A 57,168-nucleotide genomic window follows, 5' to 3' on the forward strand; every position below is an offset into this window, starting at 1 on the left:
GCTGGGGCACCACGATCCCGCAGGAGCCCTATGTCCCCGAGGTCAAGGCCGGCGACTGGAAGACCATCTTCGAGCTCGAAGCCGAGTGGAAGAAGAGCAAGGGCTACACCTGACCTGAGACGCGGCGGAGATGGGTGACCGTCTCCGCCTGTTTCGTTTGGTTCTCCGCGCCGTATCAGGCGCGCCGCAATGAAAGTGCTCCCGTGGATCTCGACGCGCTCGCCGGCTGCCTCTCCAGCTCCGCCTGCCTGGTGACGCAAACCACCAGCGGCCTCATCATCGGCATGCTGCTGTTCCTGGTCGCGGTTGGGCTGACACTGATTTTTGGCGTGCTCAAGATCGTCAATTTCAGCCACGGCGCCTTCTACATGTTCGGCGCCTATTTCGCGATGACCGCCTATCAGTTCACCGGCAGCTTCGCGCTGGCGATGATTGCCGGTGCAGCCGGCACCGCGGTCCTTGGCTTGATCTTCGAGCGCGTCTTCATGAGTCGCGTCTACGGCGCCGACGTGCTGATGCAGCTGCTGGTCTGCTACGCCTTCGTCCTGATCTTCGACGATGTGGTGCGGTTGATCTGGGGGCCGGAATTCAAGTCGATGGGCATGCCCGCGGCGTTCCAGGTGATGCCGCTGTTCATCGCAGGTGGCGTGGTGCCGCCTTATTATCTGCTGCTGATCGGCGTGGCGCTGGTCGCGGCGATCGTGCTCGGGATTGGGCTCTCGCGCAGCCGCATCGGCAAGGTGATCCGTGCCGCCGCGCATAATCCCGGCATGGTCTCCGCGCTCGGCATCAATACCGGCCTGATCTATGGCGGCGTGTTCGCGCTCGGCGGCGCGGGCTTGCCGGCCTTGCCGGCGCGCTCGCCGCGCCGGTGCGATCGCTCACGCCCGGCATGGGATTCTCGGTGCTGATCGAATCCTTCATCGTCACCGTGATCGGCGGCATGGGCTCGATTGTGGGCGCGCTGGTCGGTGCGCTGCTGCTCGGCCTGATCCGCTCGTTCGGCTCGCTCGGCTTTCCGCTGTTCACGGAAGGCCTGATGTATCTGTTCATGGTGATCGTGCTGGTTTCCAAGCCCACCGGCCTGTTCGGCAAGGAGGCGGCATGACCGAGCTGGAGGCCGGGCGCGCGCGGACGCTAGTGCCGGCGCGCAACGGCGCGGTGCTGCAACGCTATCGCGATGTCCTGATCGCGCTGATCGCCTTTGCCGTGCTGGCGAGCCTGCCGCTGTTCACTGGCAGCAAGGCGCTGCTCGATTTCGTCATTCGCTGCTCCGCCTACGGCCTGTTCGCGACCTCGCTCAACCTGCTGGTCGGCTATACCGGCCTAACTTCCATTCGGCCACGGCATGTTCTTCGGCTTAGGGGCCTACAGTTTTGGCCTCATCATGCAGAAGCTCAGCGTGCCCATTCCGGTCGCCTTCGTCGCGACGCTCGCGATCACCGCGGTGATCGCCGCCGTCATCGGTGCGATCTGCGTGCGGCTGAAGGATATCTATTTCGCCTTCGTTACGCTGGCGTTTCAGATGCTGATCCACTCGACCATCCTGTCCTGGGCCTCCTTCACCGGCGGCGACCAGGGCCTGCGCGGTGGCATTCCGCGTCCCGCATTCCTCGGCATCAATCTCGCCAACCACGTCCATCTCTATGTCGCGAGCTGTGCGCTTCTCATCCTCGGCCTGCTCGCAATGCGCCAGATCGCGCAATCGCCATTCGGCTACACGCTACGCATGATCCGCGACAACGCCGCGCGCGCGAGCTTTCTCGGCATCGACGTCTGGCGCGCAAAACTCACCGTCTTCGTGCTCGCGGCGCTGTTCGCGGCGATGGGCGGCATGGTGATGGCGCTGTTCGTCTCCGGCGCCTATCCCGAATTTGCCTATTGGACGATCTCGGGTGAGGGCATCTTCATCAACATGCTCGGCGGCGTCTCGACCTTCCTTGGGCCGATGGTCGGCACAGTGCTATTGCTGCTGCTCAACGATACCGTGACGCGCTTCACCGAGTACCACGGCATCGTGCTGGGCGTCGTCATCCTGTTCTTCGCGCTGGGCTTGCGCAAAGGCCTGCTCGATTTCGTCGCCGAATGGTTTTCGTACCGGCGCAATGCGGGCGAGGGCCGCTAGCCATGCTCGAGATCCGCAACCTCGCAAAGTCTTTTGGCGGCGTGAAGGCGACCAACGACGTCTCGCTCGACTTCCCCCACGGCTCGCTCACAGCCGTGATTGGGCCGAACGGTGCGGGCAAGAGCACCTTCTTCAATTTGATCACCGGCGCACTGAGGCCGGATTCCGGCCAGGTGCTGCTCGACGGCGTCGATCTCGCCGGCCGCTCGCCGCCGGCGATCGTCCGCCACGGCATCGGCCGCGCCTTCCAGGTCGCGAGCATCTTCAAATCGCTGACGGTGCAGGAGACCATGCTCGCCGCCGTCAGCGCCGACCAGCGCTCCTCGGCGGTCCTGCACAAACGTTTTCCGTTACCCGAGACCCGTGACCGGGCCGAGCATGTGATGGAACTGCTGGGGCTCGCCGGCAAACGCAATCGCACGGCGGCGACGCTGTCGCATGGCGACCAGAAGCTGCTCGACATCGCACTCGCCCTGGTGCTCGAACCGAAGGTGCTGCTGCTGGACGAGCCGACCGCCGGCATGGGCCCGGAGGAGCGCTGGCGCATGATCGACAAGGTGCGCGAGCTCTGGGAAACGCAAAAGATCACCGTCGTCTTCATCGAGCACGACATGGACATCGTATTCAAGATTGCACCGAAGATCGTAGTGCTCTGCTACGGCCGCATCCTCGCGACCGGCACGCCCGACGAGATCCGCAACAACAGCGCGGTGATCGAGGCCTATCTCGGTACCGAGCATGCGGGAGCCGCCGCATGAGTGCTGCCGTCATCGAAGTCGCCGATCTCGACGTCTACTACGGCACCAGCCAGATCCTGTTCGGCGTCGGACTGTCGGTGCGGCAGGGCGAGACCATGGCGCTGCTCGGGCGCAACGGCGCGGGCAAATCCACGACCATGAAGGCGATCATGGGTTTGGCGCCGCCGCGACGGGGCCAAATCAGCCTGCGCGGCGCGGTGATCTCCGGCCGCAAGCCGCACCATATCGCGCGCGCCGGCCTTGGTTTCGTGCCGGAGGACCGCCAGATTTTCCCGGAGCACACGGTCGAGGACAATCTCGTCATCGGCAGGAAGCGCGGACCGGAGGGCCAGGACGAATGGCCGATCAAGCGCATCTACGACGTGTTCCCGCTGCTGGAGCCGTTGCGCCACCGTATCGCCGGACGCCTGTCAGGCGGCGAGCAGCAGATGCTCGCCATCGCGCGCACGCTGATGGGGAATCCAGCGCTGTTGCTGCTCGACGAGCCGAGCGAGGGTCTCGCGCCGATCATCGTGCAGCGGATCGGCGAGTTGTTGCGGCAACTCCGTAAGATCGGTTCGACCGTGCTGATCGCCGAGCAGAACATGCATTTCTGCCTGGGGCTGGCGAGCCATGCCACCGTCATCGACAAGGGTCAGATCGTCTATGCCGCCGGGATCGACGAACTGAAGGCCAACGAGTCGATCCGCCGCCGCTATCTGGCGTTGTAGCCGGTGCGCCGGTGCCCAGATAGGCCGGAAGAAGAAAACCATTGCCCCGCGTCGCTCCGGCGGAAGGAGTTTCCCCTCCGAGGCACGAAAAAGCCAATCGCTTCCATTGCTGTTTCGGGCCGAAACGACGACATTTCCTTCAGAAATCGATGGATCAACGGCTATGGAACGCACTGGATTTGAGCCTTTCGGCGAGCAGTTGGTGTCCGCAACGGACACCCAGCCGCGCTCGCGCGGGTCAAAGCTGCTCCTGCGGGTTGGCACCGGCCTGTTCTGGTCGCTGGTCGCCGGCATCGTGCTCGCGCGTGCGGCCTACTTCGAGCCCGGCGTCTATGAGGGCTTCAGCCGCGTTGCCTCGCTGACCAAAAACCTGTTCTTCTGAAGGCTGGCCTGATCTTCTGAGCCGTCTATTCCAGGCTGAGGATAGAACTTTCCCTCGGCCCTGATATGTCGAAAACTTATTCCCCAACGAAGCGGCGCTGCGTATAAATCCTTCTCCTCGGGGAGAGATTTGTGTCGCAGAATCAAGCATCCAGCCCAGCCGACGCCAAGCCGTCTACGGCCATTGGCCGTATCGTCGCGCTGCTTCCGGGTATCCTTCTCTGCATCGTCGTGGCCGGTCTCTCGGCCCTGCTGGAGCGGGCCGAGCTGGGCGTGTTCGAGCATCCCTATGTCGAAGCGCTGGTGATGGCGATTCTGCTTGGGATGGCGCTGCGCAGTTTTTGGAAGCCCGCGCCGCGCTGGCAGGCGGGCATCGCATTCAGCGCCAAGCAGCTGCTCGAAGTCGCTGTGATGCTGCTGGGGGCCTCGATCAGCTTTGCAGCCATCGCAGCGTCCGGCGTCGCGCTGTTGGCATCGATCGCAGCGGTCGTGGTGGTCGCGCTCTCCGTCTCCTTCGGCATCAGCCGCCTGCTTGGTCTCTCGACGCGGCTCTCGATCCTGATCGCCTGCGGTAACTCCATCTGCGGCAATTCGGCGATTGCAGCGGTGGCGCCGATCATCGGCGCCAACAATGACGAGATCGCATCCTCGATCTCCTTCACCGCGATCCTCGGCGTGATGATGGTGCTCGGCCTGCCGCTGCTGATTCCGCTGCTGCAGCTGTCGGCCACGCAATACGGCATCCTCGCAGGCCTGACCGTTTATGCGGTGCCGCAGGTGCTGGCCGCGACGGTGCCGGCTGGGCTCGTCTCGACGCAGATCGGCACGCTCGTGAAACTGATGCGCGTGCTGATGCTCGGACCGGTCGTTGTCGGCCTCTCGCTGACGGCCTCGCGCTGGCAGAGCGACGCCAAGAAGACCGACGCCAAGAAGACCAATGTCGGCTTCTTCCGCCTTGTCCCGTGGTTCATTCTCGGCTTCCTTGCGCTGGCGACATTGCGCTCGCTCGAGATCGTGCCGTCCACGGTGGTTGCCCCGATCACGCGCATCACGGGTTTTCTCACGGTGGTGTCGATGGCCGCGCTTGGCCTCGGCGTCGATGTGAAGGTGCTTGCCAATGTCGGGGGACGGGTGACGGCGGCCGTGACGCTGTCGCTGATGCTACTGCTCGGCATCAGCATCGCGCTGGTGCACTGGTTCAAGTGAGATTGAGCCGCGATCGCGAATTCCGCTTCCTTCTCGCCTTGCGGGAGAAGGTGCCTTGCCGAAGGCAAGGCGGATGAGGGGTCTGTATCTGCAAACGCCTCTCTCTCGTTTCGAACGCGCCGATAGAACCCCTCATCCGGCGCTTCGCGCCACGTTCTCCCGCAAGGGGAGAAGGGAAGGCTGCTCGCGAGTGTCGAAGAGCTAAATCACATCCGCGAGCGAATGCCCGTGCAGCTCGATGTTGAGCCCCTGCATGCCCATGTCGTTGAGCTCGCCGCCCATTGCCTTGATGCTTTCCTCGCGGATCAGCGACATCAGCCCGCGGCGTAGCGCCAGGAATTCCGACGACATCATCATCGACTGCTGCCGCGGCCGCTCCAGCGGGATCGGAATCTCCGCCTTGATCGAGCCGGGGCGCGCGGTCATGCAATAGACGCGGTCGGACAGAAAGATCGCCTCGTCGATGTCGTGGGTGACGAACAGCACTGAGATCTTCAGCCGCTGCCACATGTTGGTAAGGATTTGCTGCATGATGACGCGCGTCTGCGCGTCGAGCGCGCCGAAGGGCTCGTCCAGCAGCAGCACCTTTGGTCCCGTCGCGAGCGCGCGGACAATGCCGACACGCTGCTTCATTCCGCCGGAAAGCTTTTCCGGATAATGCTTCTCGAAGGCTTCGAGGCCCGCAAGCCCGAGCAACGTCCGCGCGGCGCGCTCGCGCTGCGAACGCGGCATGCCGCGCATCTTCAGGCCGAACTCGACATTCTCCCGCACGGTTTTCCAGGGAAACAGCGAATATTGCTGGAACACCATGCCGCGCTCGGCGCTGGGGCCGTTCACCTTCTCGCCGTCGACGGTAACGATGCCCGTGGTCGGCTTGAGGAACCCCGCGACCGCGTTGAGCAGCGTCGACTTTCCACAACCGGAGGGCCCGACGATCGAGACGAACTCGCCAGGCTTCACATGGATCTGCGTGTCGGTGACGGCTTCGACCGGCCCCTCGATACTATCGTAGCTGAGGGAGAAGTTCCTGACCTCGATATGGCCTTGCGGTGCTTTGACGACGATCTCGCTCATCTTGATCTCCACGGCATTACCAATTGTCCGGCCCCCCGGATCAACATGCTCGATCCGAGGCCGAGCACGCCGATCGCGATCATGCCGAGTGCGATGTCGGCATACTGGACCAGCGAATAGGCCTCCCAGGTGAAGTAACCGATGCCGTATTGCCCCGAGATCATCTCGGCGGCGATCAGCGACACCCATGCCACGCCCATGCCCACGGTGAGGCCGGTGAAGATGTGCGGGAGCGAGGCCGGAAAATACACATCGCGAAAGATCGAGCGCTCCCGCGCGCCGAGACATTGCGCGGCGCGCACCAGCACGGGATCGACCAGGGACATGCCGTGCAGTGTGTTGACCAGGATCGGGAAGAATGAGCCGAGGAAGGTGATGTAGACGATGCTTTGCTCGTTGGTCGGCCACAGCATGATCGCCATCGGCACCCAGGCGATCGCCGGGATCGGCCGCAGCACCTCCGCCACGGGGAAGATGATCTCATGGACAAGCTTGAAGCGGCCCATGATCAGGCCGAGCGGCACGGCGACGATCGCTGCGAGCGAAAAGCCGAAGAAGATGCGACGGCAGCTCAAGAGAGCACGTGCAGCAGGAATTTCGGATCGTGGATCGCCTTGGCAAAGCTGGCATAGACCGCGAGCGGCGAGGGCACGTTGGTGAAGCGCACGAAGAACACGACGCGATAGGTCGTGAGCAGGTGCCAGACCAGCAGGAAAGCCAGCAGCGAGATGATGCCGATCGCGGTTGCACGCAGCCCGTCCCGGTTGAGCCGGCACCAACGCAGCGCCAGCGTGCCGAACGAGGGCGGTGCCGCGGGTGGAGTGGTGGCGGGCACGGAAGTCGTTTTCGCGGTTGCACTTGCCGGCATGCTGTCCTCGGGATGTCTGCGGAGGGCGGGACTGCTCACGTCTTGCCTCCGCCGATCGCCACCTTCACGGCATCGTCGAAGCCGAGCACCTTGCCGCCGATCTTGGCGGCATAGGCTTCGGCGTCCTTCTTCAGCAGGAACGGCGCAACCTCGCCATTGCCGACTGCGAAGAAGGCCTGGTCGGCGAACAGCTTGATGCCGCGGGCGGTATCGAAGACGTAGGCGACGTTGATCCTCTTGCCCTTGGCCTTGAAGTCGGCATAGGCGCCGAGCGTGCAGGTGGCCGACGCGAAGGGCAGAATGCCTGAATCGTCGACCCATATCTCGCCGGCCTTGCGCGGATCGGCGATCGGTTTCTTGCAGAAAGCGTCGTCGCCGGCGATCTCGTAATTTTTGGTGCTGGCGAGCTGCGCGTCATAGTCGAGCTTCATCTCGGCATAGGCCCTGCGGATGTAGCTGTCGTCGACCCATTTTTTGGGATCGAACTCCTTCATGCGACCGAGGTTCTGCAGCACCTTGACGTCGGCGGTGGCCGCATCGATCAGCGCCGGCTTGACGGTGGGATCGGTGGTCATGTTGCCGCCGGGGCCGAGGAAGATGTAGACGACTTCCTTGTTGATGCCGGTCCATTCCTGGATTTTTTCGGCAGCAAGCTTGGGATCGTCGCGCAGCCACTGGTTGGCGGCGATCAGAGCCTTGAAATATGCGACGACGACCTCTGGATATTTCTCCGCGAAGTCGGTGCGGACCACAATGCCGTGGAAGGTCGGCAGATTGGTCTCGACGCCGTCAAAGATCTTTCGCGCAAAGCCGCGAAACGGCAGCAGCTCGGCGAAGGGGACGAAGTCGGCATGCGCGTCGATCTTCTTCTCCTGGAGATTGGTCGAGCCGACCTCCGGGCTCTGGCTGACGAGCTGGAAGAAATCGGAGGTGTAGCCGCGGTCCTGCATCGCCTTCAGCACCATGCCGTGCGCGGCGGAGCCGAACGGCACGCTGACGAGCTTGCCCTTGAGATCGGCGAGATCGTAGTAGGGCGAATCCTTGTGAACGACGATGCCGTTGCCTGAGCCGGACAGGCTGTAGGCGGCGATGCCGATCAGCCGGCTCTTGCTCTCCGGATTGCTGTCGAAGGTGAAGCCGTTCACGATCAGCGGATAGTCGCCCATCATGCCGATCTGGAGCTTGTTCGCCATCATCGCGTTGGTGACGGGTGGGCCGGAGGTGAAGTTCTGCCACTCCAGCTCGAACTTGATGTTGGCGTATTTGCCGTCTTTCGGGAGATATTTTTCGAGGAGATGGAGCTGGCGGATGACGACGCCGGCGGTCACCGTGTTGGTGGTGGTATCCTGCGTTCCGATGCCAAGCGTGACGGTTTCGGCCAAGGCCGGCTGCGCGAGGAGAAGCGCCAGCGACGTCACCGACATGGCGATCGAGTGCATGGAAAGATGGCGGACCATTCTCATCCTCATTCGGTTGGATGTGCTGTGGTTGCCATGATTGGGTGAGGGCGCCGACAGGGCAAATCCGGAATGTCCGCCGCAGTCGATTAGTTGCCGGGAAAAGCTGATTGCATACTCCTTGAGCAGTCCTGCACTATAAAGCCGCTTGCCTGGGCATCGGCCCTAGTCAGATCCTTGCCCCCGCATCTCTTCCAGCACGTCGGGCCGGCAGACCACGATCTGCGAGCGCTTGGTCAGCACGATTCCCTTCTCCTGCATGCGCTTCAGGCTGATCGTGACCCATTGCCTGGTGGCACCGACCATGTGGGCGATATCGGCGTGGGTGAAGGCGGCCGCGATCACCCGGCCGTCGGCGTCCTCGACGCCGTAGAGATCGACGAGATGCAGCAACAGATGCGCAAGGCGCTGCGTGATCGAGCGCGTTCCCAGCATCTGGGCCAGCGCCGAATAGCACTTGCCCTTGAAGGTCAGGCCTTCGATCAGGCCGATTGCGAGGCTCGGGATCTCTACGGCAAGGGACCGTAGCTCCTTTCCGGGCAGATGCACCACGCTGCAATTGCTGGATGCAACGCCGGACCATTGATGCACTGTGCCCTCGAACACTTCGGGCCCGCCGACGAAATTGCCGACATGCCAGTAAGCCAGCGTGATCTCGCGGCCGAGCGGGGAGGTGTAGAACACCCGGATACGGCCGCTCTCGATCAGCCAGATGCCGTCATGCTTGCCGCCCTGGCTGAACAGCGTCTGGCCGCGGTTGAGCACTTTTCGGCGGCCCTGTTTCAGCACCAGCTCCCGCTCGCGCTGGCTGAGCTTGTCCATCAACGGCGGCGGTCCGCCGATCCATTGCTGGTTTTCGGTGAGCAGCAGCGAGGAACTGCCGGCAGGCCGGACTGCCGGGGGACCAGCCCCCCGAACCGCATTCGCCGCCTGCAACATCATCTGCCTCCGGAACGTTGAAATCGTTCTAAAGAGGAGCAATGTCCGTGCCAGATGGGGTGATCGGAAGCGCGTTTGTGGGGAGGCGGTGCCCCTCACTCCGCCGTCATCGCCCGGCGAAGACCGGGCGATCCAGTATTCCAGAGGCGTCAGTGGGATACCGATAGGCCACGGCGTACTGGATTCCCCGCTTGCGCGGGGAATGACAGCGGAGCAAGAGGAACGATCAAGCCGTCCTACCGCCCCGCCAGGCTCAACAGATACGGCTTGGGGTAAATCCCCCGGTTGTGCCCATCCGAAAACGAGATGTTCAGCCCATAACCGAGATCGCCGATTTCGGTGATCGCGATGCCCGGAAACCGCACGGGGAAGCGTCCATCGAAGCGGGCGCGGGTGCAGTGGGCGCATTTGCAGGAGAGACGGAGTGTTTCCGCGGGCAAGTTCAGTGCGTCGTCTTCAGCGGTGCGAACGCGGAGCGTGGCGAGGTCGGCGCTTGCTTCGTAATCTGCCACGGTCGGTGCCACCAAGGTCATGACGTATCTCTAACCTCTCTCTATGTCGTCGTGACGCCACCGCGATAGCAACTAATTGCCCGCGCAAGCGCGCGGCGCTGTTCTTGGTCGCCTGTACTTCAATCATCGCCCGCGAAATGTGAAACTAATCGACCGGGAATTTCAGTTCGGCGTTGCCCGATTCCCGTCTCTCCGAAACCTTGTGCGCAATCGAGGTTAGGAGAGACAATGAGCGCATTTCAGAAGGAAACGGTTTTGTCGGTCAGGCACTGGACCGATTCCCTGTTCAGCTTCACCGCGACGCGTGATCCCGGCTTCCGCTTTCAGAACGGCCAATTCGCGATGATCGGATTGGAAGTCGAGGGCAAGCCGTTGCTGCGAGCCTACAGCATGGCCAGCGCCAATCATGAGGAGGCGCTCGAGTTCTTCTCGATCAAGGTGCAAGACGGCCCGCTGACCTCGCGGCTCCAGAAGATCAGGGAAGGAGACATCATTCTGGTCGGCCGCAAGGCGACGGGCACGCTGATCACGGGCAATCTCATTCCCGGCAAGCGCCTGTTGCTGCTCTCGACCGGAACGGGGCTTGCGCCGTTCGCCAGCCTGATCAAGGACCCCGACGTCTACGAGAACTACGAGACCATCGTGCTCGCCCATGGCTGCCGCCAGGTCTCCGAGCTCTCCTATGGCGAGCACCTCGTCGAAGGCCTGCGCGATCACGAGTTTTTCGGGCCGCTGATCCGCGACAAGCTCGTCTACTACCCGACCGTCACCCGCGAGCCGTTCAGGAATCGGGGCCGCATCAGCGACCTGATCGCCTCGAATCAACTCTTCGACGACATCGGGCTATCAGGCCTCGATATCGAGACCGACCGCATCATGCTGTGCGGCAGCCCGGCGATGCTGGAGGAACTTCCCGCGATGCTTTCTGGGCGCGGGTTTGTCGAGGGCAATCACAGCAGGCCCGGCCATTTCGTGATCGAAAAAGCTTTCGTCGAGCGCTGAGCCGCAAATCGTGTCCCGGCGACAACTAATTGCTATCGCCGGACGAGCCACTGAACAAATCTGATGCAAAGGCGCCGGACCTACCGGCGAACCAGGAGCAAGCGATGGCACTAGATCAGATCGTCGACGGACTTTCGGAGGTTTCCTGCGACGTGCTCGTGATCGGCGGCGGCACCGCCGGCCCGATGGCGGCGCTCAAGGCGAAGCTGAAGAATCCGAAGGCCAATGTCGTCCTGCTCGAAAAGGCCAACGTCAAGCGCTCCGGCGCGATCTCGATGGGCATGGACGGCTTGAACAACGCCGTCATCCCCGGCTACGCGACGCCCGAGCAGTACACCAAGGAAATCACCATCGCCAATGACGGCATCGTCGATCAAAAGGCGGTCTATAAATACGCGCAGAACTGTTACAAGATCGTCGAGGAGCTCGACAGTTTCGGCATTCGCTTCCTGAAGAACGAGAACGGCGATTACGCCGTCAAGAAGGTGCATCATATCGGCAGCTACGTTCTGCCGATGCCGAACGGCGAGACCGTGAAGAAGGCGCTCTATCGCCAGCTTCGCCGCGCTCGCATCCTGATCTCCAACCGCTACATGGCGACGCGGCTGCTGAAGTCCGCTGATGGTCGTATCGCCGGCGCGATCAGCGTCAACACCCGCACGGCCGAAATCCTGGTGATCAAGGCCAAGTCGGTGATCCTCTGCATGGGCGCAGCCGGTCGCCTCGGTCTCCCGACCTCCGGTTACATGTTCGGCACTTACGAGAACGCCGCCAATTCCGGCGACGGTTATGCGATGGCCTATCATGCCGGCGCCGCGCTCGCGAACCTCGAATGCTACCAGATCAATCCGCTGATCAAGGACTATAACGGGCCGGCCTGCGCCTATGTCGCCGGTCCTTTCGGCGCCTTCACTGCCAACAACGAGGGATCGCGCTTCATCGAATGCGACTATTGGTCCGGCCAGATGATGCTGGAGTTCTACAATGAACTCCTGTCGGGCAAAGGCCCGGTGTTCCTCCAGCTCAAGCATCTGCATCCCAACACGATCGAGGAGATCGAAACCACGCTGCACAAGGTGGAGCGGCCGACGCGCGGCCTATTCCAACAGGGGCGCGGCATCGACTACCGCAAAGAGTCGATCGAGATGCACATCTCCGAGATCGGTTTTTGCTCGGGTCACAGCGCCTCCGGCGTGTTCGTCGACGACAACGCGCGCACCACTGTGCCCGGCCTCTATGCCGCGGGCGATATGGCGAGCGTGCCGCACAACTACATGCTGGGCGCCTTCACCAACGGGGCGGTCGCCGGCATCGACGCGATGGAGTTTGCCGAGAACCACGACTTTGCGGAGTTCGATGCAGCCGATGTCACTAGGGAACGCGACCGCGTGATGGCGCCGACCAAGCGCGAGGATGGCATTCCGCCGAACCAGATCGAGTACAAGACCCGGCGCCTGGTCAACGACTATCTCCAGCCGCCAAAAGTCACGCGCAAATACGAGCTCGGAATGCGCCGCCTCGCCGAGGCACGCGAGGACATGCAGGAGCACATGATCGCGCGCAACGCGCATGAACTGCTCCGCGCCCTCGAAGTGCAATCAATCATGGACTGCGCTGACATGGCTGTGCATGCCTCGCTCTACCGCGAGGAAAGTCGCTGGGGCCTCTATCATTGGCGCACGGATTTCCCGGAGAAGGACAACGAGAACTGGTTCTGCCACACGCTGCTGTCCAAGCAGAACGACAAGATGACCAGCGAGAAGCGTGCCGTGGAGCCCTACGTCGTGCCGATCGCCGACGACGAGAAGGATCTCTACGACAAGCAACGCATTCGCGCGACAGCCTGACCCCCGCACGAGTAACAGGAGACATACGATGCCTCTCGCTTCCTATCAGACATCGGTTCCGGTGGTCGTTGACGACGCCAAATGCATCGCCGACAAGGGCTGCACCGTGTGCGTCGACGTCTGCCCGCTCGACGTGCTGCGCATCAGCGACATGACCGGCAAGGCCTACATGGCCTATGACGAATGCTGGTACTGCATGCCCTGCGAGGCGGATTGCCCGACCGGCGCCGTCACCGTCAACATTCCTTATCTGTTGAGGTGATCATGTCGAGCCCATTCGAATCCTACGACGACCTCGAAGACGCCGACGAGCGTTTGCAGGCCGCAGATCCCGCCGAGCGCCGCGTCGCGATCATCGCGCTCGGCCATTCCGGCGATCCCGCAGCGGTCGGCCATCTCTACAGCATGGTCGCCGATCCCGATGCCGGCGTGCGCCAGCAGGTGGCGATGGCGCTCGGCGAGTTCGACGGGCCGGAGGCCGCCAGTGCGCTCGTGAAGCTGCTGGTCGATCCCGAAAGGATCGTCGCCGCCGCCGCGGCCGACAGCATGGCCGAGTTCAAGGATCCAGCCTGCGCCGACATCATCCTGCCGCTGGTCAAGCATGCCCACGCCTTCGTGCGCATGGGCGCGTTGCGTGCGCTCAAGGAGCTGCGTTGCAAGGACACGCTGAAGCCGGCGCTGGAAGCGCTCCAGGATACGGACGCCGCCGTGCGTGTGCAGGCGATCGGTGTGATCGGTTTCCTCAAACTGGAGGAATCAATTCCGGCGCTGACCGCGCTGATCAACGATCCCGACGCGCATGTGCGCCGCGCTGCCGTCAGCGCGCTCGCCTTCTCGCAGCTGAAGCCGGCGGCCGAGACGATCACGCGTGCGCTGAAGGATTCGGACTGGATGGTGCGCGAGATGGCGGCGGAGACGCTGGGTCTCAACTTCAACGGTTCGATCGCCGCCGATCAACTGGTCGCTTCGCTCGGCGACGAATTCTGGCAGGTGCGGCTGAAGGCGATCCGCAGTCTTGGCCGAATGAAGATCGAGCGCGCGGTGCGTCCGATCGGCAATTGCGTCAATCACGAGCAAGCGAACTTGCGGAAAGAGGCGGCCGCGGCTCTCGGCGAGATCGCCCATCCCGACGGCGAAGCGTTCCTCGCCGTCATCGCCGATGATGCCGATCCCGACGTGCGCAAGAACGCGCGCTGGGCGCTCCAGCAGATCGCGGCCCGAAAGGCGCGGGCGGGAGCATAGAAGCGCGGCAGGCTGCCGCTCTGGACTTCCCGTCCCAGACGTTTATTGGTCTTCGCCAACGTGATCGGCCTCTTCGAGTGCGGCCGATCCGAAAAGAGCGAGGACACGCCCATGACGACATTGACGGTTAAGGACCTTCTCCCCGAGGACGGCACGCGGGGAACGCTTGTCGGCCGCGTCTGGCTGCCGCAGGCGAATGGCCCGGCCGTGGTCGCCGTGCGCGGCGACGGTGTCTTCGACGTCACCGCGAAATTCCCGACCATCAGCGCGCTCTGCGAAGAGGACGAGCCGGCCAAGGCGCTTGCCGCGACCAGGGGTGAGCGCATCGGCGATCTCGATGCCATCGTCGCCAACACGGCGCCGGATCAGCGCGATTCGAAAAAGCCGTGGCTGCTCGCGCCGGTCGATCTCCAGACCCTGAAGGCGGCCGGCGTCACCTTCGCCATCTCGATGCTGGAGCGCGTGATCGAGGAGCGGGCGAAAGGCAATCCGGCCTCGGCGGAAGCGATCCGCAAAGAAGTGACGCGGCTGATCGGCGATGATCTGTCAAAACTCAAGCCGGGCTCGGATCAGGCGATACACCTGAAGCAGGTGCTGATCGACCAGAACGCCTGGAGCCAATACCTCGAAGTCGGCATCGGCCCCGATGCAGAGGTTTTCACCAAGGCGCCGACCTTGTCCTCGGTTGGCACCGGCATGGATGCCGGGCTGCATCCGAAATCGACCTGGAACAATCCGGAGCCGGAGCTGGTGCTGTTCGTCTCCAGCCGCGGCAAGATCGTCGGCGGCGCGCTTGGCAACGATGTCAATCTGCGCGACTTCGAGGGCCGCTCGGCGCTGCTGTTGTCTAAGGCCAAGGACAACAACGCCTCCTGCGCGATCGGCCCGCTGCTGCGTCTGTTCGACGACAGTTTTTCGCTCGACGACGCGCGCAAGCTGGAGATCAGCCTGAACGTGAAAGGGGCGGACGGTTTTGTCCTCGACGGCCACTCCTCGATCAGCATGATCAGCCGCGATCCCACCGACCTGGTCGAGCAAACGATCGGCAAGGTGCATCAATACCCTGATGGCTTCGTACTGTTCCTCGGCACGATGTTCGCGCCGGTCAAGGATCGCGATGCACCGGGGCAGGGGTTCACCCACAAGCGCGATGACATCGTCACGATCGCGGCGCCCCAGCTCGGCAAGCTCGTCAACCGCATGCGGACCAGCGACGAGTGCGAGCCCTGGACCTTTGGCATCGGTGCGCTGATGAAGAACCTGGCGCAGCGGAAGCTGATCTAGCGCCGGCTTCGTTTCACCTCGCCTCACTGGCGGGGCCTCTTGGTTCGAGACGCGCCGTAAGCGGCGCTCCTCACCATGAGGTTCAGGATTTAGCTGCCAACATGAACCTTATCCTGAGGAGCCCGCAAACAGCGGGCGTCTCTAAGGATGGGCCGCACACATTCTTCATCTTTCCGTTGCATCCGCGGAACAAAATCGCGCTGGGCGTGTCATACGATGGCCCTCCCGCCGACTGCCGTGTTCAGCGCAAATAGTCAGATAATATGACTAGTCGGAACCAAACTTCCGTGAAATAGTCCCTCCCGCCGCCTCCAAGGGCGGTCTGCGGGTGCCATGCTACCAATCGGCGCGCCCGGATAACATTTTGGGAGACACGCCTGATGACCTTCAAAGCCCTCTTTGCGGCCAGCGCGACCGCCGCGTTGCTGCTCGCGTTGCCGGCGAATGCCGCCGAGCTCACCATCGGCTTCTCGCAGATCGGATCGGAATCCGGCTGGCGCGCGGCCGAGACCTCGGTCTCCAAGCAGGAGGCTACCAAGCGCAAGGTCAATCTCAAGATCGCCGACGCGCAGCAGAAGCAGGAGAACCAGATCAAGGCGATCCGCTCCTTCATCGCGCAGAACGTTGATGCGATCTTCCTCGCGCCTGTCGTCTCGACCGGCTGGGACTCGGTGCTGAAGGAAGCGAAGGAGGCCAAGATCCCGGTCGTGCTGCTCGACCGCGACATCGATCCCTCCGGCAAGGAGCTCTATCTCACCGCCGTGACCTCCGACAGCGTGCACGAAGGCGAGGTCGCCGGCGACTGGCTGGCGAAGACCGTCGGGGCCAAGGCCTGCAACATCGTCGAATTGCAGGGCACCGTCGGCGCCAGCGTGGCCGCCAATCGCAAGAAGGGTTTTGACACCGCTATCGCCAAGCATGCGAACCTGAAGGTGGTGCGCAGCCAGACCGGTGACTTCACCCGCGCCAAGGGCAAGGAAGTGATGGAAAGCTTCATCAAGGCCGAAGGCGGCGGCAAGTCGATCTGCGCGGTCTATGCGCACAACGACGACATGATGGTCGGCGCCATCCAGGCGATGAAGGAAGCGGGCCTCAAGCCCGGCAAGGACATCCTCACCGTCTCGATCGACGCGGTCCCCGACATCTTCAAGGCGATGGTCGCAGGCGAAGCCAATGCCACGGTCGAGCTGACGCCGAACATGGCGGGCCCCGCCCTCGATGCCATAGCGGCGTTCAAGGACAAGGGCACGGTTCCGCCGAAATGGATCCAGACCGACTCGAAGCTCTACACGCCCACCGACGATCCGCAGAAGATCTACGACAGCAAGAAGGGCCTCGGTTATTGAGGCGAGTGCGTCGCCGGACGGCCGTGTTTCGGCAGTCCGGCGGCCCGCTTCGAAACTGCTGCGCGAACGGATGGGCTGGGTGTCCGCATCATCAGCGGGCGCCGGCGGGAGTGACGTCACGATGGAGAACAGCTCGGATCCTGCTGCGTTCCTGCTGGAGGTGCGCGGGATCAGCAAAAGTTTTGGTGCTGTGCATGCGTTGCAGGAGGCCGACTTCACGCTTCGCGCCGGCGAGATCCATGCGCTGCTCGGTGAAAACGGCGCCGGCAAATCCACGCTGATCAAAGTGATTACCGGCGTGTTCCCGCGCGATGCTGGTATCGTCAGGATCAGTGGCGAAGAGGTCGCGCCGCGTTCGGCGAAGGCCGCACTTCAGGCCGGCATTGCCACCGTCTACCAGGAGGTCAATTTGCTGCCGAACCTCTCGGTGGCGCAGAACCTGTTCCTCGATCGTCAGCCGATGCGCTTCGGCGTCGTGCGCGAAGGCGAGATGCGACGCCGCGCGAAGACATTGCTCGCGGATTTCGGTCTCGATATCGATGTATCGGCGCCGCTCGGCAGCTATTCCGTCGCCGTGCAGCACGTCACCGCGATCGCGCGCGCCGTCGATCTCTCGGCGCGCGTGCTGATCCTGGACGAGCCGACCGCGAGCCTCGACCGCCACGAGGTCGAGATCCTCTTTCGCATCATGCGCCAGCTCGCCGGGCGCGGTATCGGGATTGTTTTCGTCAGCCATTTCCTCGACCAGGTCTACGAGATTTCCGATCGCATCACAGTCTTGCGCAACGGCCGCCTGGTCGGCGAGCGCGAGACCGCGTCTCTGTCGCGGCTCGAGCTGATCCGGATGATGCTCGGCCGCGAGCTTGCGGAGACCACCAGCACCCGGGCATCAGCAGGCGCGCAGAAGACGCGTGACGTCTGTGCGAGCTTCGAGAATTACGGCAAGGCCGGCTACGTCGCGCCGTTCAATCTCGAGCTGCGCCACGGCGAGGTCGTCGGCCTCGCCGGTCTGCTTGGCTCCGGCCGAACCGAGACGGCGCGGCTGGTGTTCGGCGCCGAGCGCGCCGATCGCGGGCAGGCGAGAGTCGAAGGCGTGCCTGTCCGGCTTCAGTCGCCGCGCGATGGCGTGCGCCACGGCTTTGGTTATTGCCCGGAAGAGCGCAAGACCGACGGCATCGTCGCCGAGCTCACCGTGCGCGAGAACATCGTGCTCGCGCTCCAGGCCAAGCGCGGCCTGCATCGGCCGCTGTCGCGCCGCGAGCAGGACGAGATCGCAAGCCGTTACGTCAAGATGCTCGACATCCGCCCGCCCGATCCGGAGCGTCCCGTCGGGCTGCTATCTGGCGGCAATCAGCAAAAAGTGCTGCTGGCTCGCTGGCTCGCAACCTCGCCGCGGCTGCTCGTGCTGGACGAGCCGACCCGCGGCATCGACGTCGGCGCGCACGCCGAGATCATCCGCCTGATCCGCGAGCTCTGCGACGACGGGCTGGCGCTGCTGGTGATCTCCTCCGAGCTCGACGAGATCGTGACCTATTCCGATCGTGTGGTGGTGCTGCGCGATCGCGCCCATGTCGAAGAGCTCGCGGGGGAGGCGATTGACGTCGGCAGCATTCTCGCCGCCATCGCCGCCGATGGCGGCAGTGTCGCGCAAGAGGGCCGGGCATGACAGCGCTGTTGCCGCGCCGCGGCCTTGCCCAGATCCTTGCGCTAATCGTTATCCTGGCGGTCGATCGTGTGGTGTCGCCGCAATTCTTCGATCTGCGTCTCCAGGACGGCCGTCTCTTCGGCAGCCTGATCGACGTGCTCAACCGCGGCACGCCGGTGGCGCTGCTCTCGCTCGGCATGGTGCTGGTGATCGCGACGCGCGGCATCGATCTGTCAGTCGGCGCGATCATGGCTATCTCGGGCGCAATCGCGGCGAGCCTCGCCGACAGCCACAGTCTGGCCGTGGTGCTGGCAGCCGCGCTCGGCGCGGGCTTGATCTGCGGCTTGTGGAACGGATTTCTCGTCGCGGTGCTTGGCATGCAGCCGATCGTCGCGACGTTGATCCTGATGGTGGCGGGACGCGGCATCGCGCAGCTCATCACCGAGGGTCGCATCGTGACCTTCTCCTCGCCCGATCTGGTCTGGCTGGGCAATGGCGCCATTCTCGGCGTGCCGGTGCCAGTCGCGATTGCGTTGGGCATGCTGATCCTCACCGGCGCGGTGGTGCGCGGCTCGGCGCTCGGACTGCTGATCGAGGCAACCGGCGGCAATGCGCGGGCGAGCGAACTCGCCGGCGTCGGCACGCGCGCCATGATTTTAGCGGTCTATGTCTGGTGCGGCGTCTGTGCTGCGCTCGCCGGCGTGATCGCGGCTGCCGACATCATGGGCGCCGATGCCAACAATGCTGGCCTCTGGCTCGAGCTCGACGCGATCCTGGCCGTCGTGATCGGTGGGACCTCGCTGTTCGGCGGCCGCTTCAGCCTAATTCTTGCTGTGTTAGGTGCACTGATCATCCAGACCATGAACACCGGCATTTTGCTGTCGGGATATCCGCCGGAGTTCAATTTGCTGGTCAAGGCAGTGGTGGTGATCGCCGTGCTTCTGCTGCAATCACCGAAACTGTCCGGCGTTGCCGGTGTCGTGGCGCGGCTGCGGAGGGCCAAAGCGTGAAAGGCCTGCCGCCCGTCCTCATCACCACCATGGTGCTCGTCGCGGGATTCGCGCTCTGCGCGGTGCAATTCCCCAACATCGCCTCGACCCGTGTGGTCGGCAATCTCCTCACCGATAACGCCTTCCTCGGCATCGTCGCGACCGGCATGACCTTCGTCATCATCTCCGGCGGCATCGATCTCTCGGTCGGCTCGGTGATCGGCTTTACCACTGTGTTCGTCGCGCTGGCGATCGAGCGCTGGGGCATTCCGCCCCTGGTCGCCTTCGTCGCCATCCTCGCACTCTCGGGAGCCTTTGGTGCGGCGATGGGCGCGATGATCCACGTTTTCGATCTGCCGCCTTTCATCGTGACGCTCGCCGGCATGTTCCTGGCCCGTGGCGCCAGCTTCCTGCTCTCGACGGAATCGGTGCCGATCACCGCGCCGGTCTATTCCACCGTGTCGGACTTCGCGCTGCGGCTACCCGGCGGCGGGCGCCTGACTGCGGTCGCGATCATCATGCTTACGATCGTGATCGGCGGCGCATTGCTGCTGCGTCTCACCCGGTTCGGCGCCAACGTCTATGCGCTCGGCGGCAGCCGGCAGGCCGCGAGCCTGATGGGCGTTGCCGTCGGCAGGATGACGGTGAAGATCTACATGCTGTCGAGCCTGCTGGCAGGCATCGCGGGCATCGTCTTCTCCTTCTACACCAGCGCCGGATACTCGCTTTCCGCCGTCGGCGTCGAGCTCGACAGCATTGCGGCGGTCGTGATCGGCGGCACGCTGCTCACCGGCGGGCAGGGCTCGGTGATCGGTACCTTCCTCGGCGTGCTGATCCAGGGCATGATTCAGACCTACATCAATTTCGACGGGACGCTGTCGAGCTGGTGGACTAAGATCGCGACCGGCGTGCTGCTGTTCGCCTTCATCGCCTTGCAGCAAGGACTGGGTCGCGCTCGCGCGCCGGCCGGTGGCGAAGCGCGCGGGAGCCGTCTCATGACCTCGCGCATCGTCGTCATCCCCACGCGCCGGGCCCATTCTAACCACGCGGAAGTGGCGCGCTCGATCGGCGTCGACATCATCGCCGGCCGTTACGCGGAAGGGACGCGCCTTCCGGGCGATGCCGAGATGATCGCGATGTTCGGCGTGTCCCGGCCAGTGCTGCGCGAGAGCGTGAAGACGCTGGTTGCCAAGGGCCTGCTCACCACCAAGGCGCGGGTCGGCACCGTCGTGCGCGAGCGCGTCGCCTGGAACATGTTCGACGCCGACGTGCTGGCCTGGCATCTGGACGCCGGCATCGACAAGCGCTTCCTCAACGACCTCGCCGAGATCCGCCTTGCGGTCGAGCCGCGCGCGGCCGTGCTGGCAGCGGCGCAGCGGTCGGAGCAGGACTTGGTCGAGCTGCGTCGCTGCATGGAGCGGATGCGGGATGAGGCTTCCGATTCCGTCGGCTTTGCTGATGCCGACCTCGCGCTTCATGTCGCCGTGGCGCGTGCGTCCGGTAATCTGTTCATGCGCTCGATCGGGCACGTCATCGAGGCCGCCTTGCGCGCCTCGTTCCTGCTCAGCGCACCTGTCGAACCGGAGGACCGCGACACCGTGCTGCTCTGGCATCAGAAGATCGTCGATGCCATCGCGACGGGTGATGCCGCGACTGCGTCGGAGGCGATGGTCTACGTCATTCACAACGGCATGCGCCGCCATGAGGGTACAGTGACCGAGACTGTACCGGCCGAGGCGCTGCCGTCCGCGGACACTGGAGAGAGATCGTGACTGAACTTCGCATCGCCATCGTCGGCTTCGGCAAGATCGCGCGGGACCAGCATGTCGGCGCGATCGCCGCGGTGCCGGGTGCGACGCTCGCGGCCGTTGCCAGCCGCAACGCCTCGCTGCCGGGGCTGCCGCACTTTGCCACCATCGAGGACTTGCTGGAGAGGGGGCCGCCGATCGATGCGGTGTCGCTGTGCACGCCGCCGCAGGTGCGCCGCACCCAGGCTGCCTTGGCACTCGCCGCCGGCAAGCATGTCATGCTGGAGAAGCCGCCCGGCACCGGCGTTGCCGAGCTCGATCCCTTGATCGCGATGGCGGCGGATGCGAAGCGCACGCTGTTTGCGACCTGGCATTCGCGCCATGCACCGGCCGTCGAGCCGGCGCGGCAATGGCTCGCCGCGCGGCGGATCACCTCCGTGCACATCAACTGGAAAGAGGACGTCCGCGTCTGGCATCCCGGGCAGGCCTGGATCTGGGAGCCCGGCGGGCTCGGGGTGTTCGATCCCGGCATCAATGCGCTGTCGATCCTGACCAGGATCCTGCCGAAGCCGGTGTTCGTCACCGCGGCCGAGCTCGCCTTCCCCGCCAATTGCCAGGCGCCGATCGCCGCGAACCTGACGCTGACCGATATTGATGGCCTGCGAGTTACCGCCGAGTTCGATTTCCGCCAGACCGGGCCGCAGAGCTGGGATATCCTCGTCGAAACCGACCAGGGCCGGATGACGCTATCCCGCGGCGGCCGGATCATGGCGATCGACGGCAAGACCGTTGCCGAGGCGCCCGATGAGGAATATCGGGAGCTGTACCGGCGCTTCGTCACGCTTGCCGCAACAGGTGCCCGCGACGTCGATCTGGCGCCGCTTCGTCTCGTCGCCGATGCCTTCCTGCTCGGCAGGCGCAATATCGTCGAACCATTTGTGGATTAGACATGGCTGGCGCAAAAATAGAAAAAGACGTCTTCGGAACACTGCCGGACGGCCGTAGCGTGGAGCGCATCGTGCTGCGCGGGGAGAGTGGGTTCGAAGCGCGCATCATCACCCACGGCGCGGTGATTCAGGCTCTGATCGCGCCGGACGCGAGGGGCGGCTATGACGACGTCGTGCTGGGTCACGATGCGTTCGCCGGCTATCTCGCCGAGCGGAAGTTTTTTGGCGCCACCGTGGGCCGCTATGCCAACCGCATCGCCAACGGACAATTTTCGCTGGACGGCGAGACGGTGCAGCTTCCCGTCAACAACGGTCCGAACGCGTTGCATGGCGGCCTCGACGGATTCGACCGCAAGCTCTGGGAGATTGCGGAGATCGACGACGGCTCCGAGTCGGCGGTGACGCTGACCTACACGAGCCCGCATGGCGAGGAAAACTATCCCGGCCGGCTCGACGTCCGCCTGACCTATCGCGTCACCGGCCCGAGCGAGCTGTCGCTCACCATGGAGGCGCGGACCGACCGGCCGACCATCGTCAACCTGACCAATCACAGCTTCTTCAATCTGGAAGGCGCGACGTCAGGCACACCCGTTCTCGATCACAAGCTGACGGTCGCCGCCGAACATTTCCTGGCGATCGATCCCACCGCCATTCCGCTTCCTGAGCCGCCGCGCAGCGTTGCCGGCACACCGTTCGACTTCCGCGGCGCCCAGGCCGTCGGCGCGCGCATCCGCGAGAGCGATCGGCAATTACAGAACGGCAAGGGCTACGACCATACCTACTGTCTTGGCCGCGATGGCAAGCTTGCGCTCGCGGCGCGGCTGGAGGCGCCGCGCTCGGGGCGGATCATGGATCTGCTCACCGATCAGCCCGGCCTTCAGGTCTATTCCGGCAACTATCTCGACGGCACGATCTCGGGGAAGGGCGGCAAGCTGTATCGCCAGTCGGACGCGATGTGCCTGGAGCCGCACATGTGGCCCAATTCACCGAACCGGCCGGATTTTCCAAGCCCGCGCCTCGATCCAGGCGGGGTCTATCGCCATCATACCGTCTATCGCTTTGCGGTGAGGTCGCCATGATGGAGCAGGTGCCGACGTCTGTCCTCTCGGACGATCCCTGCCATCTCGGCGAGGGACCGACCTATGACGCGACCACCGACACGGCCTGGTGGTTCGACATCCGCGAGGGGCGGCTGTTCGAGGCGCAGCTCGGCCGTGGCAGCATTCGCGTCCATGCGCTCGGCCGGATGGCGAGCGCGCTCGGGCGCATCGATGCCGAGCGCCAGCTGATCGTTGCGGAAGATGGACTCTACATCCGCAAGCTCGCCGACGGTGCGATGGCGCTGCTCTGCCCGCTCGAAGCCGACAATCCCGCGACGCGCTCCAATGATTGCCGCGTGCACCAATCCGGCACGTTCTGGATCGGCACCATGGGCCGCAAGGCCGAGCGAGGGGCTGGCGCGATCTATGCGTTCCATCGCGGCAAGATATCGACGCTGTTTCCCGGTATCAGCATTCCCAACTCGATCTGTTTCTCGCCCGATGGCGCCACAGGCTACTTCACCGACACCGCACGCGCCGTGCTCTATTCCGTGCCGCTCAATCCCGCGACCGGCCTGCCGCGCGGCGAGCCCGAGGTGCTGCTGCGCCATACCGGCATCGGCGGCCTCGACGGCTCGGTGTGCGACGCAGATGGCCAGATCTGGAACGCGTGCTGGGGCGCAAGCCGCATCGATGTCTACTCGCCGCAGGGCGAGCGCCTGCGCTCAATCAGCGTGCCGGCCAAGCAGGCAAGCTGCCCCGCTTTCGTCGGCCCTGATTTATCGCGCATTCTCGTCACCTCGGCGTGGCAGGACATGGACGCGGCGGCGCGCGCCGCCGATCCGCAGGCCGGCTGCACCTTTCTGTTGGAGGCCTCCGCGCATGGTCGCGCGGAGCCGGACGTCAAGCTCGCATAGGAGGCCCGAAGCAGCTCATCGCACGTTCTCGACGAAGCCAAGAAACAGTCTGACACCATAAGGGAGTGAAACATGCTGAAACTGAAGACGACATTCCTCGCGCTGGCGCTGGCCGGCGCCGCGACGATGGCCGCGGGCGTCACCGCCTCAGCCCAGGACAAAGCAACGGTCGGCATCGCCATGCCGACCAAATCGTCGGCGCGCTGGATCGACGATGGCAACAACATGGTCAAGGTGCTGAAGGAACGCGGCTACAACACCGACCTGCAATATGCCGAGGACGACATTCCGAACCAGCTCTCGCAGGTCGAAAACATGGTGACCAAGGGCGCCAAGGCGCTGGTGATCGCCGCGATCGACGGCACCACGCTCTCCGACGTGCTCAAGCAGGCCAAGGCCAAGGGCATCACCGTGATCGCCTATGACCGCCTGATCCGCGGCACGCCGAACGTCGATTACTATGCGACCTTCGACAATTTCCAGGTCGGCGTGCTCCAGGCCGAGTCGATCGTGCAGGGCCTCGGCCTCAAGGATGGCAAGGGTCCGTTCAACATCGAGCTGTTCGGCGGCTCGCCCGACGACAACAATGCCTACTTCTTCTACAACGGCGCGATGAGCGTGCTGAAGCCGTACATCGACAGCGGCAAGCTCGTCGTGGCTTCGGGCCAGATGGGCATGGACAAGGTCGCGACCTTGCGCTGGGACGGCGCCACCGCGCAGGCTCGCATGGACAATCTGCTCAGCGCCTACTACGGCAACAAGAAGGTCAACGCGGTGTTGTCGCCGTATGACGGCCTGTCGATCGGCATCATCTCTTCGCTGAAGGGTGTCGGTTATGGCAGTGCCGGCCAGCCGATGCCTGTCATCTCGGGCCAGGATGCCGAGGTGCCATCGATCAAGGCGATGCTGCGCGGCGACCAGTATTCGACCATCTTCAAGGACACCCGCGATCTCGCCAAGGTGACCGCCGACATGGTCGACGCCGCGCTTGCCGGCAAGCAGGTCACCGTCAACGACACCAAGACCTACGAGAACGGCGCCAAGACCGTGCCGTCCTACCTGCTCAAGCCGGTCGTGGTCTATAAGGACAATTGGGAGAAGGTCCTGATCGACAGCGGCTACTACAAGAAGTCGCAATTCCAGTAAGACTTTTCTCCTTCGCCCTCGCCCCGCTCTCGCGGGGAGAGGGCGGGGTGAGGGGCCATCTCCCTACGGGCAGTGATTGCTATGCACTCCGTCATTGCGAGCGCAGCGAAGCAATCCAGTCTTCCGCCGCGGAGAGAGTCTGGATTGCTTCGCTGCGCTCGCAATGACGATGTGGATGCCGCGATATCATCCCCGCAAGATGGGGAGAGGTTGAACAAGGGACAACGACGATGGCCGCAATGCTGGAGATGCGCAACGTCAGCAAGAGCTTTTCCGGCGTGCAAGCGCTGCGCGACGTCAACTTCTCGGTTGACGCCGGGCAGATCCACGCCCTCGTCGGCGAGAATGGTGCCGGCAAGTCGACGTTGATGAAGGTGCTCAGCGGCGTGTATCCGGCCGGCAGTTACGAGGGCACCATCGTCTTCGACGGCGAGGAGCGGCGCTTTCGCGACATCAACGATTCCGAGGCGCTCGGCATCATCATCATCCATCAGGAGCTGGCGCTGATCCCGCTGATGTCGATTGCCGAAAACATCTTCCTTTCGCATCCGCCTTCAAGACTCGGCGTCGTCGATCGCGACGAGGTGTATCGGCGCACGCGGGAACTCCTCGCGCAGGTTGGCCTCAAGGAATCGCCGGATACGCTGATCACCGATCTCGGCGTCGGCAAGCAGCAACTCGTCGAAATTGCGAAGGCCCTGTCCAAGCGGGTGCGGATGCTGATCCTGGACGAGCCCACCGCCAGCCTCAACGAGGCTGACAGCGCCGCGCTGCTCGAACGTCTCGTGGCCTTCCGCGAACAGGGCATCGGCTCGATCCTGATCTCGCACAAGCTGAACGAAGTCGCCCGCGTCGCCGACCACATCACCGTGCTGCGCGACGGCCGCACCGTCGACGGCATCGACTGCCGCGCCGAGCCGATCCAGGAAGACCGCATCATCCGCAGCATGGTCAACCGCGATCTCGCCCACCGCTTTCCGGAGCGTAGCGCAAAGATCGGCGAGCCCGTTCTCACCGTCGAGAACTGGTCGGTCTACCATCCCATCCATCCCGAGCGGCAGGTGATCAAGAACATCGATTTCAGCGTGAAGCGCGGCGAGGTCGTCGGCATTGCCGGATTGATGGGCGCCGGCCGCACCGAATTCGCCATGAGCCTGTTCGGTCGGTCCTGGGGCACTACCATCAGCGGTCGCATCCGGCTCGAGGGCCATGAGATCGTGCTGCCGAACGTCGCGGCTGCGATCGACGCGGGTCTTGCCTATGTCACCGAGGACCGCAAGCAGCTTGGGCTGATCCTCGCCGACGACGTTCGCAAGAACATCACGCTCGCAAGCCTCGACCAGGTCGCGCCTCGCCGGGTGATCGACGACATCGCCGAGCTGAAGGTCGCCAGCGACTACCGCAACCGGATGCGCATCCGCTGCTCGGACGTCTACCAGGAGACCGGCCAGCTCTCCGGCGGCAACCAGCAGAAGGTCGTGCTGTCGAAATGGCTGATGACGGACCCCAAGGTCTTGATCCTGGACGAGCCGACGCGGGGCATCGACGTCGGTGCCAAATACGAGATCTACTGTATCATCAACGAGCTTGCGGAAGCCGGCCGCGGCGTGGTGGTGATCTCCTCGGAGATGCCCGAGCTCCTCGGCATCTGCGACCGCATCTGTGTCATGAACGACGGCGCCTTCGTCGGCGAGTTCCCGGGCACTGAAGCGACGCAGGAAAAGATCATGCGCGCCATCATGCGGAACGATAGAAATTATGGAAGCAGCGTCCTTGCGGGCGCGGAGATGGGAGGATCGCAGCCATGACCGACAAGACGGTATCGCTGCCCGAGGAGCGCCGGCACGGCAGCTTCATCAAGAACAATTTGCGCAATTACGGCATGCTGATGTCGCTGGTCGCGATCATGCTGTTCTTCCAGGTCATGACCGGCGGCACGCTGCTGCAGCCGCTCAACCTGACCAATCTAGTGCTCCAAAACAGCTACATCGTCATCATGGCGCTCGGCATGCTGCTGGTGATCGTTACCGGCCATATCGACCTCTCGGTCGGCTCGGTCGCGGGCTTCGTCGGCGCGGTGGCCGCCGTGCTGATGGTGACGTACAAGATCGACTACACGCTCGCCTTCATCGCCTGCCTGCTGTTGGGCGCGGCGATCGGCGCGGCGCAGGGCTATTGGGTGGCCTATTTCAAGATCCCGTCCTTCATCGTGACGCTGGCCGGCATGTTGGTGTTCAAGGGACTTGCGCTCGCGGTGTTGCAGGGCCAGTCGCTCGGACCGTTTCCGGCGACCTTCCAGAAATTGTCGTCGGGCTTCATTCCGGAGATGCTGCCCGAGGCCGGCACGCTGCATCCGACGTCCATGCTGATCGGTGCCGTGCTCGCGCTCGGCCTCGTCTACGCCAGCGCCAAGGGTCGCTCGCGCGAGCAGTTGCACGGCATCGAGGTCGAGCCTTACGCGTTCTTCCTCGGCAAGAGCATTCTTCTGGCCTGCGCCGTGCTCTACTTCACCTATCTGATCGCCTCGCATCGCGGCCTGCCGAACGTGCTGGTCATCATGACCGCGTTGATCGCGCTCTACGGCTTCGTCACCCGCCGCACCGTGATCGGTCGGCAGGTCTACGCGGTCGGCGGCAATGCGAAAGCCGCACAAAGCTGTCGGGCATCAAGACGGAACGGTTGACCTTCCTCACCTTCGTCAACATGGGCGTGCTCGCCGCGCTCGCCGGCCTCGTCTTCGCCGCGCGCCTCAACACCGCAACGCCCAAGGCCGGTCTCGGCTTCGAGCTCGACGTCATCGCCGCCTGCTTCATCGGCGGCGCGTCGGCCTATGGCGGTGTCGGCCGCGTCGGCGGCGCCGTGGTCGGCGCCATGATCATGGGCGTGATGAACAACGGCATGTCCATCCTCGGCATTGGCATCGACTACCAGCAGGTCATCAAGGGCCTGGTCCTGCTCGGGGCGGTGTGCATCGACGTGTATAATCAGCGCAGGTGACGCCGCGCAGCCGGATGGAGCCCGGGCTACGGTTTCCTGCCGCGGCATTGCCTGCGGAGGGTCGCCCGTTGCTGAGCTATTGCCCAAGAGTTGGGTATATGATCGAATGGCCGGATGGACCAGGGCCGGCCAAAACCCGATCTGATCATCTTCGACTGCGACGGCGTACTGGTCGACAGCGAGTTGGTGAGCTGTCGCTGCTTGTCCGACGTGCTGGCCGAATGCGGCATCGCACTCAGCGTAGAGCAGGCGCTCGAACTCTTCCTCGGGCGCAGCACCAAGGCGGTCGAGCAGCATTATCGGGATCTCGGACAGGTCGTGCCGGAGGGCTTTCTGCCACGCTTGAAGTCGCATGTACTGACGACGTTCGCGGGTGCGCTTCAACCAATTCCCGGCGTCGCCGATGTGATCTCCGATTTGCGCGCGCCGTTTTGCGTGGCGTCGTCCAGTGACATCGACCGCGTCTCGTTGTCTCTTGACGTCACCGGCCTGCGGGCGCATTTCGGCGACCGGATCTACACCGCGCAGATGGTCAGGCACGGCAAGCCGGCGCCCGATCTGTTTCTCCACGCGGCGGCGAAGATGGGTGCGGAGCCCGCGCGCACGCTGGTGATCGAGGACAGCGCCAGCGGCGTGCAGGCGGGAAAGGCGGCCGGCATGACCGTCTGGGGATTTGTCGGCGGCAGCCATTATCGCGGCCGCGACGGGCAGGCTATATTGTCGGGTGCGGGGGCCGACCGGGTGTTCGCGCGCATGATCGATTTCTGGAAGGACGCCTGACGCCCGCCATGGCCGCTGAGAACGAAAAGTCCAGGCTCGATGACGCCGCACGCGCCGGCTGGCTCTATTTCATTGCCGGTCACACCCAGGACGAAATCGCAAAAATGCTCCAGGTCTCGCGCGCGTCGGCGCAGCGGCTGGTCTCGCTGTGTCTCGCCGAGCGGCTCATTACCTTCCGGCTCGAACATCCCATCGCAGCCTGCATGGAACTTGCGGCGCGGCTGAAGGAACGGTTTGATCTCGTTCATTGCGATGTGGTGCCGGCCGATCCGGCGGCGCCGCAGGCCACAGCGGGCATTGCCGAACGCTGCGCCAATCTGCTCGATGCCACGCTGCGTTCGGAGACGCCCGTCATCGTCGCGCTCGGCACGGGCCGGGCGGTGCGCGCCGCGGTCGAGCGCGTCACGCCGATCGACCGGCCCAACCACCAGATCGTCTCGCTGGTCGGCAACATCTCCGCCGACGGTTCTGCGAGCTTCTACGATACTGTCGGCCGGCTCGCCGATCGCACCGGCGCGCGGCACTATCCGATGCCGCTGCCGTTCCTGATGTCGTCCGAGGACGAGCGCAACAAGATGGTGCGGATCGAGCCCATCGCCAAGGTAAAGGCGGTCGCGATCAAGGCGGATTTGCGCCTCGTCGGCATCGGCCAGATGGACCAGAAGGCGCAGGTCCACGTCGACGGCTTCGTCACCCGCGACGAATTGTTCGAGATGATGCGGCAAGGGGCGATCGGCGAAATCACCGGCTGGGCCTATGATTCTAAGGGCCGCCTGCTCAAAGCCGGCACCAACAAACGCTTGACCAGCATTCCGCCGGAAGTGCCGGCAAAAACCACGACGATCGGCGCCGCAGTCGGTGCGGCCAAGGTGGCGGCGATCGCGGCGGCGCTGAACGGGCGGTTGATCAACGGGCTCATTACCGACGAGACGACCGCAAGGGCAATTATCGAGCGCTGAGGCAGAGCTAGCGCGACAGCGCCGCTGCTCTCCCTCTCCCGCTTGCGGGAGAGGGCTGGGGAGAGGGTCTCTCCGCTGGCAAGACTGCCCAAGAGGAGAAAGCCTTCACCCGTATCGCATCTTCGATGCGATACGACTTCTCCCGGAAGCGGGGGACGTGGAGCAAGTTGCGTGCGCTCGGCTCGAGCAACGGCCACCCCACTCGCGGCACACGACACCATCTCCCGCACCGCAGCACTCATAAGTTGCGCGAACGCCCTCGCGCCTGCTTGACAACGGTCCGCTCTCGGTTGAGCATACGCCCAACGCGTGGGCATATGCTCAAAAGCGCGATCCTAGGGAGGTCACCCGTGAAACACGTCCTTGGCGCCGTCTGCGGCGCGTCTTGCCTGTTGCTGGCCGTCCCCGCGATGGCCGAAACGACCCTGACGATCGCCACCGTGAACAACGGCGACATGATCCGCATGCAGGGTTTGACGGCTGAATTCACCAAGAAGAACCCCGACATCACCGTGAAATGGGTGACGCTTGAGGAGAACGTGCTGCGCCAGCGCGTCACCACCGACATCGCCACCAAGGGCGGCCAGTTCGACGTGCTCACCATCGGCACTTATGAGGTGCCGATTTGGGCCAAGAAGGGCTGGCTGGTGCCGCTCGCCAATCTCGGCGCCGATTACGACGTCGCCGACCTCCTGCCCAAGATCAAGGATGCCGTCTCCGTCGATGGCAAGCTCTATGCCGCACCGTTCTACGGCGAGAGCTCGATGGTGATGTACCGCACCGACCTGTTCGACAAGGCCGGCCTGAAGATGCCGGAAAAGCCGACCTGGGATTTCGTCATCGACGCCGCCAAGAAGCTCACTGACAAGAGCGCCGGCGTCTATGGCATCTGCCTGCGCGGCAAGGCCGGCTGGGGCGAGAACATGGCGTTCCTCTCCGCCATGGCCAATTCCTACGGCGCGCGCTGGTTCGACGAGAAGTGGCAGCCGCAGTTCAACACCCCGGAATGGAAGGCGACGCTGTCGACCTATGTCGACCTGATGAAGCAGGCCGGCCCTCCCGGTGCGAGCTCGAACGGCTTCAACGAGAACCTCGCGCTGTTCAATGCCGGCAAGTGCGCGATGTGGATCGACGCCACGGTCGCGGCGTCCTTCGTCACCAACCCGAAGGACTCCAAGGTCGCCGACAAGGTCGGCTTCGCGCTCGCGCCCAACACGGGCCTGGGCAAGAACGCCAACTGGCTGTGGGCCTGGAATCTCGCGATCCCCGCGGGCTCCAAGAAGACGGAAGCGGCCGAGAAGTTCATCGCCTGGGCGACGAGCAAGGACTATACCAAGACCGTCGCCGCGAAGGAAGGCTGGGCAAATGTGCCGCCGGGCACGCGGACCTCGCTCTACCAGAACCCGGATTATCTGAAGGTCGCCCCATTCGCCAAGCTGACGCTGGCCTCGATCGATGCGGCCGATCCGAACAAGCCGACCGTGAAGCCGGTGCCTTACGTCGGCGTGCAATATGCGGCGATCCCCGAATTCCAGGGCATCGGCACGCAGGTCGGCCAGCAGTTCTCGGCCGCGCTTGCGGGCTCGATGACGGTCGATGCCGCGCTCGCCGCCGCGCAGTCCGCAACCGAGCGCGAGATGAAGCGGGCCGGTTACATCAAGTGAACCCGAGCTCTCCCTCCTGAGCTCAGACTTGCGGCCATCCACCCGCTAGGGATGGATGGCCGCCTTCTTCCCGCAAGCGGAGAAGCCAAGAATGGCAACCCGGCAGACGCAGCTTCTCGCACGGACGCTCCTGACGCCTGCGGTCGGGCTGCTGTTCATCTGGATGATCGTCCCGCTTGCGCTGACGCTCTATTTCTCGACGCTGCACTACAGTCTGCTCGATCCCGGCTCGGAATCATTCGTCGGGCTGGAAAACTTCCGCTACTTCCTCACCGATCCCGCGTTCCTCGCATCGCTCCAGAATACGCTGGTGCTGGTCGGCTCGGTGCTGGCGCTGACCGTCCTGCTCGGAATTCCGCTGGCGCTGCTGCTCGACCAGCCCGTGATCGGCCTTAACATCGTGCGGCTGATGGTGATCGCGCCGTTCTTCGTGATGCCCACGGTGAGCGCGCTGGTCTGGAAGAACCTGCTGATGCATCCGGTATCCGGGCTGTTTGCCTGGATCGCCTCGATGTTCGGGTTGACGCCGATCGACTGGTTTACCGACGCGCCGCTGTTTGCGGTGATCCTGATCGTGTCCTGGCAATGGCTGCCGTTCGCGACGCTGATTTTGCTCACTGCGATGCAGTCGCTCGACGAGGAGCAGAAGGAAGCCGCCGAAATGGACGGCGCCAGCGCGGTCTCGACCTTCATCTATATCACGTTGCCGCACCTCGCGCGTCCCATCACGGTGGTGATCCTGATCGAGACGATCTTCCTGCTCACCGTCTTTGCTGAAATTTACGTCACCACGGGAGGCGGCCCGGGACTGTCGACCACCAACATCGCCTTCCTGATCTATTCGCAGGCACTGATCCAGTACGATGTCGGCACCGCCTCGGCGGGCGGCCTCGTCGCTGTGGTGATCGCCAATGTCGTTGCCTTCTTCCTGGTCCGCATCGTCGGCCGCAATCTGGAGGCATGAGACATGGCGCGTGTGGCGACGAGGCGGCGGGTGGTGGTCTCGACGATCGGGGCGTGGTTCTTCGGGTTCCTGATCTTCTTCCCGATCCTCTGGATGGTGCTGGCGAGCTTCAAGACCGAACTTGAGGCCTTCGCGATTCCACCATCCTTCCTGTTCTTCCACTGGACCACCGAGAACTACGCGACCGTGCAGGAGCGCAGCGACTATTTTCACCACGCGCTGAACTCGATCATCATCGCCGGCGGCTCGACCCTCATTGCGCTTTTGATAGCGATCCCCGCGGCCTGGTCGATGGCGTTCTCGCCGACCAAGCGCACCAAGGACATCCTGCTCTGGATGCTCTCGACCAAGATGATGCCGCCGGTCGGCGTGCTGGTTCCGATCTACCTGATCTACAAGACCTTCGGCTTGCTCGATTCCCGCATCGGCCTCGTCTTCATCCTGTGCCTCGGCAATCTGCCGATCGTGATCTGGATGCTGTTCACCTATTTCAAGGAGATCCCGCGCGACATCCTCGAAGCCGCGCGCATGGACGGCGCAACAATAGGCCGCGAGCTGATCTATGTCCTGACGCCGATGGCGATCCCAGGGCTCGCATCGACCATGCTGCTCAATTTGATCCTGGCCTGGAACGAGGCGTTCTGGACGCTCAATCTGTCGACCTCGAACGCGGCGCCGCTTACCACGTTCATCGCGTCTTATTCGAGCCCGGAAGGGCTGTTCTGGGCAAAGCTGTCGGCGGCCTCGACGCTGGCGATCGCGCCCATTCTCGTCCTCGGTTGGTTCAGCCAGAAGCAGCTCGTGCGCGGGCTCACCTTTGGCGCGGTAAAGTAAGAAGGGCTGCCGGATCATGGGTCAGATCACACTTCAGGACGTGCAAAAATCCTTCGGCCCCGTGCATATCATCAAGGGCGCGGACCTCGAGATTGCCGACGGCTCCTTCGTAGTTTTCGTAGGTCCCTCGGGCTGCGGCAAGACCACGCTGCTGCGGCTGATCGCCGGGCTCGAGGACGTCTCTGGCGGCAAGATTCTGATCGACGGCAAGAACGTCGTCGACACGCCGCCCGCCAAGCGTGGGCTTTCCATGGTGTTCCAATCCTATGCGCTCTATCCGCATATGAGCGTGCGCGGCAATATCGGCTTCGGCCTGAAGATGGCAGGTCTCTCCAAGGACGAAACCAATCGCAAGGTCGAGGCTGCCGCCGCGACGCTGAACCTCACGCCTTATCTTGACCGCAAGCCGCGCGAGCTCTCCGGCGGCCAGCGCCAGCGCGTCGCGATCGGGCGCGCCATCGTCCGCGAGCCAAAGGCGTTTCTGTTCGACGAGCCGCTGTCCAACCTTGATGCGGCGCTGCGCGTGCAAATGCGCATCGAGGTGACGCGGCTCCAGAAGCAGCTCGGCACCACCGCGATCTATGTCACCCACGACCAGGTCGAAGCCATGACCATGGCCGACAAGATCGTGGTGCTCAACGGCGGCAAGATCGAGCAATATGGCTCGCCGCTGGATCTCTACGAGAAGCCGGCCAACCTCTTCGTCGCCGGCTTCATCGGCTCGCCCAAGATGAACTTCGTCACCGGCGGGCACGCCTTGCAGAAGGGCGCAGCAACGATCGGCGTAAGGCCGGAGCATCTCAAGATCGAACGCGACGGCACCGGCGGCTGGCAGGGCACGATCGCGGTCGCCGAGCATCTCGGCAGCGACACCTTCCTCTATGTCGATGCCGGTGAGCTCGGGATGCTGACGGCGCGCTACATCGGTGAATTGAGCCTGCACGCCGGCGACCACGTGTCGCTGGTGCCGGACCCCGCACGCATCCATCGCTTCGACGCGAGCGGCAACGCCATTCGAGGCTGACAAGAGACCGCAAGAAACGGCAAAGAAACGGAAATACCACCATGTACCTGGAAAAATTCAAGCTGACTGGCAAGACCGCGTTCATCACGGGTGGCGGGCAGGGCATCGGGTTCGCCTGCGCCGAGGCGCTGGCTGAAGCCGGCGCCAGGGTCGTCATCGGCGATCGCGACAGCAAGGTCGCCGACAGCGCGAAAGAGAGCCTGAAGGCGAAGGGCTACGACGCGGAGACGGCGATCATGGACGTCACCGACACCAAGCGCGTGGCGGAGGTCGCGAGCGATCTCGTCGCCCGCTATGGCAACGTCGACATCCTGGTCAACAATGCCGGCATTGCCCGCAGCGAGACGCCGGCGGAGACCGTGACCGACGAGCACTGGCTCAATGTGATCGACGTCAATCTCAACGGCACCTTCTGGTGCTGCCGCGAGTTCGGCAGGCACATGCTCAACGCCAAGCGCGGCGCCATCGTCAATATCGGCTCGATGTCGGGTTTCATCGTCAACAAACCGCAGGAGCAGTGCTTCTACAATGCTTCCAAGGCAGGGGTACACCATCTCACCAAATCGCTGGCCGCCGAATGGGGCGCGCGCGGAGTCCGCGTCAACGCGGTGGCGCCGACCTATATCGAGACGCCCCTCAACGCCTTCGTGAAGAGCAATCCGAGAATGTACGATGCCTGGATCGGTGGAACCCCGATGGCGCGGATGGGGCAGGTCGAGGAGATCGCCTCCGTGGTGCTGTTCCTTGCTTCCGAGGCCGCGAGCCTGATGACCGGCAGCATCGTGCTGGTGGATGGCGGCTACACTTGCTGGTAGGCTTGCGTCAAAATTGACGAAGCGACCGGGAGCGACAATGCCGCGAGCGTATATCGGCGTCGATGTAGGGACCACGAGCACGCGGGCAGGGGTGTTTGACGAGGCCGGCACCTTGCTGGCGATCGCACGGCATCCGATCAGGATATGGCACGAGGCCGGCGACATCGTCGAACAGTCGTCCCGGGACATCTGGGACGCTTGCACGGCATCGGTGCGGGCCGCGATGGCGGAAGCTGCAATCGCGCCCGACAGCGTCGGCGGCATCGGCTTCGACGCCACCTGTTCCCTTGTGGTGCTCGATTCCAGGGGCGAGCCGGTCACGGTCAGCGCCTCCGGCGACAGGCAACGCAACGTCATCGTCTGGATGGACCATCGCGCTACGGCCGAGGCGCGCGTGATCAACCAGACCGAGGACGCCGTGCTGCGTTACGTCGGCGGCTCGATCTCACCCGAGATGGAGATACCGAAACTGCTGTGGCTGAAGCGGCACATGCGCGCGAGCTTCGATGCCGCCGGTCACTTCTTCGATCTGGCGGATTACCTGACCTGGCGCGCGACCGGCTCGCTGCAGCGCTCGACCTGCACCGTCACCTGCAAATGGAACTACCTCGCGCATGATGGCGGCGGCTGGAGCGCGCCGTTCTTTCAGCGCATCGGCCTCTCGGATTTCGTGGCCGAGAAATATGCCCGGATTGGGACCGAGATCGTCGCCCCCGGTACGCGCCTGGGTGCAGGTCTCACCCGCACTGCCGCAGCTGACCTCGGCCTGGCTGTGGGCACACCGGTCGGTGCGTCCCTGATCGATGCGCATGCCGGCGGCATCGGCGCGATCGGCGGTCGTGATGACTCGGACGGCGCGACCGATGTCAGCGACCGCCTCGCCTATATCATGGGCACGTCGGCCTGCATCATGGCGACGACCAAGGAGCCGTGCTTCGTGCCTGGCGTCTGGGGTCCTTACTATTCCGGCATGGTGCCGAACTTCTGGCTCAACGAAGGCGGTCAGTCGGCTGCGGGCGCGGCGATCGATCATCTCCTCAAATCGCATCCCGGCTTTGCCGAAGCGAGCGCGGCGGCGCGCAGTGAGGGCGTCGACCTCATCGAGTTCCTCGAGCGCCGCATCATCGCACGCGCAGGCGGCGCCAGCCGCGCCGCGCTGCTGGCCCGCGACGTCCATGTCCTTCCCGAGTTCATCGGCAACCGCTCGCCCTACGCCGATCCTGACACGCGCGCGGTGATCGCAGGCCTCGATCTCGATACCGATATCGCCTCGATGGAACGGCTGTTCGTCGCCGGCCTGTGCGGGCTCGCCTATGGGCTTGCCGAGGTGATCGAGGCCTTTGCCGCGCATGGCGTTCGCTCCAGCATCATGATCATGGGCGGAGGAGCGAGCCGTAGCCCGCTGGTGCGGCAGATCATGGCGGACACCACCGGCCTCACGGTCGCGCTGCCGCAGACCAAAGAACCGGTGCTGCTCGGCGCCGCGATGCTCGGCGCGGTGGCCGGCGGCGCCTATGCCTCGATCGGCGAGACCATGGCCAAAATGTCGGCGCTGGGACGGAAGAGCGAGCCGACCGCGTCCGATATCGCCGCCTTTCACGTCGGCAAGCGCGAGGTCTACAAGCTGCTGCGCGAGGTCGATCGCGGCAGCCGTGCCGCGATGGCCAGAGGTTGAGCGAATGCTGATTACCTGCGGCGATGCGCTGATCGATTTCGTCCCGACGCGAAACACCGACGGGCGCGCAGCGGTAATGCCGGCCGTCGGCGGCTCCTGCCTCAACGTCGCGATCGGCATGGCGCGGCTGGGCGCGCCGACAGGCTTCGTCGGCGGCATCTCGACCGACCTGTTCGGGCGCATGATCGCCGATCACGCGACAGCGTCGAATGTCGAACTCGCTCTCGCCACAAGCAGCGATCACCAGACCACGCTCGCCTTCGTTCGCATCGTCGAGGGCGAGTCGCATTACGCCTTCTACGATGCCGAGACTGCGACGCGGAACTGGACCTATCGGCGCGGCACCATTCCATTCGCGACCGTCGAAGCCGTCCATGTCGGCTCGACCACGCTTGTCAATGACCGGGGTGCCGCCGAGACCAAGGCCCTGATCGCGGACGCACGGGCGTTGTCGACAATCTCCTTCGATCCGAACTCCCGGCCCAACCTCGTCAAGGACAAGCCCGCCTATCTCGCGCGCATGGCGGAGTTCGCCGACAGCGCAGATCTCATCAAGATGTCCGACGTCGACTTCGCCTACCTGTTCGGCGACGAGCCGATTCACCAGCGCGCCGGCACGCTGCTCGCACGGGGCGCGAGCCTTGTCGTCATCACCCGCGGCAACAGCGGCGCCATCGCGTGGCATGCGGGGGCAGGGCAGATCGAGGTCGCCGCGCCCAAGGTCGAGGTGGCCGACACCATCGGCGCGGGCGACAGTTTTCAGGCGGCGCTGTTGTTCGCCCTGCACAAGCAGGGGCGTCTCGCCCGACAAGAGTTGAAGGACATCGGCGCGGACGAGCTTCGCCGTGCGCTGTCCTTTGCCGCCAATTGCGCCGGCCTGACCTGCACCCGTCCCGGTGCCGATCCGCCGTGGAGCCACGAGATCAATTGGAGCTGGTAGCTAGCGCGTCAGGCGTTGCCCCATTTCCGAGTTGTCTCGGTGGACTGCGGCCATGCGCAAGCCGAAATGGACAGGATCGGTGCACGCTGGCAAGGTCCGCGTATCCTGACGCGAGGCGGTCCTTCTATGAACGATGATCTCTGTTTCCTGTCCGCCACCGAAATGCGCGCGCGCATCGACCGCAAGGAAGTCTCCCCCGTCGAACTTGTCAGCGCCGTGCTCGCGCGCGCCGAGGCGCTCCAGCCCCAGTTGAACTGCTTCATCACGCTCTGTGGCGGCGAGGCGATGGCAGAGGCGCGCGCGGCCGAGCGCAAAATGATGGCCGGCGAACCGCTCGGCCTGCTGCACGGCATCCCCGTCACCGTCAAGGACATCGTCAACACCAGAGGCGTGAAGACCACTTTCGGCGCCGTTCCCTACAAGGACAATGTGCCGAACGAGGATGCCGTGGCGGTCGCGCGGCTGCGTGCGCAAGGCGCGATCCTGATCGGCAAGACCACCACGCCGGAATTCGGGAGCAAGTGCCTGACCGACTCGCCGCTGTTCGGCCGCACCCGCAACGCCTGGAGCGCGGAGCGGTCGTCGGGCGGCTCCAGCGGCGGCGCGGCGGTCGCCGTTGCCAGCGGCATCGCGCCGCTTGCGATCGCGACCGATGGCGGCGGCTCGACACGGATTCCCGCCGCCTGCAACGGCGTGGTCGGGCTGAAGCAGAGCAACGGCGTCATCCCGCACAGCCAAGCGCTCGATGCCTTCGGCAACCAGACCTATGTCACGCCGATGACGCGAACCGTCGCCGACACCGCGCTGATGATGCAGGCGATGGCCGGCGAGGATTCCTGCGATCCCTGGTCGATCGGCGTTCCCGTGCCTGACTTCATCGGCACCGCTCTGCCGCGCGGCGATCTGCGTGGGCAGAAAATCCTGCACTGCCTGTCGCCGCCCGGACGCCCTGTCTCTGCAGATGTCGACGCCGGCTTCAAGGCGAGTCTCGACCGGCTCGCCGGGCTCGGTGCCGAGCTCGAGGAATTTTCCGGCGAGGGGTTCGACATCGAACCGATCTGGCGCGCCATCAATCACACCGTCTGGCGCACGCGCTTTTCAAAGCTCGTGGCCGAGCACGGCGACGCCCTCAGCGAAGCCTTCGTCAAGCAGGTCGCGCTTGCGACCAACGTCAGCGGCGTCACCTATCAGGAAGCGATGTTCGCGCGCACGGCGTTGTTCCGCCGGGTGCAATCCCTGCTTGCGCGCGGGCACCTGCTGGCGATGCCGACCCTCACGCGCACCGCGCTGCCGATCGATCAAGACCTGTTCGGCACCATCGAGATCGACGGCAAGCACTTTGACAGCGTCCGGCCGCACTGGTTCCCCTGGACCATGCCGTTCAACATGACCGGACACCCCGCCATCAGTCTGCCGTGCTGCTTCGGCCGCGACGGCCTGCCGATCGGCCTTCAACTCGTCGGCCGCTTCCGCAGCGATGCGGACTTGCTGCGCGTGAGCGCGCTGTTCGAGGCGTCGCACGACCTTCTGTCCCGCTGGCCGGATTGAGCAGATGGGCATGCAGCAAAGGACTTGTTTGCAAAGAACTTGCCTCCGGCGCCCGGACGTGTTGATCGTGCCGCGGATGAGCCCTGAATCCGAGCGCGCATGAGCGTATTTGTCCTCCGCCGTCTGCTGACTTTGCTGGCGACGCTGGTCGGCGCATCCGTGATCATTTTTTTGGTGCTGGATGCTCTTCCGGGCAATGCCGCGCAGATGCTGATGGGCGCCGACGCCTCGGCCGACGCGGTGCGCGCGCTCACCGTCAAGCTCGGGCTCGACCAGCCGCTGACGGTTCGCTATTTGCAGTGGATCAAGGGCCTTCTCGTCGGCGATCTCGGCAACTCCTATGTCTACGGCACACCGGTCGCGAGCCTGATCGCGGAGCGGCTGGTGCTGACCATTCCGCTTGCGATCATGGCGATGCTGATCACGGTGACGCTGGCGCTCTCGGCCGGCATCTACACCGCGGCCAATCACAACAAGCTCGGCGATGTCGGCGTGATGTCGCTGACGCAGATCGGCATCGCGCTGCCGAACTTCTGGTTTGCGATCCTGCTGGTGCTGTTATTTTCGGTGCGGCTGCAATGGCTGTCCGCGGGCGGCTTTCCCGGCTGGGAGGACGGCATCTGGCTCGGCATCAAATCGCTGCTGCTGCCTGCGCTCTCGCTGGCGGTGGTGCAGGCCGCGATCCTCGCTCGCGTCACGCGTTCGGCGGTGCTGGAAGTCCTACGTGAAGACTTCGTCCGCACGGCGCGCGCGAAGGGGCTCGGCAAGCGCGAGGTGCTGTGGCGCCACGTGCTGCGCAACGCCATGATCCCTGTGATGACGGTGATGGGGCTGCAATTCGCCAATCTGCTGGCCGGCACCATCGTGATCGAGAACGTGTTCTATCTACCCGGCCTCGGCCGCCTGATCTTCCAGTCGATTGCCAATCGCGATCTGATCGTGGTGCGCAACTGCGTGATGCTGCTCGCGACCATGGTCGTCATCGTCAATTTCGTGGTCGACGTGCTCTATGCTTTCGTCGATCCCCGCATCAAAGTCCACGACCTGTGAGCGCGCCGCTGACCACCCTCGTCGACGCGCCGGCCGCAACGCGTGCTCTGCCGGCCCGGACCTTCTGGCGCCGCGCGCTGCGTCATCGCAGTTTTGTGCTGGGCGGTGCGCTGAGCCTGCTGGTGCTCGCCTCGGCGCTGCTCTCGCTGGTGTGGACGCCGTGGTCACCCTACGAGATCGACATCGCCTCGAAGCTCCGACCGCCCTCGGCCGCGCACTGGCTCGGCACCGACGTCTTCGGCCGCGACATCGTCTCGCTGCTGCTCGCGGGTGCCCGCTCCACCATCATGGTCGGCATCATCGCGGTGAGCATCGGTCTCACCTTCGGCGTCTGCCTCGGCCTGGCGGCGTCGGCCCGGCGCGGCTGGACCGAAGAGATCATCATGCGCTTCTCCGATTTCACCTTCGCCTTTCCGGCCGTGCTGTCCGCGATCATGCTCTCTGCGGTCGTCGGGCCCGGCATGGTGACCTCGATCGTCGCCATCGGCATCTTTCAGGTTCCGACGCTGATCCGGCTGACGCGCGGCTCGGCCAACGCGATCTGGGCGCGCGAATTCGTGCTGGCCGCGCGCGCGGCGGGGAAGGGATATTTCCGCATCACCATCGAGCACGTCCTGCCCAACATCCTGTCGATCCTGATCGTGCAGGCTACCATCCAGTTCGCGCTCGCGATCCTCGCGGAGGCCGCGCTGTCCTATCTCGGGCTCGGTACGCAGCCGCCGCAGCCGTCATGGGGCCGCATGCTGAACGACGCACAGACATTGTTATTCCAGTCGCCGATGCTCGCGGTCTATCCGGGCGCTGCGATCGCGATCGCCGTGCTCGGCCTCAATCTCCTCGGCGACGGATTGCGCGATCTGCTCGATCCACGACTGGCACGGGAGCGATGACGATGGGCGAGCGCTCGACCATGCCGCTCATCGAGGTCGAGAATCTCGGCGTGCGCCTCAACACGAGCCGCGGGCCGGCACAGGCGGTGCGCGGCGTCAGCTTCGTCCTGAAACGCGGCGAGACGCTCGGGCTCGTCGGCGAGTCCGGCTGCGGCAAGTCGGTGACCGCGCTGTCGCTGATGGGACTGCTGCCCGACAGCGCGGTCGTCACCGGCAGCATCAAGCTGGATGGAGGCGAGCTCGTCGGGCTTTCGGATGCGGATTATTGCAGCCTGCGCGGCAACCGCATCAGCATGATCTTCCAGGAGCCGATGACCGCGCTCAACCCAATGCACACGATCGGCCATCAAGTCGCCGAGCCGCTGCGCCGTCACAAGAAATACTCGGCGGCGCAGGCGCGTAAAGAGTCGATCGCCTTGCTCGACCGCGTCGGGCTACCCGATCCGGCCAGGCGCATCGATGCCTATCCGCACCAATTCTCCGGCGGCCAGCGCCAGCGCGTCACCATCGCGATGGCGCTCGCCTGCGAGCCGGACCTTCTGATCGCGGACGAGCCGACCACGGCGCTCGACGTCACTATCCAGGGCCAGATCCTCGACCTCATCGCCGACCTCGTCGATGAACGCGGCATGTCGATGATCCTGATCTCGCACGATCTCGGCGTCATCGCCGAGAACGTGCAGCGGATGATGGTGATGTATGGCGGCACGGTCGTCGAGAGCGGGCCGACCGACGAGGTGTTCCGCCGGATGGGACATCCCTACACGCAGGGCCTGTTCCGCGCCCGGCCGAAGCTCGGCGCACGCAAGGGGACGCGGCTGACGACGATCTCGGGCACGGTGCCGGAGCTCGCGGATCTGCCTTCCGGCTGTACCTTCGCCGATCGGTGTCCGCTCGTGATCGAGTCGTGTCGGACCGCGCTTCCACCGATGGTGGACGTCGGACCTGGCCACTTCGTGCGCTGCATCCGGACGGACGTGTCCATGGCCGCGAATGTTGGAGCGCTGTCCGCATGAGCACGGCGCCTCTTCTCGACGTGAAGGATCTCGAGCAGCGCTACACGTTGCCGCGCGAGAGCCTGTTCCGTCCGCCGGGGCAGGTGCGCGCCCTCAACGGTGTCAGCGTGCGGGTCGATGCCGGCAAGAGCCTCGGCATCGTCGGCGAGTCCGGTTCCGGCAAGTCGACCTTCGCGCGGCTGGTGATGGCGCTGGAGCGGCCGACATCGGGCCAGGTCGCGCTGCTTGGCCGCGACCTCAACCGCATCTCCGCCGACGAATTGCGCCGCGCCCGCCGCGATTTCCAGATGGTGTTCCAGGATCCTTACGGATCGCTCGACCCGCGCCAGACCATTGCGCGCATCGTTGCCGAGCCGCTCACCGTGCTGGAAGACGCCGATCGTAGGACTTTTCACGCGCGCGTCGCTGCGGTGCTGCGGCAGGTGGGTTTACGCGACGCCGACATGGAGAAGTATCCGCACGAGTTCTCCGGCGGCCAGCGCCAGCGCATCGCCATTGCGCGCGCGCTGATCACCCAACCGAAGCTGATCGTCGCCGACGAGCCGGTCTCCGCGCTGGACGTCTCCGTGCAGGCGCAGGTCTTGAACCTGATGCAGGATCTCCAGGAGCAGTTCGGCCTGAGCTACGTCCTGATCAGCCACGACCTCGCCGTCGTCGACTATCTCTGCGACGAGGTCGCGGTGATGTATCTCGGCCGGATCGTCGAGCAGGGCCGTCCCGAGGATTTGTTCGAGCGCTGTGCCCATCCCTATACACGAGCATTGCTGGATGCCGTGCCTCGGGCGCGCGCCGGCGGTGGCCGGCGCCGGCGCGGAGCCCAGGCGATCGCCTCGCAATCGGCGGCCGCGAGCGGATGTCCCTATGTCACCCGTTGTGCGCTCGCCGACCAGCATTGCCGCGAGGTTCTGCCTGAGCTACGCAAGGTGGGCGAGACGCATCTCGCCGCCTGCCACAAGGCGGAGGCCGTGATGGCGTTGCCGCCATTGCCCGTGGAAGGTTAGCGTCCGCGGCGGGATTAGCGTAGGCTGGGAATAGAGAAGGCCGGGAGTTACGCATGTTGAGGAAATTATCGATCGTCGCATTCGCCGCCGCGCTTGCCGCGGCCCCTTTGCCGGTGCTGGCGCAGAGCAAGAAGGACAGCGTCGTCATGGCGATGGCGCTGGAGCCACCCGGCCTCGATCCCACCAACGCCGCCGCCGCCGCGATCGCCGAAGTCACGCTCTATAACATCTACGAGACGCTGACCAAGATCAACGAGGACGGCACCGTCGCGCCGTTGCTGGCGGAGAGCTGGACCGCCTCGCCCGACCTGAAGACCTATACGTTCAAGCTGCGCAAGGGCGTCAAATTCCACAACGGCGAGGCGTTCGATTCCGCGGCGGTCAAGTTCTCGTTCGAGCGCAACGCTGTCGCCACCAGCACCAACAAGGACAAGAGCCTGTTCCAGGCCTTCGAGAAGGTCGATGCGCCCGACGCCGATACGGTCGTGATCTCGGTGAAATATTCCGAGCCGAACTTGCCGTTCCTGCTGGGGCAGGCGAGCGGCTCGATCGTCGAGCCGAAGAGCGCACCCACCAACGGCACGCAGCCGGTCGGCACCGGGCCTTATCAGCTCGGGGCCTGGGCCAAGGGCTCTTCGATCACACTGAACAAATGGGGCGATTATCGCAACGCCGCCGCGATCAAGCTGTCGAAGGTGACGATCCGCTTCATTTCCGATCCGGCGGCGCAGACCGCGGCGCTGCTCTCCGGCGACGTCGATGCGTTCCCACGCGTGTCGGCCCAGCGCACTATCGCCCAGTTCAAGGCCGATCCACGCTTCAACGTCATGGTCGGCGGCTCCCGCGCCAAGACCATCGTCGGCATCAACGAGCGCAAGAAGCCGCTCGACGACGTCCGCGTGCGCCGTGCCATCCTCGCCGCGATCGACCGCAAGGCGATGATCGACGGCGCGGTTGACGGTTTCGGCACGCCGATCGGCAGCTTCTACGTGCCGGGCGCGCTCGGCTTCGTCGACACCACCGGCATCAATCCCTACGACCCCGAGAAGGCGAAGAAGCTGCTGGCGGAAGCCGGCATCACCACGCCGCTCGAGCTGTCGCTGAAACTTCCGCCGCCGTCCTATGCGCGGCAGGGCGGCGAGATCCTGGCGGCTCAGCTCGCCAAGGTCGGTATCATCGCCAAGATCGAGAACGTCGAATGGGCGCAATGGCTGTCGCAGGTGTTCGCCGGCAACGGTCCGCACAATTTCGATCTCACCATCGTCAGCCATGTCGAGCCGATCGACCTCGTCAAGATCACCGAGCCGGACTACTACCTCGGCTACAACAACGCGGCGTTCAACGCGCTTTACAAGCAGATCGTGTCGACGCCGGAAGAAGGCGCCCGCGCAAAGCTTCTCGGCGATGCGCAGCGCATGCTGGCAACCGACGCAGTCTCCGGCTATTTGTACCAGCCGCAGCTGATCACCATCACCAACAAGAAGCTGAAGGGCGTCTGGAGGCACGTGCCCCAGTACGAGAACGATTTCTCGACATGGGCGTGGGAGTAGGTCGGGCAGCTCGATTGCGTGATTTCGGTGACGATCTCTCCCAACGGAAGAGATCGTCACGACCCGGTCCAAACAAAAACCGGAAAAACAACCCCATGCACAGTAGCCGGGGATAATCATTTCAATGGTTTGCGCGTAGCGTGATTCACCGGTTTGCGCGCTGCGCGTTCCGCGATGCCATTGACCCGTCGGGCAAAACACCGGCATGATGGCATCGTCGAAGGAGGCCGCGCCCTCTTGGTTGGATTACGCCGCCTCTGATGCTCCCCGGCTTTGAACGATCGGAACCCTCATGCGTTAGCTCAGCGCAGGATGGCCGCATGCCGTGCGATCCGGCGCTAGGGTATGCGGAGTTCGGTTCTTGCTCAAACTGTACAGGTGGCCATCCGACGAGTGGCAGAACATTGGCGCGGAAATGCCGTCCGAGATCATCTGGGCTGATCTTTTGGATGCGACCGCGCAGGAAAAGCAATTCGTCGAGCGATTGCTGAAGATACGCATTCCGTCCGCGGAGTCGCTCAGCGAGATCGAGGCGTCGAGCCGCCTGATCTTCGATCACGGCACGCTTTATCTCGGCTCGCCCGCGGTCCGGCTCAACGAGGACAACGAGGCCGAGATTACGCCGGTGGGTTTTATCATTGGCCCGCATGTGCTGGTGACGGTGCGCTTTGCGGAGCTGCCCATCTTCGACCAGGTCAGCAAGCGCGTCGGCTCCGATGACACCCTCGAGAACGGCATGTGCGTGTTCACCAGCCTGCTCGAGGCCATGATCGACCGCGGCGCCGATGCTCTGGAGCATCTCGCCGTGAGAGTCGATACGCTGTCGCGGAGCGTCTTCAGGGGCGGACTGGTTCGCACCAAGCGGCCGATCCGGTCCAGCCGCAGGATGCGCGAGGCGCTGGAAAACATCGGTGAACTGGCCGACCGTCTCGCCAAGACGCGCGACGTCCTGCTAGGCGTCGGGCGAATTGCGTCGTTTGCCGGCGACGTCGGAAGCGAATGGATCACGGAGGCATCGAAGAAGCGGCTTCACGCCGTATCGAAGGACGTCGTTTCGCTCGGCGACTACGAGACGCGGCTGACCGACAAGATCCAGCTTCTGCTCGATGCCGTGCTCGGGTTCATCAACATCCAGCAGAACGAGCTGTTCAAGATTTTGACGATCGTCTCCGTCGTCGGTGTGCCGCCCACGATCCTGGTCGGCATCTGGGGCATGAACTTCAAGCACATGCCGGAGCTGGACTGGACGTTCGGCTATCTGTTGGCGTGGCTCGCCATCATTGCCAGCGGCGTCCTGCCGCTGATCTGGTTCAAGCGGCGCGGCTGGTTCGAGTAAGTAGCGGCGCACCGCTTGGAACGATGCGCCGTCTGTTGGTTCAGGCCGCCTTCGCGTTGCCGCTGCCGATCCAGTCGCGGGCGAGCGTCACGTCGGCTTGCGACAATTGATGGCCCGCCGGCAGGATCTTGTGATCGACACGCGCACCCGCCTCGGAGAGCAGCACTGCAAGCTTCGACGAGTTGCTTGCCGGCACGATCGGGTCGCCTTGCCCCGACAACAGTAGGACTGGCTTGCCCGCAAGCTCGGCCTTCGGCGAATCCGACAGCGGCACCATCGCGCGCAGCAGGATCGCGCCTGCCAGCACATCCGGCTTCAGCAGCAACAGCGCGGCGGCGATGTTGGCACCGTTGGAGAAGCCGACCGCGACCGGGGCGGCGATGCCGTATCGCTGCCGCGCATCTGCCACGAAGTCGCTAAGTTCGAGTGCGCGCCGGCGCACATCCTCCTCGTCGAACACGCCCTCTGCGAGACGGCGGAAGAAGCGCGGCATGCCGTGCTCGAGCACGCGGCCGCGCGGCGAGAGCAGGGCGGACCCGGGCGAGATCATCTTGCCGAGCCCGAGCAGATCGTTCTCGTCGCCGCCGGTGCCGTGCAGCAACAGGAGTGGGCGCGAGCCCGCGCTGGTCGCGGGCTCGAAACGGTGGATGAATGAATTCCCGGTCACGACACCCTCTCTTCCAAATTCGGCAGGACACCCTCGATCTGCTTGCGTTGCGCTTCGAGGAAGCTCGGCAGCTTCAGGTCACGTCCCAGCGTCGCGACGGGCTCGTCGACGGCGAAACCGGGAATATCGGTCGCGATCTCGAACAGCACGCCGCCGGGTTCGCGGAAGTAGATCGAGCGGAAGTAGTTGCGGTCCCTCTGCTCGGTCGGCTGCAGGCCGTGATTGCTCACGAGCTTTTGCGCCATCTTGCCCTGCTCGGCATCGTCGACCGCGCGGAAGGCGATGTGGTGCACGGAGCCGCCCCCCTGATGCCCGCGCAAAAATCCCTTGGCCTCGTAGATGTCGACGACGCTGCCTTCGACATTACCCGGTGCCTTGAAGCGGATCACGGAGCCTTCGCGACCGGTCTCCTTGAAGCCGAACACGTCGGTGAGGACGGCGGCCGTCTTCGCCGCGCTATCGAGCAGCAACGTCACGCCGTGGAAGCCGCGGATCGCGTGCTCGGCCGGCACGTCGCCGTTGCTCCAGCCGGGCTCGTTCTCGGCACCGGGAACGCCGACAAGCGCGAGTGCCATGCCGTCAGGGTCGGTGAACGGCAGCACGGACTCGCCAAAGCGCTTCTCCAGCGCCTCGTAAGCAACGCCCTTCTCGGTGAAGCGCTGCGTCCAATAGCCGAGCGAGCGTTGCGGCACCCGGAAGGCGGTCTGGTGCGTTTCGCCGACGCCGCGGCGCCCGGCCGGCACGCCGGCCCACGGGAAGAAGGTCAGGATGGTGCCGGGGCGGCCGGTCTCGTCACCATAATAGAAGTGGTAGGTGCCGGGATCGTCGAAATTGACCGTCTTCTTGACGAAGCGCAGGCCCAGATCCCTGGTGTAAAACCCGAAATTCCTGATGGGATCGCCGGCGATCGCGGTGACGTGGTGCAGTCCAGACATTGTCGTCCTCCAAAACTCGGGGAGCGGTCTTGCTCTGGCCGTCAATATCGTGCCGCTTTGGATTGGAGACAATCCATGCAAATATGACGTCTATGTCTACAATTTGGAAACAATCCCGGAGGCCTGCCCTTGGATAAGGTGGTCAGCCTCCGGGCCTTCGTGAAAGTTGTCGAAAGCGGCAGCTTTGCCGAGGCCGGCCGCCAGTTGCGGCTGTCGCGCTCGGCGATCAGCAAATACATCGCCGACCTCGAGGAGAACCTCGGCGTCCAGCTCCTGAATCGGACCACGCGGCATACGAGCCCGACCGAGAACGGCCAGCGCTATTTCGAGCGCGCGCTCGTGATCCTCTCGGAAATCGAGGCCGCCGATCAGGCGGTGACGCAAGCCCAGTCGGCGCCGCGCGGCTTGTTGCGCGTCAACGCGCCGATGTCGTTCGGCACGATGCGGCTCGGGCCGGTGCTTGCCGATTTCATGGCACGGTATCCGGAGCTGCAGCTCCAACTGGTCCTCAGCGACGACCTGCTCGATCCCGTCCAGGACGGCTTTGACGTGACGTTGCGGATCGCGGAATTGGAGTCCTCGAGCCTGATCGCGCGAAAAATCATGCCGGTGGCGCGCATGATCTGCGCTTCGCCCGATTATCTCGCACGTCACGGCACGCCAAAACATCCGCAGGATCTGCGCGAGCATGCGTCGCTGACCTACGGCTTCCTGCTCACCGGCAATCAGTGGAAGCTGACAGGCGCCGATGGCGATCACTGGATCCAGCCGGCCTGGTCGCTCTGCGTCAACAATGCCGAAGTGCTGCGCGATGTCGCGATCAAGGGCAGGGGGCTCGCACTGCTTCCCGAGTTCATCGCCGCCGATGCCTTGCGGAAAGGCCAGCTGCGGACGGTGCTGGACGACTATTCAGCGCCGCCGCTCGCGCTCTATGCGGTGTATCCGCCGACCCGGCACCTGTCGGTGAAGGTGCGGTTGTTCATCGACTTTCTGGTCGAACGTTTTGGCCGAGAGGACGACGAAGCAGGCGGGCGCAAACCCGCCGCGGCCAGTTGACCGGACGCTGTTAGGCCGGCCGGAGCAATTCGTCCAGCGCGCTCATCGAGTCCTGCCGAAGCGCGACCAGCTCGCTGGCGGCATTCTGGCATTCGAACGGTGACATCGTGGCTGCTGCCAGCTCGATCTCGCGGCAGCGCTCGAACAGGCGGACGAGGCCGAGCGCGCTCGCGGCGCTGCCGAGTTGATGCGCGCAACGCGCGAACTGCGTGTGTTCGCCAATCTCGGCGGCCTTGGCGATGTCGCCGATCAGTTGCTCGCTCGTTTGATGCAGAAGCCGGCGGAGCTTTTCGATTTGCGCGGCGCCCAGCAGCTCCTTCTGGTCGTCGATGAAATGCCGGTCGATCAACGCGCCCGCGGCAAGTTGCACTGCTGCCGGCTCGTCCCGCGGTTCGTCCTCGATCGCCTCGCGCAGCGCATTGATCAGGATAGGCTTGCTGACGATCTTGGCGATGCCTGCCCCTGCAAGCCGTTCGCGGGCGCGGCGCGACACATCGGCCGTCACCGCGATGATGCGCGGCATCCTCGGCAGACCAAGCCTGCCGATCCGCGACGCCGCCTCCACGCCGTCCATGTCGGGCATGTGCAGATCCATCAGGATGATGTCGAACGCCTGGTCGCGGGCGAGTGCGATAGCCGACGCTCCGTTCGTGGCGATCGTGGGGTGGTGGCCGAGCCTCTTCAGCATGGCTTCGCCGACCTCGCAATTGACGGGATCGTCGTCGACCAGCAGCACGCGAAGCTGCCGCGATGATGGCTGAACCGCGCCTTGTGCGATGCCGCTCGCGGCGATGCCGAGCGGCACTTCAAGCATGAATGAGCTGCCTGCACCCGGCGTGCTCGCCACCGTCAACTCGCCGCGCATCAGGCGGGTAAGGCGGCGTGCGATTGCGAGCCCCAGGCCAGTGCCGCCGAACCGCCGCGCGATGCTGTCGTCGGCCTGGACGAAATCCTCGAAAATCCGCTCGTGCATGTCGGGCGCGATGCCGATGCCGGTATCGCGAACGGTGATGCGCAGCAGGGCATGATCGTCATGATGCGCGGCGGCGGCGTTCAGGCCGATGCCGCCGCGCGGGGTGAACTTGATCGCGTTGCCGATCAAATTGAGCAGGATGCGATTGAGCCGCACGGGATCGCCGTGCACCGAGGTATTAACTGTCGCATCGCAGGCGAGGTCGAAGGTCAGTCCCTTGCCGAAGGCCTGCGGCCGCATCAGATCGACGGCCGTTTCGATGAGCTGGTCGAGCCGGAAATCACGCGTTTCCAGAGTTTCGGCGCTGGCCTCCAGGCGTGCATATTCCAGGATGGCATCGACCAGCGCGATCAGCGTTTCCCCCGACGCAGCTGCGGTCGTGAGGCCGCGCCGCTGCGCTTCACCGAGGCTGCCGTCGTCGAGCAGTTGCAGCACGCCCATGACGCCGTTCAACGGCGTGCGCAGCTCGTGGCTGACGACCGCGAGAAAGCGCGATTTTGTCTCGTTGGCCGCCACCGCCGCGCTGCGCGCGCGCTCGGCGGCGTCGTGCTCGGCAAGCGCCTGGTCTCGGGTCTTCTCCAGCTCCGAGGTGCGCTCGATCACCTTGCGTTCGAGTGTCGCATAGGATTCGCGCAAGTGAGCGGCCATCCGGTTGAACTGATCGCCGAGCGCCTCCAGCTCGTCGCCGGTCTTGATCGCGAGCCGCAGGCCGAGGTCGCCGCTCTCGATCCGCCGCGCGCCCTGCGTCAGGATCTGGATCGGCACGGTCATGCGCCGGCTGAGAAACAAAGAGACGAGCACCGCACAGGCCAGCAGAATGACCAGAAGAAATGTCGAACGTCCGATCGATGCATAGATCGGCTCGTAGGCTTCGCTGAGCGGGAGCTCGACGAACACCAGCCAGCCCAGTGAGGGGACCGTCGCATAGGTCGACAGCACGCGTTGACCGGACAGATCCTCCTTGACCAGGCCGCCCGAGGGCGGACCGACGCCATCGAGTGCGGCGCGGACGTCCGCATGGCTGGAGAGATCGCTGCGACGCAGTGCCGGCCACAAATCGGGATGTGCGATCAACACCCCCATCCGATCGACCACGTAGGCCTTGCCGGTGTTGCCCACCCTGATTCCGGCGACGAGGTCCCAGATGAAGCGAAGATTGACCTCAGCGACAATTACATTCGGCGCGAGGCCCGTGCCGCGTGTGGCAAGCGTCATGAACGGTTCGGTGTCACCGAGGAAGTAGACCGGTCCGTAATAGGCGCGGCTTTCGTTGGCGCCGCGAAAGGCGGGCAAGGTGGAGAGATCGGTCTTGCTGCCGATCCTGTCCGCGACACGGCGCGACACGCGCACCTGCTCGCGGCCCTGCGCGTCGAGCTCGGCGATTTCCGCGATCGCGGGCGAGAGACGCAGGAGGCGGATGGCGTTCAGACGATCGTCCTCGTTCGTGGACAGCTCGGGGGGCAGGCGGGAGAGCCATCTGATCTGGCTTTCGATCTGGCCGATGAACTGGCCGATCTGAATGGCCGCGGACGCTGCCTGCTCGCGCTGGGTCGCCGCCAGAAGCTGCTTCTGCTCGCGATATGAGAACCAGACGTCCAAGCCGGTGTTGATGGCAAGCGCGGCGAAGGCGAGGGCGGCGATCGAGTAGAGGTATTTTCGGAACAGCCGGCCGGGAGGCGTCCGCAAATTTCCGTGGTCGATCGTCTCGTTCACTCGCGGATCTCGTCGGCGCGTGCGAGCAGCGTGAATGGGATCGTCAAATCCAGCGCGCGGGCGACCGTGCGGTTGATCAGGAGCTCGTATTTCCGCGGCGCTTGCACCGGAAGATCGCCGGCCTTGGTGCCGCGCAGGATGAGATCGACATAGTCGGCTGAGCGCACTTCAAGCGTCGGCCCATAGCTCATCAGCCCGCCCGCATCCATGAAATAGTGGAACGGGTAAATCGTGGGAACGCGGTATTTCGCGGTTGCCGCGACGATGGCCTGCCGGTTGACCACCAGAAAGCTGTCGACGAGCGCGATCATCGCCGCCTTTGGCGGTTCGGAAAAGCGGCTGATCGCGCCGTCGATGTCCGCTGCCGTGCTGACGGGCGCGAGCACCACCGCCAGTCCGGACGCCGCGGCTTCTTGCTCGAGGGAGTCGAGGTAGAATCGTCCGGCGCCGGGCGTGGTCGCCGGATTGAACAGGACGCCAACGCGCGCGATATCCGGCACGGCCTCCCGGACGAGCTGAAGCCATTTGCCGCCCATCTCGGCGGTGCTGCTGGTGAAGCCTGTGACGTTGCCGCCGGGATGTGCGAGGCTTTGGACGAAGCCATTGCCGACAGGGTCGTTCGAGGTCGCGAAGACGATCGGGATGGTTTTGGTGACTGCGAGGACGGCCCCGGTTTCGACTGTCGAGCCGGTCAGGATCACGTCCGGCTTGAGCGCCAGCAATTCCTGGACTGCGGCCTTCAGTCTATCCGGTGCGCCGAAGGTCGAACGGAGCTCGAAGCGGAAATTGACGCCTTCGACCCAACCTCGCTGCCTCAAGCCCACGATGAGACCACCCAGGCGAGAGGTCGGGCTGTCGATCATGCTTCTTCTGGTTAATTCGTCGTCGAGCCGCAATGCGGTCAGCGATGCGACCACCCGCATGCGATCAGATGTTGCGCCGAGCGCCAGCCATCCCGCAGCGGTTGTCCCCGCAAGGCGAATGAACCCGCGGCGATCGACCGCGAGCGCGGAAGGCCGTTCGGTCATGAAAGTCTTTGCATGATGGTTTGCCCCAAGCCGATGCTTAGCGCGAACGGCCGGCATCCACAATTGATGAAAAAATGTGTTTGTGACTGCTCATTCGCAGCGTTTGGCAGCCCGATACCGTATTCCTACGCCGCCAGAGAGTCGCTGTTTCGAACCTTGTCTACTCCGTGACACCTTGTAACGCATTGCGGCGCTGCAACATTTTCCGTCTCGGTTGCGATGACGGTTCGGGGGAAGCCGATTCGTAGCTGCCGATTTTTAAAGCGTTGTTTCAAGTTTTTTCGAAGGTTTTCGATGCGCAAAATCTATCTCGTTCCGGCCCTCGTTGGCCTGCTCACCTCTGTTGCAACCGGGCCCCTTGCGGCCCAGGGCGCCGTGCCGAAGCAGAAAACTGCGCCCGCAACAAGGGCTGCTGCTGCTGCTGCCGGTACGCCGGTCGCTGCCGGCGCGACGTCGGCCGCTGCCGCCGAGACGCCAACCCCAGACGACAAGATCAAGGCGATCGACGGCTTCCGCTCCGCCAAGTTCGGCATGAACGAGGCCGACGTGCGCGCGGCGATGACGAAGGACTTCAATGCCAAGTCCGACGCGATCAAGGTTCAGGACAACGCGTCCGAATTGACGCGGAGCGTCCTGCTCTCCGTTCCGGAGCTTCTGCCGAACGGCGGCACCGCCGAGCTGTCTTACGTGTTCGGCTACAAGTCCAAGTCGCTGATCCAGATCGGCGCGGTCTGGTCGAAGGGCACCGACGCGGCGATCACGGCGGAGAAGCTGTTCTCCAATGCCAACATCCTGCGCGCCCATTTCCTCAGCGAGGGCTTCAAGCCCGACTCCATCGCGGTCAACATGCCCGTCAGCGGCGGCATCGTGATGTTCCGCGGCAGCGACGCCAAGGATCGCTCGGTCATCCTGCTTCTCCAGGGCACGTTCGAGAACAAGGAGAACAACCAGCGTGTGCTGACGCCGACCAGCCTGCTGCTGTTCTACGTCGCCGATGCCAAGAGCCCTGACATCTTCAAGCTGCCGCCCGGCCAGTTCTGATGCCGGAACGTTTCCACGACATTCTCCCACCCGGTTGTGGATCGGCGCCAATGCCGATGAAGAGGATCTGAAATGCGCCGACCATCTGCAAAGCGAGACAATGACGAGCTGACGCTGCGCCGACTTGCGCGTTTCCGTTCGATGTCACTGCTCTGCGCGATGCAGATGGTCTTCCTGCCAGTGTTCAGCGTCCGCCTTCAGGCGCAGCCGGCGAACGTGATCACGCCGGACGGCCGCACCGGGACCAGCCTTCAGACCTCCGGCAGCGTAACCAACGTCACGACGTCGACGGTGTCCGGCAACAGCGCCTTCAACTCGTTCTCGCAGTTCAGCGTCGGGCAGGGCAACACCGTCAATTTGCAGCTGCCGACCGGGACGCAAAATCTCGTCAATATCGTTCGCGACGCTCCGGTCTACGTCAACGGCACACTGAACTCCTACATGAACGGTGCGATCGGCGGTAACGTCTATTTCGCCGATCCCAAGGGTTTCGTGGTCGGCCGCAGCGGCACGGTCAATGTCGGCAGCCTCAACGTCTCGACACCGACGCGCGAGTTCACCGACAGCCTGATCGGCGCGGGGGGCCAGATCAACGGCTCGGCGGTCGGCAATCTGATGGCAGGGTCGTTCCCGGTCTCGCCTGACGGCAATATCCGTATTTACGGCCGGATCAACGCCCAGGACGGTGTCCGCCTGACAGGGCAGAACATCTTCGTCGGCGGGGGCGCGAGCCAGCGCGACATCGCCAATCTCGATCACGCCGCCAAATTTTCCGCCTCGGTCAATTCGAAGGGGCTGCGCAGCGCCGCGGCGATTACCGTGCGCAATGGCTCGATTCACATCGGCGCCGTCAACAACGCCACCGTGAACGGACGGTTGACGGCACGCAGCAAGAGCACGACGCCGAGCAGCATCACCGTTGTGGCCGGCAACAAGGCCGAGCTCGGCAAGAATGCGCGGTTGAGCACGGCGAGCAAGACTGCGGATGCCGGCGGCGTTCTCGTCAAGGCCGGCAACGACGTGACCGTCAAGAGCGGCGCCAAGATCAATGCCAGCTCGAAAGCGGGCAACGCGGGTCTGGTCGAGCTGAGCGGAAACGGCGTCATCGACGTGGGCCGCGGTGTTACCATCAACCTCGCCGCGCCCAACGGCCGGGCCGGCACGCTGCTGATCGACCCGACCGATGTGGTGATCGGCGACATGAGCCAGGGCGACGTTGGCGTAACCCTCGGGAACACGTCCGTCGCCAACGCCATCGCGGCGCTGAGCGCCGGCGGCACCTATCTGGTTCAGGCCGACCATTCGGTCACGCTGGCCGCGCATGCGGTGATCGATGCCCGCAACCTCGACGCCGCCAAGACTCATTCCGTCGGCAACGCCATCAATGTCGAGATCGACGCGCCGACCATCAGCATCGTCAACGGAGCAAAGATTCTCGCCCAGGCGATCAATATTAGTGGAACGACCTACACCAGCGGCAGCGTCACGCTGACGGCGACGGCGAACGACACCAAGTTGTCGGGCCAAGCCACCGCGACCACTGGAATCACGATCGATGGCCAGATCACTGGCGGCGACATCTCGATCGGCGCGACCTCGACGGCGACATCGAGCTTCACGAGCTCGGTCCCTGGCCTCTTCACGCTGGTCGGCACCACGCTTGCGGCCTCGCTGCTCGGCCTCAACGGCGGCTATGTGGCGGCGAGCGCCACGGCGGTGGTCAACATCAATGGCAACGCCAACATCAACGGCGCCGGCAACGTCGACATCACGTCGCACGGCTCGGAAACGGCGCAGGATCCGGCGCTGGCGAGCACCTTGCTCGGCGGCTCGCCGATCGGCGCCGCCGCTGTCGTCGGCAAGCTCGACGGCAACGTCACCACCAACGTGGCCTCCGGCGCCACGATCAGCGCGGGCGGCAACCTCAACATCCACGCCATCAATGACGCCACGCTGAACGTGACTGCGGTCGCGGCGACGTCCAGCGCGCAATTCGTCGCGACCGTTGCCTATTCCACCGGCTCGGTCTCGACCTCGGCCAATGTCGCGACCGGTGCGAACCTTTCCGTCGGCAACGTGATTGCATCAGGCAACTCGCTGACGGTACGTGCGATCAACAACAACTCGTTCTCGACCAGTGCCACGGCGGTCGCGCTAAGCACGCCGAACGCGAGCGGCGGCATCGGCGGCGGCGCTCGCCATCAGCGACGTCACCACGTCTGCCACCGCAAAGCTCGGCTCGTCACTGGGCACCAGCGCGTCGTCCCGGATGAACGGCTCCGTGATGGTCGAGGCGACGTCGAACACCACGAGCAACTCGACCATGGCCTCGACCATCGTCGGTACGCCGGCCGTGATCGGCGCGATCCAGGATTTCATGGTCTCCACGGCCAGCCCGGGCTCGATCATCGCTCAGCATATGATCCCGCTGATGCCGGTGAATTTCGATCTGAAGGCCGCCGCCGCGCTGTCGCTGGCCAACAGCACCGAAAACGCCACCGCGTCGATCGGGCAGAATCCGAGCGGCGGCGCGCCAAGCCTCTATGTCAGCGGCAATGTCGCTGTCGTCAGCACTCTCATCGACCGCGGCGTGCGCAGCAACGCCACGGCTTCTGCGATCGCCTCGGACCCCACGAGCGGCGAGGGAGTCGCGATCAGCGCCGCGGTCGCATGGGGCAATTTCAACCACAATTCGAAGGCCTATATCGGCGGCGGCGCCGTGATCAATGCGGCCAACATCGCCGTCGACGCCAGCACCTGGATGCCGATCACCAATACCTGGCTGAAGTGGGACGGATTGACCGAGGTTCTCAGTCACCTCAACGGCAATCTCGGCGTCGGCGGCAACATCCTGACCAGCTATGCCAACGCCACGGCCGACGCGGGCGATACCGCCGCCGTCGCCGGCTCGATGAACCATTTCGTCGTGAACAACGACACCACGGCGTGGGTGGCCAGCAGCGCCAGCCTGACCGCGACATGCACGGCGGCTTGCGGCAGCAGCTGGTCCGCGACGGTGAACAACGGCGACGTCCACACCTACGACGCCAGCATCCAGATCGCGGCGACGACGACGACGGCGTCGATCGACGCCGCCGGCAATGTCGGTACACTCGGCTTCCTGCCCGGCAACACGTCCGGCGGCTCCTCGGTGGGCGGCTCGCTCAATTTCGTCCAGTTCAACACCAGCACGATCGCCGGCGTTTCGGACGGTGCGTCGCTGCGGGCGGCGGACGACATCGCCGTCAACGCGATCACCTCGGATCAGTTCATCGCCGTCGCGCCGTCGTCCGGAAAGGCCGCCGGCGCGCTGGCGCTGAACGGCATCACCTCGCTCGGCTTCCTCAACAACACGACGCACGCCTCGATCTCAAGCCAGGCCAGCGTCTTTTCTCCGACCCTCAACATCCTGGCGCAGCAGGATCTGTCGATCGTGACGATCGCCGGCGCGGTCAATGTCGGCGGCGGTTCGGCGGTTGGATTGTCCGTTGCCTATCTGGGCGCGAATATGGATACGTCCGCCTATATC

The 57,168-nt window shown here is 64.3% G+C and carries 50 protein-coding genes and 6 pseudogenes (2 of these 56 cut by a window edge); 43 read left to right on the forward strand and 13 right to left on the reverse strand.

Annotation, left to right across the window (positions count from 1 at the left end; all coding sequences use genetic code 11):
• The 7 genes and pseudogenes from ACVWYI_RS15300 to ACVWYI_RS15330 form a co-directional block, all read left to right on the forward strand.
• Positions 1–113 (forward strand): annotated as a pseudogene (locus ACVWYI_RS15300) (ABC transporter substrate-binding protein) (it extends 1,149 nt beyond the left edge of the window).
• 90 nt (positions 114–203) lie between these two features.
• Positions 204–1,108, forward strand: a pseudogene (locus tag ACVWYI_RS15305) (branched-chain amino acid ABC transporter permease).
• Between the two features lie 240 nt (positions 1,109–1,348).
• Positions 1,349–2,125: a branched-chain amino acid ABC transporter permease gene (locus ACVWYI_RS15310; RefSeq protein WP_456662482.1), complete on the forward strand. Its 777-nt coding sequence runs from the start codon at positions 1,349–1,351 to the stop codon at positions 2,123–2,125.
• A gap of 2 nt (positions 2,126–2,127) precedes the next feature.
• Positions 2,128–2,883 carry an ABC transporter ATP-binding protein gene (locus ACVWYI_RS15315; protein ID WP_456662483.1) on the forward strand — a complete coding sequence of 252 codons (756 nt, stop codon included), beginning with the start codon at positions 2,128–2,130 and terminating at the stop codon, positions 2,881–2,883.
• The gene (locus tag ACVWYI_RS15320) at positions 2,880–3,593 is read left to right on the forward strand and encodes an ABC transporter ATP-binding protein (protein WP_247350065.1); all 714 of its coding nucleotides are present in this window, start codon (positions 2,880–2,882) and stop codon (positions 3,591–3,593) included. Before ACVWYI_RS15315 ends, ACVWYI_RS15320 begins: the two co-directional genes overlap by 4 nt.
• Positions 3,594–3,756: 163 nt before the next feature.
• The gene (locus tag ACVWYI_RS15325; RefSeq protein ID WP_456662484.1) at positions 3,757–3,975 is read left to right on the forward strand and encodes a hypothetical protein; all 219 of its coding nucleotides are present in this window, start codon (positions 3,757–3,759) and stop codon (positions 3,973–3,975) included.
• 131 nt (positions 3,976–4,106) lie between these two features.
• Positions 4,107–5,180 carry a YeiH family protein gene (locus ACVWYI_RS15330; protein ID WP_456662485.1) on the forward strand — a complete coding sequence of 358 codons (1,074 nt, stop codon included), beginning with the start codon at positions 4,107–4,109 and terminating at the stop codon, positions 5,178–5,180.
• Between the two features lie 201 nt (positions 5,181–5,381).
• Here the strand turns inward: ACVWYI_RS15330 and ACVWYI_RS15335 are convergent, their stop codons facing one another.
• The 5 genes and pseudogenes from ACVWYI_RS15335 to ACVWYI_RS15355 all read right to left on the reverse strand — a co-directional run bounded on the left by ACVWYI_RS15335 (position 5,382) and on the right by ACVWYI_RS15355 (position 10,051).
• Positions 5,382–6,254: an ABC transporter ATP-binding protein gene (locus ACVWYI_RS15335; protein WP_247350070.1), complete on the reverse strand. Its 873-nt coding sequence runs from the start codon at positions 6,252–6,254 to the stop codon at positions 5,382–5,384.
• Positions 6,251–7,161: pseudogene (locus ACVWYI_RS15340) on the reverse strand (ABC transporter permease). The gene ACVWYI_RS15335 and the pseudogene ACVWYI_RS15340 overlap by 4 nt, the downstream one beginning before the upstream one ends.
• Complete coding sequence (locus ACVWYI_RS15345) at positions 7,158–8,579, reverse strand: ABC transporter substrate-binding protein (protein WP_456662486.1); 1,422 nt, start codon at positions 8,577–8,579, stop codon at positions 7,158–7,160. The pseudogene ACVWYI_RS15340 and the gene ACVWYI_RS15345 overlap by 4 nt, the downstream one beginning before the upstream one ends.
• Positions 8,580–8,744: 165 nt before the next feature.
• On the reverse strand, positions 8,745–9,521 hold the full coding sequence (locus ACVWYI_RS15350) for a Crp/Fnr family transcriptional regulator (protein ID WP_456662487.1): 777 nt from the start codon (positions 9,519–9,521) through the stop codon (positions 8,745–8,747).
• Positions 9,522–9,754: 233 nt separating this feature from the next.
• The gene (locus ACVWYI_RS15355) at positions 9,755–10,051 is read right to left on the reverse strand and encodes a gamma-butyrobetaine hydroxylase-like domain-containing protein (protein ID WP_456662488.1); all 297 of its coding nucleotides are present in this window, start codon (positions 10,049–10,051) and stop codon (positions 9,755–9,757) included.
• A gap of 207 nt (positions 10,052–10,258) precedes the next feature.
• On the opposite strand from ACVWYI_RS15355, the gene ACVWYI_RS15360 reads away from it, so the two are divergent.
• The 32 genes and pseudogenes from ACVWYI_RS15360 (at position 10,259) to ACVWYI_RS15515 (ending at position 46,226) form a co-directional block, all read left to right on the forward strand.
• Positions 10,259–11,032, forward strand: a complete 774-nt coding sequence (locus ACVWYI_RS15360; RefSeq protein ID WP_247350078.1) for a ferredoxin--NADP reductase — start codon at positions 10,259–10,261, stop codon at positions 11,030–11,032.
• A 104-nt stretch (positions 11,033–11,136) separates the two neighbouring features.
• The gene (locus tag ACVWYI_RS15365) at positions 11,137–12,879 is read left to right on the forward strand and encodes a fumarate reductase/succinate dehydrogenase flavoprotein subunit (RefSeq protein ID WP_456662489.1); all 1,743 of its coding nucleotides are present in this window, start codon (positions 11,137–11,139) and stop codon (positions 12,877–12,879) included.
• A 28-nt stretch (positions 12,880–12,907) separates the two neighbouring features.
• The gene (locus ACVWYI_RS15370) at positions 12,908–13,141 is read left to right on the forward strand and encodes a 4Fe-4S dicluster domain-containing protein (protein WP_008141081.1); all 234 of its coding nucleotides are present in this window, start codon (positions 12,908–12,910) and stop codon (positions 13,139–13,141) included.
• A gap of 2 nt (positions 13,142–13,143) precedes the next feature.
• Positions 13,144–14,121: a HEAT repeat domain-containing protein gene (locus tag ACVWYI_RS15375; RefSeq protein ID WP_456662490.1), complete on the forward strand. Its 978-nt coding sequence runs from the start codon at positions 13,144–13,146 to the stop codon at positions 14,119–14,121.
• A 111-nt stretch (positions 14,122–14,232) separates the two neighbouring features.
• Positions 14,233–15,405 carry a fumarylacetoacetate hydrolase family protein gene (locus tag ACVWYI_RS15380; RefSeq protein WP_354105795.1) on the forward strand — a complete coding sequence of 391 codons (1,173 nt, stop codon included), beginning with the start codon at positions 14,233–14,235 and terminating at the stop codon, positions 15,403–15,405.
• Between the two features lie 380 nt (positions 15,406–15,785).
• Positions 15,786–16,751 carry a galactofuranose ABC transporter, galactofuranose-binding protein YtfQ gene (gene ytfQ / locus ACVWYI_RS15385; RefSeq protein ID WP_354105796.1) on the forward strand — a complete coding sequence of 322 codons (966 nt, stop codon included), beginning with the start codon at positions 15,786–15,788 and terminating at the stop codon, positions 16,749–16,751.
• 121 nt (positions 16,752–16,872) lie between these two features.
• A complete protein-coding gene (locus ACVWYI_RS15390; protein WP_456662491.1) occupies positions 16,873–18,417 on the forward strand; it encodes a sugar ABC transporter ATP-binding protein in 1,545 nt (514 codons plus the stop codon).
• Positions 18,414–19,406 (forward strand): ABC transporter permease, encoded by a 993-nt coding sequence (locus ACVWYI_RS15395; RefSeq protein ID WP_247350086.1) that lies wholly within the window; start codon positions 18,414–18,416, stop codon positions 19,404–19,406. Before ACVWYI_RS15390 ends, ACVWYI_RS15395 begins: the two co-directional genes overlap by 4 nt.
• Positions 19,403–20,384: pseudogene (gene yjfF, locus ACVWYI_RS15400) on the forward strand (galactofuranose ABC transporter, permease protein YjfF). The gene ACVWYI_RS15395 and the pseudogene yjfF overlap by 4 nt, the downstream one beginning before the upstream one ends.
• Positions 20,381–21,157, forward strand: a complete 777-nt coding sequence (locus tag ACVWYI_RS15405; protein WP_456662492.1) for a FadR/GntR family transcriptional regulator — start codon at positions 20,381–20,383, stop codon at positions 21,155–21,157. The pseudogene yjfF and the gene ACVWYI_RS15405 overlap by 4 nt, the downstream one beginning before the upstream one ends.
• Complete coding sequence (locus ACVWYI_RS15410; protein WP_456662493.1) at positions 21,154–22,080, forward strand: Gfo/Idh/MocA family protein; 927 nt, start codon at positions 21,154–21,156, stop codon at positions 22,078–22,080. The genes ACVWYI_RS15405 and ACVWYI_RS15410 overlap by 4 nt, the downstream gene beginning before the upstream one ends.
• A 2-nt stretch (positions 22,081–22,082) precedes the next feature.
• Entirely contained in the window at positions 22,083–23,159 is a 1,077-nt protein-coding gene (locus ACVWYI_RS15415) for an aldose epimerase family protein (RefSeq protein WP_456662494.1), read from the forward strand.
• Entirely contained in the window at positions 23,159–24,037 is an 879-nt protein-coding gene (locus tag ACVWYI_RS15420) for an SMP-30/gluconolactonase/LRE family protein (protein WP_247350272.1), read from the forward strand. The genes ACVWYI_RS15415 and ACVWYI_RS15420 overlap by 1 nt, the downstream gene beginning before the upstream one ends.
• A gap of 72 nt (positions 24,038–24,109) precedes the next feature.
• Positions 24,110–25,183 carry a multiple monosaccharide ABC transporter substrate-binding protein gene (gene chvE, locus ACVWYI_RS15425; RefSeq protein WP_247350094.1) on the forward strand — a complete coding sequence of 358 codons (1,074 nt, stop codon included), beginning with the start codon at positions 24,110–24,112 and terminating at the stop codon, positions 25,181–25,183.
• A gap of 230 nt (positions 25,184–25,413) precedes the next feature.
• Entirely contained in the window at positions 25,414–26,991 is a 1,578-nt protein-coding gene (gene mmsA / locus ACVWYI_RS15430) for a multiple monosaccharide ABC transporter ATP-binding protein (RefSeq protein WP_456662495.1), read from the forward strand.
• Positions 26,988–28,180 (forward strand): annotated as a pseudogene (mmsB, locus tag ACVWYI_RS15435) (multiple monosaccharide ABC transporter permease). Before mmsA ends, mmsB begins: the two are co-directional and overlap by 4 nt.
• A 114-nt stretch (positions 28,181–28,294) precedes the next feature.
• Positions 28,295–28,960 (forward strand): HAD family hydrolase, encoded by a 666-nt coding sequence (locus tag ACVWYI_RS15440; protein WP_456662496.1) that lies wholly within the window; start codon positions 28,295–28,297, stop codon positions 28,958–28,960.
• Between the two features lie 8 nt (positions 28,961–28,968).
• On the forward strand, positions 28,969–29,919 hold the full coding sequence (locus ACVWYI_RS15445; protein WP_456662497.1) for a sugar-binding transcriptional regulator: 951 nt from the start codon (positions 28,969–28,971) through the stop codon (positions 29,917–29,919).
• Positions 29,920–30,269: 350 nt separating this feature from the next.
• Positions 30,270–31,583, forward strand: coding sequence for an ABC transporter substrate-binding protein (locus ACVWYI_RS15450; RefSeq protein ID WP_456662498.1), 1,314 nt, complete (start codon positions 30,270–30,272; stop codon positions 31,581–31,583).
• A 91-nt stretch (positions 31,584–31,674) separates the two neighbouring features.
• Positions 31,675–32,547 carry a carbohydrate ABC transporter permease gene (locus ACVWYI_RS15455; protein ID WP_354044324.1) on the forward strand — a complete coding sequence of 291 codons (873 nt, stop codon included), beginning with the start codon at positions 31,675–31,677 and terminating at the stop codon, positions 32,545–32,547.
• A gap of 3 nt (positions 32,548–32,550) precedes the next feature.
• A complete protein-coding gene (locus tag ACVWYI_RS15460) occupies positions 32,551–33,381 on the forward strand; it encodes a carbohydrate ABC transporter permease (RefSeq protein WP_456662499.1) in 831 nt (276 codons plus the stop codon).
• 16 nt (positions 33,382–33,397) lie between these two features.
• Positions 33,398–34,405, forward strand: a complete 1,008-nt coding sequence (locus ACVWYI_RS15465; RefSeq protein ID WP_247350112.1) for an ABC transporter ATP-binding protein — start codon at positions 33,398–33,400, stop codon at positions 34,403–34,405.
• A 41-nt stretch (positions 34,406–34,446) separates the two neighbouring features.
• Entirely contained in the window at positions 34,447–35,220 is a 774-nt protein-coding gene (locus ACVWYI_RS15470; RefSeq protein ID WP_456662500.1) for an SDR family NAD(P)-dependent oxidoreductase, read from the forward strand.
• A gap of 37 nt (positions 35,221–35,257) precedes the next feature.
• Positions 35,258–36,895, forward strand: a complete 1,638-nt coding sequence (locus ACVWYI_RS15475) for an FGGY-family carbohydrate kinase (RefSeq protein ID WP_456662501.1) — start codon at positions 35,258–35,260, stop codon at positions 36,893–36,895.
• Positions 36,896–36,899: 4 nt separating this feature from the next.
• Entirely contained in the window at positions 36,900–37,835 is a 936-nt protein-coding gene (locus ACVWYI_RS15480) for a carbohydrate kinase family protein (RefSeq protein ID WP_456662502.1), read from the forward strand.
• A 126-nt stretch (positions 37,836–37,961) separates the two neighbouring features.
• A complete protein-coding gene (locus ACVWYI_RS15485) occupies positions 37,962–39,383 on the forward strand; it encodes an amidase (protein ID WP_456662503.1) in 1,422 nt (473 codons plus the stop codon).
• 99 nt (positions 39,384–39,482) lie between these two features.
• Complete coding sequence (locus ACVWYI_RS15490) at positions 39,483–40,433, forward strand: ABC transporter permease (protein WP_456662504.1); 951 nt, start codon at positions 39,483–39,485, stop codon at positions 40,431–40,433.
• Entirely contained in the window at positions 40,430–41,323 is an 894-nt protein-coding gene (locus tag ACVWYI_RS15495; RefSeq protein ID WP_456662505.1) for an ABC transporter permease, read from the forward strand. The genes ACVWYI_RS15490 and ACVWYI_RS15495 overlap by 4 nt, the downstream gene beginning before the upstream one ends.
• A gap of 2 nt (positions 41,324–41,325) precedes the next feature.
• The gene (locus ACVWYI_RS15500) at positions 41,326–42,339 is read left to right on the forward strand and encodes an ABC transporter ATP-binding protein (RefSeq protein ID WP_456662506.1); all 1,014 of its coding nucleotides are present in this window, start codon (positions 41,326–41,328) and stop codon (positions 42,337–42,339) included.
• Positions 42,336–43,340: an ABC transporter ATP-binding protein gene (locus ACVWYI_RS15505; protein WP_456662507.1), complete on the forward strand. Its 1,005-nt coding sequence runs from the start codon at positions 42,336–42,338 to the stop codon at positions 43,338–43,340. Before ACVWYI_RS15500 ends, ACVWYI_RS15505 begins: the two co-directional genes overlap by 4 nt.
• A gap of 53 nt (positions 43,341–43,393) precedes the next feature.
• A complete protein-coding gene (locus ACVWYI_RS15510) occupies positions 43,394–44,890 on the forward strand; it encodes an ABC transporter substrate-binding protein (RefSeq protein ID WP_456650578.1) in 1,497 nt (498 codons plus the stop codon).
• Between the two features lie 361 nt (positions 44,891–45,251).
• Complete coding sequence (locus ACVWYI_RS15515; protein WP_354068443.1) at positions 45,252–46,226, forward strand: magnesium transporter CorA family protein; 975 nt, start codon at positions 45,252–45,254, stop codon at positions 46,224–46,226.
• A gap of 40 nt (positions 46,227–46,266) precedes the next feature.
• On the opposite strand, the gene ACVWYI_RS15520 is transcribed toward ACVWYI_RS15515, so the two are convergent.
• Both ACVWYI_RS15520 and ACVWYI_RS15525 read right to left on the reverse strand, forming a co-directional pair.
• Complete coding sequence (locus tag ACVWYI_RS15520) at positions 46,267–46,893, reverse strand: alpha/beta hydrolase (RefSeq protein WP_456662508.1); 627 nt, start codon at positions 46,891–46,893, stop codon at positions 46,267–46,269.
• Positions 46,890–47,828, reverse strand: a complete 939-nt coding sequence (locus ACVWYI_RS15525; RefSeq protein ID WP_456662509.1) for a ring-cleaving dioxygenase — start codon at positions 47,826–47,828, stop codon at positions 46,890–46,892. The genes ACVWYI_RS15520 and ACVWYI_RS15525 overlap by 4 nt, the downstream gene beginning before the upstream one ends.
• 129 nt (positions 47,829–47,957) lie before the next feature.
• Here ACVWYI_RS15525 and ACVWYI_RS15530 point away from each other — a divergent pair, with 129 nt between their 5' ends.
• On the forward strand, positions 47,958–48,884 hold the full coding sequence (locus ACVWYI_RS15530) for a LysR substrate-binding domain-containing protein (RefSeq protein WP_456662510.1): 927 nt from the start codon (positions 47,958–47,960) through the stop codon (positions 48,882–48,884).
• A 10-nt stretch (positions 48,885–48,894) separates the two neighbouring features.
• On the opposite strand, the gene ACVWYI_RS15535 is transcribed toward ACVWYI_RS15530, so the two are convergent.
• Positions 48,895–51,570: an ATP-binding protein gene (locus ACVWYI_RS15535; protein ID WP_456662511.1), complete on the reverse strand. Its 2,676-nt coding sequence runs from the start codon at positions 51,568–51,570 to the stop codon at positions 48,895–48,897.
• On the reverse strand, positions 51,567–52,598 hold the full coding sequence (locus tag ACVWYI_RS15540; protein WP_456662512.1) for an ABC transporter substrate-binding protein: 1,032 nt from the start codon (positions 52,596–52,598) through the stop codon (positions 51,567–51,569). The genes ACVWYI_RS15535 and ACVWYI_RS15540 overlap by 4 nt, the downstream gene beginning before the upstream one ends.
• Positions 52,599–52,892: 294 nt before the next feature.
• Between ACVWYI_RS15540 and ACVWYI_RS15545 the strand changes: the two genes are divergently transcribed.
• Complete coding sequence (locus ACVWYI_RS15545; RefSeq protein ID WP_456662513.1) at positions 52,893–53,639, forward strand: hypothetical protein; 747 nt, start codon at positions 52,893–52,895, stop codon at positions 53,637–53,639.
• Positions 53,640–53,804: 165 nt separating this feature from the next.
• Positions 53,805–54,527 (forward strand): annotated as a pseudogene (locus ACVWYI_RS15550) (leukotoxin LktA family filamentous adhesin); the annotation flags it as partial.
• Between the two features lie 578 nt (positions 54,528–55,105).
• On the opposite strand, the gene ACVWYI_RS15555 reads toward ACVWYI_RS15550, so the two are convergent.
• The 4 genes from ACVWYI_RS15555 to ACVWYI_RS15570 all read right to left on the reverse strand — a co-directional run bounded on the left by ACVWYI_RS15555 (position 55,106) and on the right by ACVWYI_RS15570 (position 55,964).
• Complete coding sequence (locus ACVWYI_RS15555) at positions 55,106–55,294, reverse strand: hypothetical protein (protein WP_456662514.1); 189 nt, start codon at positions 55,292–55,294, stop codon at positions 55,106–55,108.
• A gap of 36 nt (positions 55,295–55,330) precedes the next feature.
• Complete coding sequence (locus ACVWYI_RS15560; protein WP_456662515.1) at positions 55,331–55,579, reverse strand: hypothetical protein; 249 nt, start codon at positions 55,577–55,579, stop codon at positions 55,331–55,333.
• Positions 55,580–55,648: 69 nt separating this feature from the next.
• Positions 55,649–55,822: a hypothetical protein gene (locus tag ACVWYI_RS15565; protein WP_456662516.1), complete on the reverse strand. Its 174-nt coding sequence runs from the start codon at positions 55,820–55,822 to the stop codon at positions 55,649–55,651.
• Positions 55,794–55,964 (reverse strand): hypothetical protein, encoded by a 171-nt coding sequence (locus tag ACVWYI_RS15570; RefSeq protein WP_456662517.1) that lies wholly within the window; start codon positions 55,962–55,964, stop codon positions 55,794–55,796. The genes ACVWYI_RS15565 and ACVWYI_RS15570 overlap by 29 nt, the downstream gene beginning before the upstream one ends.
• Here ACVWYI_RS15570 and ACVWYI_RS15575 point away from each other — a divergent pair.
• Positions 55,963–57,168 carry the start of a beta strand repeat-containing protein gene (locus tag ACVWYI_RS15575; RefSeq protein WP_456662518.1) on the forward strand. It continues 12,900 nt past the right edge of the window, so only the first 1,206 of its 14,106 coding nucleotides appear in the window; it begins with the start codon at positions 55,963–55,965; its stop codon lies beyond the right edge, outside the window. The genes ACVWYI_RS15570 and ACVWYI_RS15575 overlap by 2 nt on opposite strands.

It is taken from the genome of Bradyrhizobium sp. LB13.1 (genome assembly GCF_054056815.1).

What these genes read in the sequence shown, in the direction of transcription:
- ACVWYI_RS15505 (WP_456662507.1), top strand. Translation starts at nt 42,336, where the DNA reads ATGAGCACGGCGCCTCTTCTCGACGTGAAGGATCTCGAGCAGCGCTAC.
- ACVWYI_RS15570 (WP_456662517.1), bottom strand. Translation starts at nt 55,964, where the DNA reads ATGGTCGAGTTGCTCGTGGTGTTCGACGTCGCCTCGACCATCACGGAG.
- ACVWYI_RS15390 (WP_456662491.1), top strand. Translation starts at nt 16,873, where the DNA reads ATGGAGAACAGCTCGGATCCTGCTGCGTTCCTGCTGGAGGTGCGCGGG.
- ACVWYI_RS15345 (WP_456662486.1), bottom strand. Translation starts at nt 8,579, where the DNA reads ATGGTCCGCCATCTTTCCATGCACTCGATCGCCATGTCGGTGACGTCG.
- ACVWYI_RS15320 (WP_247350065.1), top strand. Translation starts at nt 2,880, where the DNA reads ATGAGTGCTGCCGTCATCGAAGTCGCCGATCTCGACGTCTACTACGGC.
- ytfQ (WP_354105796.1), top strand. Translation starts at nt 15,786, where the DNA reads ATGACCTTCAAAGCCCTCTTTGCGGCCAGCGCGACCGCCGCGTTGCTG.
- ACVWYI_RS15420 (WP_247350272.1), top strand. Translation starts at nt 23,159, where the DNA reads ATGGAGCAGGTGCCGACGTCTGTCCTCTCGGACGATCCCTGCCATCTC.
- ACVWYI_RS15475 (WP_456662501.1), top strand. Translation starts at nt 35,258, where the DNA reads ATGCCGCGAGCGTATATCGGCGTCGATGTAGGGACCACGAGCACGCGG.
- ACVWYI_RS15350 (WP_456662487.1), bottom strand. Translation starts at nt 9,521, where the DNA reads ATGATGTTGCAGGCGGCGAATGCGGTTCGGGGGGCTGGTCCCCCGGCA.
- mmsA (WP_456662495.1), top strand. Translation starts at nt 25,414, where the DNA reads ATGGCCGCAATGCTGGAGATGCGCAACGTCAGCAAGAGCTTTTCCGGC.
- ACVWYI_RS15500 (WP_456662506.1), top strand. Translation starts at nt 41,326, where the DNA reads ATGGGCGAGCGCTCGACCATGCCGCTCATCGAGGTCGAGAATCTCGGC.
- ACVWYI_RS15540 (WP_456662512.1), bottom strand. Translation starts at nt 52,598, where the DNA reads ATGACCGAACGGCCTTCCGCGCTCGCGGTCGATCGCCGCGGGTTCATT.
- ACVWYI_RS15455 (WP_354044324.1), top strand. Translation starts at nt 31,675, where the DNA reads ATGGCAACCCGGCAGACGCAGCTTCTCGCACGGACGCTCCTGACGCCT.
- ACVWYI_RS15485 (WP_456662503.1), top strand. Translation starts at nt 37,962, where the DNA reads ATGAACGATGATCTCTGTTTCCTGTCCGCCACCGAAATGCGCGCGCGC.
- ACVWYI_RS15310 (WP_456662482.1), top strand. Translation starts at nt 1,349, where the DNA reads ATGTTCTTCGGCTTAGGGGCCTACAGTTTTGGCCTCATCATGCAGAAG.
- ACVWYI_RS15415 (WP_456662494.1), top strand. Translation starts at nt 22,083, where the DNA reads ATGGCTGGCGCAAAAATAGAAAAAGACGTCTTCGGAACACTGCCGGAC.
- ACVWYI_RS15380 (WP_354105795.1), top strand. Translation starts at nt 14,233, where the DNA reads ATGACGACATTGACGGTTAAGGACCTTCTCCCCGAGGACGGCACGCGG.
- ACVWYI_RS15525 (WP_456662509.1), bottom strand. Translation starts at nt 47,828, where the DNA reads ATGTCTGGACTGCACCACGTCACCGCGATCGCCGGCGATCCCATCAGG.
- ACVWYI_RS15565 (WP_456662516.1), bottom strand. Translation starts at nt 55,822, where the DNA reads ATGCCGCCGCTCGCGTTCGGCGTGCTTAGCGCGACCGCCGTGGCACTG.
- ACVWYI_RS15460 (WP_456662499.1), top strand. Translation starts at nt 32,551, where the DNA reads ATGGCGCGTGTGGCGACGAGGCGGCGGGTGGTGGTCTCGACGATCGGG.
- ACVWYI_RS15490 (WP_456662504.1), top strand. Translation starts at nt 39,483, where the DNA reads ATGAGCGTATTTGTCCTCCGCCGTCTGCTGACTTTGCTGGCGACGCTG.
- ACVWYI_RS15395 (WP_247350086.1), top strand. Translation starts at nt 18,414, where the DNA reads ATGACAGCGCTGTTGCCGCGCCGCGGCCTTGCCCAGATCCTTGCGCTA.
- ACVWYI_RS15470 (WP_456662500.1), top strand. Translation starts at nt 34,447, where the DNA reads ATGTACCTGGAAAAATTCAAGCTGACTGGCAAGACCGCGTTCATCACG.
- chvE (WP_247350094.1), top strand. Translation starts at nt 24,110, where the DNA reads ATGCTGAAACTGAAGACGACATTCCTCGCGCTGGCGCTGGCCGGCGCC.
- ACVWYI_RS15440 (WP_456662496.1), top strand. Translation starts at nt 28,295, where the DNA reads ATGGACCAGGGCCGGCCAAAACCCGATCTGATCATCTTCGACTGCGAC.
- ACVWYI_RS15360 (WP_247350078.1), top strand. Translation starts at nt 10,259, where the DNA reads ATGAGCGCATTTCAGAAGGAAACGGTTTTGTCGGTCAGGCACTGGACC.
- ACVWYI_RS15510 (WP_456650578.1), top strand. Translation starts at nt 43,394, where the DNA reads ATGTTGAGGAAATTATCGATCGTCGCATTCGCCGCCGCGCTTGCCGCG.
- ACVWYI_RS15365 (WP_456662489.1), top strand. Translation starts at nt 11,137, where the DNA reads ATGGCACTAGATCAGATCGTCGACGGACTTTCGGAGGTTTCCTGCGAC.
- ACVWYI_RS15445 (WP_456662497.1), top strand. Translation starts at nt 28,969, where the DNA reads ATGGCCGCTGAGAACGAAAAGTCCAGGCTCGATGACGCCGCACGCGCC.
- ACVWYI_RS15375 (WP_456662490.1), top strand. Translation starts at nt 13,144, where the DNA reads ATGTCGAGCCCATTCGAATCCTACGACGACCTCGAAGACGCCGACGAG.
- ACVWYI_RS15480 (WP_456662502.1), top strand. Translation starts at nt 36,900, where the DNA reads ATGCTGATTACCTGCGGCGATGCGCTGATCGATTTCGTCCCGACGCGA.
- ACVWYI_RS15325 (WP_456662484.1), top strand. Translation starts at nt 3,757, where the DNA reads ATGGAACGCACTGGATTTGAGCCTTTCGGCGAGCAGTTGGTGTCCGCA.
- ACVWYI_RS15465 (WP_247350112.1), top strand. Translation starts at nt 33,398, where the DNA reads ATGGGTCAGATCACACTTCAGGACGTGCAAAAATCCTTCGGCCCCGTG.
- ACVWYI_RS15355 (WP_456662488.1), bottom strand. Translation starts at nt 10,051, where the DNA reads ATGACCTTGGTGGCACCGACCGTGGCAGATTACGAAGCAAGCGCCGAC.
- ACVWYI_RS15560 (WP_456662515.1), bottom strand. Translation starts at nt 55,579, where the DNA reads ATGGCGTGGATGTTGAGGTTGCCGCCCGCGCTGATCGTGGCGCCGGAG.
- ACVWYI_RS15370 (WP_008141081.1), top strand. Translation starts at nt 12,908, where the DNA reads ATGCCTCTCGCTTCCTATCAGACATCGGTTCCGGTGGTCGTTGACGAC.
- ACVWYI_RS15405 (WP_456662492.1), top strand. Translation starts at nt 20,381, where the DNA reads ATGACCTCGCGCATCGTCGTCATCCCCACGCGCCGGGCCCATTCTAAC.
- ACVWYI_RS15335 (WP_247350070.1), bottom strand. Translation starts at nt 6,254, where the DNA reads ATGAGCGAGATCGTCGTCAAAGCACCGCAAGGCCATATCGAGGTCAGG.
- ACVWYI_RS15315 (WP_456662483.1), top strand. Translation starts at nt 2,128, where the DNA reads ATGCTCGAGATCCGCAACCTCGCAAAGTCTTTTGGCGGCGTGAAGGCG.
- ACVWYI_RS15545 (WP_456662513.1), top strand. Translation starts at nt 52,893, where the DNA reads ATGCGCAAAATCTATCTCGTTCCGGCCCTCGTTGGCCTGCTCACCTCT.